Source organism: Chloroflexota bacterium (assembly GCA_018829775.1).
In the GTDB taxonomy this organism is placed as follows: domain Bacteria; phylum Chloroflexota; class Dehalococcoidia; order Dehalococcoidales; family RBG-16-60-22; genus E44-bin89.
The window spans coordinates 54549-101370 of record JAHJTL010000008.1 but is presented as its reverse complement, the minus strand read 5'-3'; the positions used below and the strand labels follow the sequence as shown (position 1 = coordinate 101370).

Here is a 46822-nt window from a genome sequence, read left to right as displayed (position 1 = left end):
CGGGCAATATCCAGTAGGCGGTCATACTGCTCGTATAGCGGGTTTTCCCGCTCATTGTACAGCATCCATCCTATCAGGAAGGCACCGCCACGCGAGACCACGTCGGCGACCCTGCCCTGGTTTTTGAGCCGGTCAATGGCGACCTGTGTGACGCCGCAGTGGACGGTGGCAAAATCGACACCGTCCCGGGCATGCTCTTCAATCACGGCGAATACATCATCCGCCGTCATCTTCACGATAGCGTCGTATTGTTCTATGGCCTTGATACCCGCCTGATAGATGGGCACAGTGCCAATTCCGGCAGCGCTGGCGGCAATGATTGTCCGCCGTATGGCTCCGATATCGCCACCGGTGCTCAAGTCCATCACCGTATCCGCCCCGGCATCGATAGCCACGCGTAACTTCTCCAGTTCCGTATTGATGTCACCAAAGTCAGAGGACGTGCCGATGTTGGCATTGACCTTGGTCTTGAGTCCCTGGCCTATGCCACAGGGTACCAGATTCTCATGATTGATATTGGCCGGTATAACAATTCTCCCCTTGGCGACGCCTTCACGGATAAACTCTACGTCAAGGCCCTCTGCCTCCGCCACCACATTCATCTCCGGCGTTACAATGCCTTTCCTGGCTGATTCCAGTTGCGTCATGGTTTCCTCCACAAAGTAAAAACCAAGGGCTCCGGCGGTTCCTTCTAGACCCTTGGTCCAAGTTACTGCCGCTTCCCTACGCTCGCATTACCGAGGTCAGGTCTACAGGGTTGTCCTTCCGAGGAAGGACTCTCAGCTTGTGAGCACCCCTAGCGGTTATTATTCTCTTCCAAACATACAAATATAGCACAATTTCGATTTAAATGCAACGTTGGGATAATGAGCCGTTTTATTTCTCCAGTTCTCTCTTCACTGCCGCCACCTTGCTCTGGATGGTGGCTGTCTGGTCCCGCCGTTCGTCAATCTTCATAGTGGTCACCACCCGCTGCGCGCCGGCATCAAAGGCGGAAAGGTGCATTCGCCTGGCCAGGTCGAGGAGTTGTTCCAGGTCCCCTTCAATGTTGGTGCCCATCGAGGTCATCTCATATTTCACGCCTTTCTCCGCCTGCAGTACTTTTACCGCGCCGGCGACATACTTGCTCAACGAGGGCGTCTCCGTGCCCAGCGGCATGACGCTGATCTCAAGAATGGCCATCTTTCCTCGCCTCCTTCCGATATAACTAAAACATTATTACCTGGTCTTGGCCATCAGGCGGCTGTAGTACGACGTATTGGCCAGGTAGAGCGCCGCCAGCGGGTTGTGGCCGAAGACCCGGTCTTTCACCGCCAGCACCGTCATCGGCACACGGCAGTACTTTATAAACAAGGTATCATGCCCGATGCAGAGGCCGAGCATGATGGCCAGGTCGACCTTGACCGTGTTCAATATCTCGGCCTGAACGATAGGGCTGCACATTGTCTCCAGCCAGCCCGGACCACGTATCTTTTCTTCTTCCGTGATGCCGATTCTTTCCTTGGGGGTCGCTCCCACCTTGCACCGTACCGAGACCACCTCAAATCCCTTGTTCTCCAGAATATCGGTCAGGATGCGGGCTTCATTGGCCAGTCCGGTACAGAAAGCAATGCCGAGCCTTTTATAGCCGCACTTATTGGCAAATTGAAAAAGCTCCTCTACCCGCGGGATTTTGGTCCGCCTGCCTTCGGGCAACTGTTCGTAGCACTCGAATTCCTGTACCGAGGCGAGCCGGGCAAACTCCCTGACCTCAGGCCGGTCATACTCGGTGGTTGCCTGGTTGATAACCTCCGGCATCTGCTTCATCGGGCAAAATGCCGGTGCCTTATCGATGGGAGGCTCTTCACCTGATTTCAACTGCGGAAAGCAAACCACCCTGGTACAGCGAGCGCACATCGGATAAAGTTTCTTCGTCATCTTCTGCCCCCTTATTTACCAGTATTCGGAAAACCAGGGGTTACCCTAGCCGCCTCGCCTTATTTTAGTCTCTCTTAAATACAAAAACAATAAATTAAAAGGTTCGGTATCAGCTAAATACCGCAGCAAAAGTTGTGAGATGACCGCATATCCTATAAAATATAAATAGGGAGGTTGATATGTGGTTGCAAGCAAGGATGTACCTGCTCATCGCCCTTCTTTTCGGCATCCTCTATGGTGTCATCACCGGCCTCGGTACCTGGATGGGTGCCGGGAGCGCCATTACCTACCTTGTTATCGGTTTTGGCTTCCTCCTTATACAGTACCTGGTCAGCCCGGCCCTCGTTGGCTGGTCGATGAAGATTAAGTGGGTAACGGAAAAAGAAGCGCCGGAACTGCACCAGATGGTAGCCGAGCTTGCGGAAAGGGCTGGGCTGCCCAAGCCAAGAGTCGGTATCTCCCAGCTCAATATCCCAAACGCCTTTGCCTTTGGTCGTACCCAGCGGGACGGTCGCGTCTGCGTGACCCAGGGTATTATGAAACTGCTCAACAAGGAGGAGCTCAGGGCCGTTATCGGCCACGAGCTGTCCCACATCAAGCACCGCGATATGGCCATTATGACCCTCATCTCGGTTATCCCTTTAATCATGTACTGGATTGCCTGGACGACCATGTGGCGGGGGGCTTTCGGCGGCGGTCGGCAGGGAGGCGGCAATTATGCCGTGCTCGTTGGACTGGGCGCCTTTCTGCTCTATTTCATCACCAATCTGCTGGTGCTCTACGGTTCCCGTATACGGGAGTACTACGCCGACCTTGGTAGTGTCCAGCTGGGCAGTATGCCGCACCACATGGCGACGGCGCTGTATAAGCTGGTCTACGGAAACGCCCGCATGCGCAACAGTGAGGAACTGCGACGGGTGGAGGGAGTTAAGGCCTTCTTCGTCAATGACCCCTCACGCTCCTACTACGAGATAAAAGAGCTTTCCCAGATTGACCTGGATATGAGCGGCACCATTGAATATGATGAACTCATGGAGCTGCGCCAGAAAGAGATAAAGCTGAGCAGGTCCCAAAAGCTGATGGAAGTTTTCACCACGCACCCCAACATGTTGAAAAGAATAAAACACCTTTCCACGCTGGCGGTTTGATACCTCTGTCTTATTGAAAATTAATCGCTGACCCTTGCCACTTAAAATAAATAGGTAGTATAATAAGCGGCGAAGTAAACGTCTTTAAATAACAAATATATCCTCCCCAGAGCAGCCAGGTATAAGGGATACTGCGTATCAAATTATGAAGATTGCGATTAGCGGTAAAGGCGGTGTGGGCAAGACGCTTTTAACATCCCTGCTGGCCCATACTTTTGCTGCGTCCGGCTATTCCGTCCTCGCTATCGATGCTGACCCCGATGCCAATCTCGCCGCCACCCTTGGCTTCACCCATCCGGAAGATATCGTTCCCATTTCGGAAATGAAAGACCTCATCGCCGAGCGTACGGAAACCCAGCCGGGGCGCTCGGGCGCTTACTTCAGAATGAATCCCAAGGTGGACGACCTTCCAGAGAAGCACTGGCAACGGCTTGACGGTATCAGGCTGATGGTCATGGGGCGAATCAAGAAGGGGGGGACCGGCTGCTACTGCCCGGAAAACGCGCTGCTCAAAGCATTGATGAGCCACCTGCTTCTGGCCAGAGATGAGGTCATCATTATGGATATGGAAGCAGGTATAGAGCACCTTGGGAGGGCAACTGCCGGTGCCGTCGATAAATTGATAGTGGTGGTGGAGCCGGGGCGGCGGAGCCTGGAAACCGCCCGCGCCATAAATGAACTGGCCAGTGATATCGGCCTGAAAAATATCGCCGTCGTGGGCAATAAAGTTCGTGCCCCGTCAGACCGCGATTTCCTCATTTCCAGCCTGCCTGACCTGGAATTTCTTGGCTTTATCCCCTACGACCAGGCAATCGTTGATGCCGACCTGGCCGATAAATCTTTATTTGACGCCAGTTCTGCGGTTACAGACGAAGTAATGAATATCTATCAGAAGCTGGTATCTGTAAAAGAAAACGCCCGATTTAAATAAGATTAGCTACGAAAAATACGATACAGGAGGTCCCCGTGGCATACGACGCAACCAAAATGAAGGACTGGCAGATTGCCGAAGCGGCCGAGGCGAATATGCCGATGCCAGAGGAGTGGCGTGAGCGGATTGGGCTTAAAAAAGACGAGATTCTTCCCTATGGCAGAATCTCCAAACTCGATTTTCTGAAGATTATCGACCGCCTTAAAGACAAGCCTGACGGCAAGTACATTGAGGTAACCGCCATCACCCCCACCCCCCTCGGCGAGGGGAAAAGCACCACCTCGCTGGGGCTCATAGAAGGGCTGGGCAAGAAGGGCATGAATGTCGGTGGCTGCCTCCGTCAGCCTTCCGGCGGACCCACCATGAATATCAAGGGCACCGCCGCCGGTGGCGGCAACGCGCTCCTCATCCCCATGGCCGAGTTCTCCATGGGCCTCACCGGTGACATCAATGACATCGTCAACGCCCATAACCTGGCCATGATTGCCCTGACTGCCCGGATGCAGCACGAGCGCAACTACGATGACGAACAGCTGGAACGACTGACCAAGATGCGCCGGATGGACATTGACCCCACCCGGGTGGAGATGGGCTGGGTGATGGACTTCTGTGCCCAGAGCCTGCGCCAGATAATCATCGGGCTCGGTGGCCGCATGGACGGCTATATGATGCAGTCGAAGTTCGGCATCGCCGTGGGCTCCGAGCTGATGGCAATGCTATCCATCGTCAGGGACCTGGCCGACCTGCGAGCGAGGATGGACCAGGTTACCCTGGCATATGATAAAAAGGGCAACCCGGTAACCACCGGCGATTTAGAGGTGGGCGGCGCCATGACCGCCTGGATGCGCAATACCATCAATCCCACCCTCTGTTCCACGGTGGAATACCAGCCGGTGATGGTTCACGCCGGACCCTTCGCCAATATCGCCGTGGGGCAGTCCTCCATCATCGGCGACCGCGTAGGCCTTAAATTATTTGACTATCACGTCACCGAGAGCGGCTTCGCCGCTGACATCGGTTTTGAGAAATTCTGGAATGTTAAGTGCCGTTACAGCGGCCTCAAGCCGCACGTATCCGTGCTCACCACCACCATCCGCGCGCTGAAGATGCACGGCGGCGGCCCCAAGGTGGTGGCCGGAATTCCGCTGCCTGAAGCCTACACCAAAGAGGACCTGGGTCTTCTGGAGAAAGGCCTGCCCAATATGCTGCACCATATCAAAACCATCCAGACATCTGGCATCAAGCCGGTGGTGTGCATCAACTGCTTCCCCACTGATACCAAAGAGGAAATCGCCACGGTGCGCAAAGCAGCCGAGGAGGCGGGAGCACGCTGCGCCGTTGCCTCTCACTGGGCAAACGGCGGTGAGGGCGCTCTGGAGCTTGCCGATGCCGTGATAGATGCCTGCAATGACCAGAACGACTTTCAGTTCCTCTACCCTATGGAGATGAAACTGCGCGAGCGGGTGGAGAATATCGCCAAGGTGGTCTACGGCGCCGACGGCGTCTCCTGGACGCCGGACGCTGAGGCCAAGGCCAAGCAATTTGAATCGGATAACAAATATGACGAGTACGCCACCATGATGGTGAAGACACACCTGAGCCTCACCCATGAGCCAGCGCGAAAGGGAGTGCCCAAAGGCTGGACACTGCCCATCCGCGATATCCTTATCTACTCGGGAGCCAAGTTCCTCTGCCCCTGCGCCGGTACCATCAGCCTTATGCCAGGCACCAGCTCCGACCCCGCCTTCCGCAGGGTTGATGTGGACGTCAACACGGGCAAGGTACAGGGACTCTTTTAAACAATCACCTGTAACAATAATAAATAGATGGTCAGGACGACGGGAAAGAAAAAACTGAAAGTCCACTTCAACCCGGACAACGCGGAAATTGTGGTGGACCAGGGGGAAAATCTGCTGCAGGCAGCCATTGCTGCCGGAGTGCGTATTTACGCTTCCTGCGGTGGGGCTGGCACCTGCGGCACCTGTAAAGTACAGATTGAAAAGGGAGAGGTAGAGACCACCCGGACCGATAAAGTCTCCGATGAGGAATTCAGTAAAGGTATCAGGCAGGCCTGCCAGAGTCGGGTTCTCTCAGATTTGTCCGTTTATGTTCCGGTAGAGTCAAGGCTGGAAAAAGCGGTCCTGGCCCGTGAACAGAAGCAGGTTTCCGAGGTCCTGGCCACCGGCTGGCGGTTTGTGCCCCCTTTAAGCAAGTACTTCGTGGAGCTGTCGCCGCCTACGCTGGATGATAACACCAGCGACCTTTCCCGTCTGCTCAGGGGCCTCAGGCAGCGTTACCATCTGAGCAATCTGTCCATTGACTTCCACGTGGTACAGAAGCTGGCAAAAACGCTGCGCGACGGCGACTGGAAAGCCACCATAACGACGCTGGTCACGGCGGTGAAACCAAGGGCTGGAGACAGGCGTCGGCCACGGGTGATTAATATCGAGGCCGGGGACACGAGAGATAAACATTACTCGCTGGCCTTTGACATTGGCACCACCACTGTCTGCGGGCAGCTGCTCGATTTAAACCGCGGCCAGGTCATTGCCGGGAGCATGGCCTACAACGGGCAGATAAGCTACGGGGAAGACGTCATCACCCGCATTGCCTACTGCCAGAAAGCGGGTGGCCTGAAGAAACTGCAGCAGGCGGTAGTCGCCACCATCAATGACGTTATCGGCGAACTGCAGGCCCAGAGCAAGGTTGAAGCAGAACGTATCAGCCATATTATGGCCGCCGGCAATACCACCATGACCCAGATACTGCTCGGTCTAAACCCTCAGCACATCAGGCTAACGCCATACACGCCCGTGGCCAACTTTTTCCCGCCGGTGCCGGCAAACTCGCTGGGGTTAAAAGTCGGCGACCACGCTTATCTGTACACTTTTCCGGCGGTGGCCAGCTACGTGGGCGGGGACATTGTCTCCGGGATAGTCGGCTCCGGGGTGCACCAGAGAAAGGCACTGACCTTCTTCATGGATATCGGCACCAACGGGGAAATCGTCATTGGCAACTCGGACTGGATGGTCACCGCCTCGTGCTCCGCAGGCCCCGCATTTGAAGGCGGCGGTATCAAACACGGCATCATCGCCGCCGAGGGTGCCATTGAGGATGTTAAAATCAACCCTACAAATTTTGAGCCGGAAGTAGGCACTATCGGCAATGTTAAACCGAAAGGCATCTGCGGTTCAGGCCTGATTAACACAGTCGCCGAGCTGCTGGAAACGGGCATTATCGGGCAGAATGGTAAATACAACCGTGACCTGCCCACCAAACGGGTCAGGCCAGGCGCTGATGGCTACGAGTACGTTCTGGTCCGGGCACGGGAAACGCAGACCGGCAGCGACATCGTGATTACCGAGGTGGATATCGATAATCTGATGCGGGCCAAGGCCGCCATGTACGCCGGCTGCCAGACGCTGAGCAAAAGCGTGGGCATCGACTGCTGCAACTTTGACCAGGCGATTATCGCCGGCGCCTTCGGCAGCAATATAGACGTGAAAAGGGCTATCACCATCGGGCTGCTACCCGAACTGCCGGAGGATAGATTCGTATTTATCGGCAATGGGTCGTTGCTGGGCGCCAGGCTGACATCCTTCTCCACCGACCTGCTCGATGACGCCCGCCGAGTGGCCCAGATGATGACCAATTTGGAGCTGAGCGAGAATGTGGACTTCATGAACAATTATGTGGCCGCGCTGTTCCTGCCGCATACCAACACCAAGGAATTTCCCATGGTGAGCAAAAGGCTGGCCGGCAGGTCGAATAATAACCCAGAGCAGAGGATAAAGATTTGAGCTATAATATCGCAGTTGCCGGGAAAGGCGGTAGCGGCAAGACCACGGTGGCAAGCCTGGTTGTCCGCTACCTGAAACAGAATGGGCTGGGGCCGATTCTGGCCGTGGACGCCGACCCCAATGCCAACCTCGGTGAGAGCCTCGGGCTCAGCATCAGGCAGACCGTTGGCTCCATCATTGCCACCTTCAATGAAGAGAAAATCAATATCCCACCGGGAATGACCAAGGAAGCGTACCTGGAAGTCAAACTCAACGACGCCATGGTGGAAAGCAAGGGCCTTGACCTGGTGACCATGGGCCGGGGAGAGGGTCCCGACTGCTACTGCTATCCCAACCTGCTCCTGCGCAAGTTCATGGACAGCATGGCCGGCAACTATCAGTACATTGTTATGGACAACGAAGCCGGCATGGAGCACCTGAGCCGCCGCACCACGCAGAACATCGACGAGCTGCTCCTCGTTTCCAATCACTCGGTGAAAGGCGTCCGCACCATCGCCCACATCAAAGAGCTCGTGGATGAACTCAAGCTGGTGGTGAAGCGGCAGTCCGTTATCATCAACCTGGTTCCCGACGGTATAGACCCACATATAAAAGAAGAAATGACCAAGCTGGGGATTGAACCGACCACCATCATTCCCATGGATGATACCGTGAGTGAATTCGATATGGCGATGAAACCGCTCCTCGACCTGCCCGAATGCAGGGCGACGAATGCGGTTGATGCTTTGCTGGCCGGACTGCTACAGAATAAAATTCAGGCGACAAAAACGCATTAGAGGAGTAGAAAATGACGGCAAAGATTATCAGCGGTAAGGAAATAGCCGGGAATATCCGGGAGGAATTAAAGCAGGAGATTGCCGAGCTCAAAGAAAAGCACAACCTGGTGCCGGGTCTGGCCACCGTGCTGGTCGGAGAGGACCCTGCGTCACAGTCTTACGTGGGAGGGAAGGAAAAAGTCTCAATCGAACTGGGCATCCACTCGGAACGATTTGACCTGCCCGAGAAGACCTCTCAGGATGAGCTTATGGCGCTCGTTGACAGACTGAACAAAGACCCGAAGATACACGGCATTCTGGTGCAATTACCTCTCCCCAAACACCTCAATGAAACGGAAGTGCTCTACGCCATCAACCCCAAAAAGGACGTGGATGGATTTCATCCGGTCAATGTGGGAAAATTAATGATAGGGGAGCCTGATTATTTACCCTGCACTCCGCACGGCATCCAGCAGCTTCTGGTCAGGTCTGGAGTGCAGATTGAAGGTGCCGAGGTTGTCGTCGTTGGCAGGAGCAACATCGTCGGCAAACCGATTGCCAATATTCTGCTACAGAAAAAACCGGGGGCCAATGCCACCGTCACCATCTGCCATACCGGCACCCGTGATATTTCCTTTCACACCAAGAGGGCTGATATACTGATAGTGGCCGCCGGCCGACCCAAAGCTGTTACCGCCGATATGGTCAAGGAGGGAGTGGTGGTGATTGATGTCGGCGTGAACCGGATCGGCAAGACGGCGGAGGGCAAGGCCATTCTGGTTGGCGACGTTGACTTTGAGGGCGTGAAGGAAAAGGCAAGCGCCATCACGCCGGTGCCGGGTGGCGTTGGGCCGATGACCATAACCATGCTGATGTTGAACACAGTGAGAGCGGCCAAGCTTGCCGCAGGTTTGGCTTAGAAGGAGGCGAATATGGAAGAATATCAGATTGAGGAAACGAAGGCACCCAATCGCGACAAAGTGGAGGTACTCGGGGCAACCTATGAGAAGGGAAAGCCCGAGGGCGAAGAGATGGGCAGGTGGCGGCAGAAACTGGGAAATCGGGCCGAAAAACTGAAATATCTGAATACTGCGGAACGATACTGGTACGGAACAGACTGGTTTGGCAGCGAAAAGCGCAAGACTCCAGCCTAGTAAAAGGAGATAAAAATGGCATTTGAGATACCGAAGACTACCTACACCGGTAAGATTAAGGAAATCAAGCTGGGCAAAGGTGATAAGGCAGTCGTCGTGGGTGGAGAAAGCTGCTATCCGTTCTACCTTTTTGAAGGCGAGATGCCGCGTCTGCCCAGAATCGCCATGGAGGTCTACGATACGCCTCCCCAGGAATGGCCTGAAGCTGCCCTGGAGCCCTTTGCTGACGTCGCTGACGACCCCGCCGCCTGGGCCAAGAAGTGCGTCGACGATTACGGCGCAGAGATGGTCTGTCTGCAGCTGGTCAGCACCGACCCCAACGGCCTCGACCGCGGCGCCGATGAGGCGACCGAAGTCGTCAAGAAAGTCGCTGATGCGGTTGATGTCCCGCTTATAGTCTAGGGCACTGCCAACCATGAAAAAGACGTTGATGTCTTCCGCAAGGTAACCGAAGTCTGCCACGGCAAAAATTTGATTATCGGCCCGGTTGAAGAGGGAGACCACAAGCAGCTCGGTGCCGCAGCCATTGGCTACCAGCATACCGTGATGTCCTCAACGCCCATCGATATCAACCTGGCCAAGCAGCTAAACATTTTGCTGGGCAACCTTGGTGTCCCCGACGAACTAATTGTCATGGACCCCACCGTCAGCGGTATCGGCTACGGCATTGAATATGCCTACTCGGTAATGGAAAGAATGCGGATGGCCGCGCTGACCCAGCAGGATGATAAGCTCCAGTTCCCCATTATCTGCAATATCGCCAGAGAATGCTGGAAGACCAGAGAGGTCAAAATTCCGGAAGAGGAAGACCCCAAAATGGGGGATGCCAAGAAGCGAGGCATTCTGCTTGAGGCCATGTCCGCCATGTGTTTGCTTCTGGCGGGTGGTGATGTACTGGTCATGAGGCATCCCGAGGCAATCAAACTGATTAAGGATATGCTGGCCGAACTGACGGCTGCCTGATACTAAATCAAGGACCGGGAGGAGAATATAATGGCAGAAGAGAAGGAAAAGGAAGTAGTAAAGAGCGTTGATGCAGCAACCAACGAAATGATTCAAAAAGCGGGCGAGGAGGGGGTCAGAACCGTCTTTGACCGCGCTGAGTCAACCAAACCCTGCCCGATAGGTGCGGAGGGCAGTTGCTGTAGTATCTGTTCCATGGGCCCCTGTCGTGTGCCGTTGCCCAAGGGCAGAGAGGAGACGCCGGAAGAAAAGAAGAAGCGGACCGGCGTCTGCGGTGCCACCGCCGAGACCATTGCCGCCCGTAATTTCCTGAGGAAGATAGCCGCCGGGGCTGCCGCTCATAGTGACCATGGCCGCCGCATGACGGAAGTATTCCTGTTGGCAGCGAAGGGAGAAACGCCTGAGTTCCAGATTAAAGACGAGCAGAAACTGCTCCAGCTGGCACTCGACCTCGGCATCGAAATCGGCGAGCGGAGCAACAATGAGATTGCCATTGACATCGGTGAGATGCTGCTCGCCGAATTCGGCAGGCAGGAGGGAGAGCTACTCACCCTGAAGAAAGCACCGTTAAAAAGACAGGAGCTCTGGCGCGAGGCTGGCGTCGCTCCGCGCGGCATTGACCGCGAGGTGGTTGAGGCAATGCACCGCACCCACATGGGGGTTGACCAGGATTACAAGAACCTGCTCCTCCAGGGGGGCAGGACTGCCCTCGCCGATGGCTGGGGAGGCAGCATGATTGCCACCGAACTTCAGGACGTGCTTTTCGGCACACCATCACCGGTGCTCAGCCAGATAAACCTCGGCGTGCTGAAAGAAGACGAGGTCAATTTGATTATTCACGGCCATGAACCGCAGCTGGCAGAAATGCTGGCGGTAACGACGCAGGACCCCGAACTGATTGAATATGCCAAGTCCAAGGGCGCCAAAGGGATAAATCTGGCCGGCATGTGCTGCACAGCCAATGAAATATTGATGCGCCACGGTGTACCCATCGTCGGCAATTTTCTGCAGCAGGAGACGGCAATCGTTACCGGGGCGGTGGAGGCAATCGTGGTGGACGTGCAGTGTATCATGCAGGGACTGGTGGACGTGGCCAGCTGCTTCCATACCAAAATAATCACCACGGATGCGCGCGCCAAGATTGAAGGTGCCACCCACATTGAATTTGATGAACGCAAGGCTACCGAAACGGCCAAAACGATTATCAAGGCCGCCATCGACAACTTCCCCAACCGCGGCAAGAATATCCGTATTCCCAAGCAGAAATCCGACCTTATTGCCGGCTTCAGCCACGAAACTATCAACTACCTGCTGGGTGGACTTTTCCGCGCCTCCTACCGGCCGCTCAACGATAACATCATCAACGGCCGTATCCGCGGTGTGGCCGGGGTGGTCGGCTGCAATAACGCCCGCGTCGTCCACGATGATATTCACGTCACCCTGGTCAAGGAACTTATCAAGAACGATGTGCTGGTGCTGCAGACGGGCTGTGCCGCCATGGCCTGCGCCAAGGCAGGACTCATGGTCCCTGAGGCGGCCAAAGAGTTCGCCGGCGAGGGCCTCGCCTCCGTCTGCGAAGCGGTGGGCATTCCACCGGTACTGCACCTCGGTTCCTGTGTTGATAACGCCCGCATCCTTATCGCCGCCACGGCGATGGTGAAAGACGGTGGCCTGGGCGATGACATCAGCGACCTGCCCGCCGCCGGTGCCGCCCCGGAGTGGATGAGCGAGAAAGCGATATCCATCGGCCAGTACTTCGTCAGCTCCGGCGTTTTCACCGTCTTCGGCGTTACCTGGCCCACCCTGGGCAGCAAGCAGGTAACGGAATTCCTCTTCAAGGACATGGAAGAACTGTACGGCGGTATGTGGGCTTTTGAAACTGACCCGATTAAGATGGCGAAACTTATGATAGACCACATCGACAAGAAGAGAAAGGCTCTGGGCATTGACAAGGCCAGAGAGCGCGTCCTCTATGACATGGAGATGAGGCGCGAGCTGGAATCGGTCTGAGCCACTAAAGCCATGAGAGAAGGGGGTTAAAAAGTATGTCAAAGATAATTGCTTCAGCCGCAATCAGAGGTGCGCATAAGATTGTCGAACAGGCGGAAGAGAAATGGAAACAGGCGATGGATAAATGGGGCGCCAACGAACCCGTCGGCTTCCCCAACACCGCCTACTACCTGCCCGTGATATACGGTATCCTGGGTGAAAAGGTGGAAAAAGTTGGCGATATGGAGCGTATCCTGAAGAGGTGCCGCGCCCTGCTGCCGCCGCCGGTCCGGGAAGTACATCCCCTGCCCTACCTCGCTCCCGCCCTCGATGCCGGCATGGTCACCTTTTTCGCCGAAGAGATAATTGAAGCTATCCGCTACCTCGAACAGCCTGACTACTATTTGAGAGGAGAGGACATAGCCGACAGTAACATCTGGCTCGGAGCGGCCGATGACGTCATCATGAGAAAGCGCGGCATCGAGTTCGTTGATGGCACCGCCCCCGGCTTCGCGGCCGTTCTCGGCGCGGCCCCGACCAGTGAGATTGCGGCCAAAATCGCGCAGGAACTGCAGCAGAAGAACATCTATGTCTTCATGGCTGCGGAGTACAACGGAAAACGTTTCTCCGAGCAACTCGTTGAGGCCGGTGTCCAGATTGGATGGCCAACCCGCCTGGTCTCTTTCGGCCCGGATATAACTTCGGCCGTTTTCGCCATGGGCTTTGCCACCAGAGCGGCACTTTCCTTCGGTGGCGTTGAACCGGGCGACTACCGCAAGCTGCTCATCTATAACAAGGACCGCATCTTTGCCTTTGCCATGCCCCTCGGCTACGTAACCGACGAGTGGTATGCCAATGCCGCCGGAGCCATTAACTTCGGCTTCCCCGTTATTGCCGACACGCCCATACCGCAGGTCCTGCCCACCGGCATCACCACCTACGAGCACGTTGTTTCCAATATTCCCCATGACGAGATAGTTGCCAAGGCAATCGAGACGAGGGGTCTGAGGGTTACCGTAACCGAGGTACCTATTCCCGTTGCCTTCGGCCCCGCCTTCGAAGGTGAAAGAGTCCGAGGCGAGGATATTTACCTTGAAGCCGGCGGCGGTCGCACCCCGATGGTGGAGTGGGTAACCAGCCAGCGAATGGAAGACGTGGAAGATGGCAAGATCGAGGTAATCGGACCAGAATTAACCGATATTGAGGCCGGCTCACAGTTGCCTCTGGCGATTATGGTTGAAGTCGCTGGCCGCAATATGCAGGACGACTATGAGCCCATCCTGGAGCGTCAAATCCACCACCTGATAAACTATGCTCAGGGAGCGATGCATATCGGGCAGAGGGACATCGCCTGGCTGCGCGTCAGCAAGCAGTCAGTGGAAAAAGGGTTTAAACTGTCCCACATCGGGACGCTTCTCCACGCCAAGCTCCATCAGGACTTCGGGCGTATTTTCGACAAGCTGCAGGTCAAGCTCTACACCGAAGAAGACAAGGTCAAGAAGGTGGTGGAGAAGGCCAAGGAGGTCTATGCCACTCGCGACGCCCGCATTGAAGGTATGACCGATGAAACCACCGATATCTATTACTCCTGCACGCTGTGCCAGTCCTTCGCCCCGAGCCACGTCTGCGTCATCAGCCCGGAGAGGACGGGACTGTGCGGCTCCTACAACTGGATGGACTGCAAGGCTGCCTTTGAAATCAACCCCACCGGTCCCAACCAGCCCGTGGAAAAAGGTGAGATGATTGACACCAAGCTCGGGCAGTGGAAAGGGGTCAATGAGTTCATCACCAAGGCCTCACGCGGTAAGATAGACCATTACAACTTCTACAGCCTGGTCAACGACCCGATGACAACCTGCGGCTGCTGCGAGTGTATCGCGGTCGTCCTGCCGCTCTGTAACGGGGCAATGACAGTAAACCGCGAATATTCTGCAGACACTCCCTGCGGAATGAAATTCACCACCCTGGCCGGCACCATCGGTGGCGGCATCAGCACGCCGGGCTTTGTCGGCCACGGTAAATACAACACCACCCAGAAAAAATTCATCATCGGAGACGGTGGTCTGCTGAGAATGGTCTGGATGCCCAAGTCGCTGAAAGAGGAAATTGGCGAGCGGGTTAAGGCACGAGGCGAGGAACTGGGAGTGCCTGACCTGCTGGACAAAATTGCCGATGAGACCATCGGTACCACCGAGGAAGAAATCCTCCCCTTCCTTGAGGAGAAAGGACATCCGGCCCTGACCATGGACCCGATACTGGGCTAAGAAAGGAGAGTTGCCATGCCACTTACCGGAATTGAGATTTTCAAACTGCTGCCGAAGACGAACTGCGGTGACTGCAGTGTTCCCACCTGTCTGGCTTTCGCCATGAACCTGGCTTCGGGCAAGGTGGAACTGAGCGCCTGCCCCCACGTTTCCGAGGAATCTAAGGAGAAACTGGCCGAGGCCTCAGCGCCGCCCATTTTACCGGTTACCATTGGGGTCGGCGAGCGGGCACTCAAAATTGGCGGCGAGACGGTCATGTTCCGCCACGAAAAAAGATTTGAGAACCCGCCCGGCATCGCCATCCTTATCAAGGACTCCATGGACGATGCCGAGGTCAATGCCAGACTTCAAAAATGCAAAACGCTCCAGTACGAGAGAGTCGGCCTCACGCTCCGCCCCGAGCTGGTGGCGGTGAAAAGCGAGTCCGGCGACCCACAGAAATTTGAGAGCGTGGTGGGCAAGGTGGCACAAGGCAGCGACTGCGGCATCATTCTGATGAGCGATAACCCTGACGTCCTGGCCGCCGGACTGAAAGCCTGTGCCGACCGCAAGCCGCTTATTTACGCCGCTACCAAGGATAACGTTGACAAAGTCGCGGCCATGGCCAAGGAGAGTTCCTGCCCTGTGGCGGTGAAAGGCTCAAGCCTGGAAGAAGTAGTCGAGCTAACCGACAAACTGACCCAGGCAGGTCTGAAGAATATCGTTATCGACTCCGGCTCCAGGACAACGCGCCAGGCGCTTGAGGACCAGATAATCATCCGCAGCGCCGCGCTGAACAAGAAGTTCCGCCCGCTCGGCTTCCCCACCATCATCTTCCCCTGCGAGATGACGGACGACCCGATGAAGGAAGCGGTGATTGCCTCCATGTTTGTCGCCAAATACGGCGGCATCATCGTTCTGTCCGACTTTTACGGAGAAAGCCTGTTCCCGTTGCTCGTGGAAAGGATGAATATCTTCACCGACCCGCAACGACCACTGGCGACGAAGGAGGGTATCTACGATATCGGCGGCCCCGGCGATAGTTCCCCGGTGCTGGTTACGACCAATTTCTCGCTCACCTACTTCCTGATCTCGGGGTACCTGGAAACCAGCCGTGTTCCCAGCTGGCTGCTGGTGAAGGACACGGAGGGACTCTCGGTGATGACCGCCTGGGCGGCTGGCAAGTTCAGTTCTGATATCATCGGCCCCTTCGTGAAAAAGTGCGGTATTATGGACAAAGTGAAACACCAAAAACTGATTATCCCGGGATATGCGGCGGTGGAGAGCGGCGGTCTGGAAGAAGAACTGCCCGGCTGGGAGATACTGGTTGGGCCAAGAGAAGGTGCCCACATTCCAGCCTACGTAAAGGCATGGACTCCATAGGAGGTAAGGATGATACTCATCGGTGAAAACATCAACATGATGTCTCAGACCATTGGCCCGGCACTCAAGGAGAGAAACCCCAAGCCAATCCAGGACCTCGCCAGGGCCGAAACCGATGCCGGTGTGGACTATCTTGACCTCAACATCGGACCCGCCAGAAAGACCGGCAACGAGCTGATGCCCTGGGTGGTCAACACGGTGCAGGAGGTAACGGATAAGTCCCTGTCACTGGACACAACCAACCTCGCGGCCATGGAAGCCGGCCTCCAGACAACCAAGAACCCTCCCCTTATCAACTCCGTCTCCCTGCAGCCGGACAGGATAGGGCCCGGCCTCGAGCTCGCCAAAAAATTCGATGCCGATGTCATTGCCCTGCTCTGGGGTGCCGAAGGCATGCCGCGAGATGCCAACGAACGTGCCATGAACGTTGTCGACTTCGTTTACCAGGCCAATGAAATGGGTATCCCCACTGAAAAACTCTGGATTGACCCGATTGCCAGCCCGGTATCGGTGGAAATAAACCAGGTGAAGGCCTGCGTTGAATTTATGTCCATGCTGGGGGAAATAGCCCCGGGCTGTAAATCGACCGTGGGCCTGTCCAATATCTCCAACGGCACACCAACCCACCTCAGGCCGTGGCTGAATCGCACCTATATGATAATGCTGATGAGGTATGGATTACACTCGGCAATTGTGGACGCATTTGATGCCGACCTCATAAAGATCGCCAGAGGCGACAGGCCGGAACTGGTGAGCCTGGTGCACCGGCTAATGGACGGTGAGAAGCCGGATTATGCCGCGCTCTCCGAGGAAGAAGCCAAGTATGCCAAAACGGTCAGGGTACTGACCGGTGAATCGCTCTATTCCCACTCCTGGCTGGAAATTTAATCACCCGGGGTTACCGTAACAGCCATCAGTCAAGATTGCGCTTTCGCATAGAAAAAGAACCAGATGAATAAAGGCAAGGTTTTGACGCCGCCTACGCAGAGCTATGGTCACGGCTATCAGCTAGCCTATCGGCTGGCTGTGGAAAAGCTGGCTGAAATCAAAGATATTGAGCAACAGTGCCGCCGATGCGGCGCCCGATTTCTGAAACCAGAGAAAGCGATATCCCTTGACTACCTCAGCCGGACATACTTCATTACGTACCCGGAGGCCAGCGTATCTCGCCAGGACAGCGAAGAAGACGTATCAGTTACCGATAAGATACTGCTGCTTCACTACTTTACGCAGGCAAAGGGAACTCCACTCTCCAATCAGCTCATCTCGTTCAAGGAACTTTCTGACGCTGCCGGCTATTTCCCCACTTTTTACCAGCGGGCCATCAAACCGCTGGTCACCTGCTTCGGGAATGAACCGGAGCAATTGCTGGAGATGGCGGAATCCATCGGCGGGCGTCAGGCGGATTACGGGGATGTCTCGGTGACCGTTAGCCCGTTGAGCATGGTGCCGTTGACCCTGGTGCTCTGGAAAGGCGATGCCGAATTCGCCCCCGAGGGCACCATCATGTTCGACCGCACCATCACCGATTATTTACCCAACGAAGACATTATTTATCTCTGCCAGAGCACCAGCTGGCGACTGGTGAAACTGCTGAAATCCGGAGGTGATAGCCCCAAAACCAGACCCGGGGCTTAATGTTAGAAAGTATGGGAATGATTAAATTAACCATTGACGGCCAAACCATTGAGTCCAGCGAAGAGACGACCATCCTGGAGGCGGCCAGAGCAGCGGGTGTTTATATCCCGGCCATCTGCGCTCATCCCATGCTCACCCCCGATGGCTCCTGTCGGCTATGCCTGGTGGAAATCGAGGGCACTGAGGAACCCGTCACTGCCTGCAACACCAGGGTCGCCGGGGGCATGGTGGCCCGTACGGATACACCTCTGCTCAGGGAGGACCGGAAAGAAGCGCTGAAAAAACTGCTTGCCCATCATCCCTGCGAATGCCTTATCTGCGAGCGGCGCGACCGCTGCGGACCGTATGATATCTGCCTGCGCAACGTGGCGGTAACCCAGCGCTGTGTCCTCTGCCCCTACAACGACCAGTGCGAGCTGCAGCAGGTCGTCGACTACATAGGCCTGGAAGGAGAAGAGCTGACCTGGCAGTATCGCGGATTACCCGTTGACCGCGACAATCCCCTCTTTGAAAGAGACTATAACCTGTGCATTAGCTGCGCCCGTTGCGTTAATGCCTGCAAGGAGATACGGGGTATCGAGGCCATCAGGATGGTCGACCATGACGGCGACCTCTGGCCGGAATCACCAGATGGGAAATCACTGATTGCATCCGGATGCAAGTACTGCTGCGCCTGCGTTGAGGTCTGCCCCACCGCGGCGTTGCTTGATAAAGACGCTAAATGGAGACCGGATATCAACCACGAGGAACTGACCAATCCGTGCAGCTATGCCTGCCCCGCCCACATCGACGTCCCCCGCTACGTCCGACTTTGCGGTGAGGGGCGGTTCGCCGAGGCGCTGGCCGTCATCAGGGAAAAAGTCCCCTTCCCCGGTGCTCTGGGAAGGGTCTGCATCCACCCCTGCGAACAGGCCTGCCGCCGCGAAGCTCTGAACGAGCCGATATCAATAAAATTCCTCAAATGGGCCGCGGCGGAGCGCGACGACGGACAGTGGCAGAAGCTGGCCAAAAAAACGCCAGCGACCGGTAAGAAGGTGGCCATCATCGGGTCGGGGCCGGCGGGGCTGACTGCCGGCTACTACCTGGCCAAGCAGGGGCACGCCGTCACCGTTTTCGAGGCTCTTCCCGAACCCGGTGGGATGATGCGTGTCGGCATCCCCGACTACCGCCTGCCGCCGGAAAAGCTCAACGCCGAAATCGACGTTATCAGGGAGACAGGCGTTGATATCAAGCTGAATACCAGGGTAGAGTCCATTGATGACCTGTTCAGCCAGGGCTATGATGCCGTCTTCGCCGCACCCGGCGCACATCAAGGCATGAAGATGGGCGTGGACGGTGAGGAGGTTCAGGGCGTTTTTGACGGCGCCACTTTCCTGCGAGAGATTAACCTGGGCCGGAAAATCTATACCGGTGCTCGGGTGGCGGTCATCGGCGGCGGGAACGTCGCCATCGATGCAGCACGGGTCTCCCTGCGCATTGGCGCCAAGAAAGTCACCATCGTTTACCGCCGCACACGGGCGGAGATGCCCGCCAGCCCGGAGGAAATCGAGGCCGCACTAGAGGAAGGGATAGAAATCATGTTCCTGGCCGCACCGGTGCGCATTGACCGGACCGGCAAAACACTGAAGTTGACGTGCAATCGCATGGAACTCGGTGAGCCTGACGCCAGCGGGCGCCGGCGACCGGTCCCGATTAAGGGCAGCGAATTCACCACCGAGTTCGACTCCATTATCGCCGCCATCGGTCAGTTTCCGGATATCCCCGAAGGTTTCAACCTCAAGCTGGGCAGGGGCAGCACCATTCAGGCCAGCGCCGAGACTTCGGCCACCAGCAGCAAAGGCGTCTGGGCAGGCGGTGATGCCGTCAGCGGTCCGGCCTCGGTCATTGAGGCCATTGCCGCCGGTCGAAAGGCCGCCGCGTCCATTGATAAATATCTAGGCGGAACGGGAGACATCAATGAAGTCCTGGCACCGTCGAGTGAGTTCAGCACCTGCGTGGGCAAAGATGAGGGTTTCTTCGAATGGGCTCGGGCGGTTATGCCGGCGCTGCCGACGGAGAAGAGAATCGATAACTTTGAGGAAGTCGAGCTTGGCCTCAGCGACGAGGCAGCGGCGAAAGAAGGCAGGCGCTGCCTGCAGTGTGCCGTACGCTGCGTTATCACGCCACCACCACTACCTCCCAAGCGGGGCAAGAGCAAATACAAGCCACGGGAACGGGTCGCTGCCAGGTGATGGATGAAATCAGGATAACCATCGACGGGAGAGAAGTCAGAACCAGCAAGGGTACCCTTCTACTCGACGCCATCCTGGCGGCGGGGATATATGTCCCGAACCTGTGTCATGACCCGGACCTTGAACCGACGGGGGATTGTCGCCTTTGCGTGGTGGAAATCGAGGGCGCGCCAGATTTAGCTATCGCCTGCACCACGCCGGTCATGGAAGGAATGGTGGTACGAACCAATACCCCGGTGTTAAATGAAGCCCGTCGCGCTGCCCTGGAACCAGTCCTCGCCGACCATCCCAGCGAGTGCCTCATCTGCGACCGCAAGGAGCGCTGCCAGCCTTACGATATCTGTCTGCGCAATGTAGCCGTAACCGACCGCTGCGTGCTCTGTCCCAAGAACGGAATCTGTGAATTGCAGAAGGTAGTTGACTATCTGGGCGTAACCGAGATACCCGTTCGCCCCAAAACCAGGTCACGCCCCGTAGACCACAGCAATCCCTTTTTCAAAATCGACCGTAATTACTGCATCCTCTGCCGCAAATGTGTTCGCGCCTGCAACGAGGTTACCGTGGTGGGCGCCATCGAGATAAGTCATCAGGGAGACCGCGAGCAGGTCAGCCCTGTTGACAGCAGCTCTCTGTTTGAGTCGATCTGCCGGTCTTGCGGCGAGTGCATGGTGCGCTGCCCGGTGGGCGCCATGATGCCCAAAGTGGCCGTCCGGCCAGACTACGAGGTGAAGACCACCTGCCCTTACTGCGGCGTCGGCTGCCAGATGTACCTCGGGGTGAAAGATGGTCAGGTTATGTGTGTCCGCGGGGACAGGGAGAATGATGTCAATCGCGGCCAACTCTGCGTCAAGGGCCGCTTTGGTGCTACCGAGTTTGTCCACCACCCTGACCGCCTGAACAACCCGCTGGTCAGGCGAACCGGCAAATTCAGTGGAGCTACCTGGGAGGAAGCGCTCGACGAGGTGGCGGCAGGGCTGGGAAAGTACAGGCCGGAAGAGGTCGCCATTATCTCCTCGGCCAAGTGTACCAACGAGGAAAACTACCTCCTCCAGAAACTGGGTCGAGCGGTCATCGGCACGCACAATATCGACCACTGTGCCCGCCTCTGACATTCCCCCACGGTGGCCGGTCTGGTCACCACATTCGGGAGCGGGGCGATGACCAACTCCATCGGCGATATCAAGGATAGCGCCTGCATTTTCGTCATCGGCGCCAACACCACCGAAGCCCATCCTGTAATCGGCTTTGAAATGAAGCGCGCCGTCCGCCGCGGCACAAAGCTAATCGTGGCCAACCCAAGGGAGATCGAGCTTGTTCGCCACGCCGATATTTACCTGCAGCACCGTCCCGGCAGTGACGTTGCCCTGCTCATGGGTATGTGCCGGGTTATCGTCGATGAAGACCTGCTGGACAAAGATTTTATCGGTGAACGCTGCGAGAACCTCGATGCTTTCAAGGAGTCATTATCGAATTTCGACCTTGATATTGTGGAAAAAATCACCGGCGTGCCAAAGGACAGGATAATCCAGGCGGCCAGGATTTTCGCCACCAGCAGCCCCGCAGCCATATTTTACGCGATGGGCATCACCCAGCACTCCCACGGCACGGATAACGTAATCGCCGTCGCCAACCTGGCCATGCTCACCGGAAACATAGGCAAGCCGGGGAGCGGGGTTAATCCGCTGCGCGGTCAAAACAACGTTCAGGGTGCCTGCGATATGGGTGCGCTGCCCGATGTCTATCCCGGATACCAGGCCGTGACTAACGAATCGGTGAAGGAGAAATTCGAGGCGGGGTGGGGCTGCTCACTGCCTCCGGCCAGGCCGGGGCTCACCGTTACCGAAATGTTTGAGACCGCCCATAACGGCCAGATAAAGGCGATGTATATCATGGGCGAGAACCCGGTGCTGAGCGAGCCGGAAGCCAAGCATGCCATCGAAGCCCTGCAGCGACTGGAATTACTCATAGTGCAGGACTGCTTCTTAACCGAGACAGCCCAACTGGCGCATATTATCCTGCCCAGCACCACCTATGCCGAGAAGGATGGCACGTTCACCAACACGGAGCGAAGGGTGCAGCGAGTAAGGAAGGCGATTGAACCGGTAGGCAATGCCAAGCCGGACTGGTGGATTATCGGGCAGGTCGGGCAGCGAATGGGAAGCGATGGTTTCAAGTTCAGCAATCCGTCCCAGATTATGGACGAGATTGCCGGGCTGACACCGAGCTATGGAGGCATATCTTATCGTCGCCTGGAAAGGGGGGGCTTGCAGTGGCCCTGCCCCACCAGGGAGCACCCGGGAACGTCCATCCTCCACACCGAAATCTTCACCCGGGGCAAGGGGCAATTTATACCGCTGGAGTATAAGCCGTCAGCGGAACCTCCAGATGAAGATTACCCACTGGTGCTCACCACAGGGCGCAGCCTGTTTCATTTTCATACCGGCACCATGAGCCGGAAGGTCAAAGGGCTCAACGTTTTTCACAGCGAAGAGCTTGTGGAGATAAACCCGCAGGATGGCTCGGCACTCGGCATTGCTGAAGGTGAGACCGTGAGGGTGATTTCGCGACGCGGCGCAGTCACCGCCAGGGCCAAAATCACCGAGGCTTCCCCGGTCGGCGTGGTCTTCATGACCTTCCATTTCGCCGAGAGTCCCACCAACCAGCTGACCATACGGGCACTGGACCCCGTAGCCAAGATACCGGAGTTCAAAGTCTGCGCGGTCAGGATTGAAAAAGCCGCCGTTCCCGTCGGTTAAACCGACCACCCGATAGGACAGGCACCTCGGCGAGAATTATTTTTTCCTTTCGTGGTATGATACACCTCAGTAACAACCGGTCAGAACACGGCCTTTTACCGCAGAAAGGAAATCGTCATCAATAAAAGAAACAGGTTGCGTGCTCTCTTCAGTGGACTGCTGCCTCTATTTGTGCTGGCACATCTATCGCACCACCTGGTAACCGCCCTCCCGGGCCCGCTCCTGCCTTATATCCGCGATGAATTCGCCCTTGATTACACCCGTGCCGGATTCATCATGTCGGCTTTCGGCGTGGTCTACGGTCTCTGCCAACTACCGGGAGGATGGCTTGCTGACCGCTTTGGGCCGCGTATCCTGCTCACCGTAGGTATTGTGGGTGTATCAATTACCGGTCTATTGGTTGGCATGTCGCCAAACTATCTTGTCCTGATAGCCGGCCTGGTGCTGATGGGCATACTTGGTGGCGGCTATCACCCCGCCGCCACGACCATGATATCAGCCGCGGTGGCGCCAGAAAGTCGCGGCCAGGCACTCGGCTATCACATGGTCGGTGGCAGTACGAGCTATTTTTTAGCACCGCTTATCGCCGCCGGCGTTGCCGGTGCCTGGGGCTGGCGCAGTCCATTTATCGTGCTGGCCATCTTCGGCATCGGCTTCGGCATTTTTCTCCATGTCGTACTTAAAAAACGCCTGCCGCTTCAGAAGGCAGCGACTCCTGGCACCAGCGTCTCCACCGAAACCCCACCCGCCCCCGGCAATTTACGACGTGTGATAACCGTAATCGCCATGAGCTCGTTTACGCAGGCAATGGTTATCTCAATCATTTCCTTCATCCCGCTCTTCCTGGTAGATACTTACAATACAAGCAAGGAGACGGCGGCAGCTTCAATATCGCTCATTTACTTCATGGGTCTCTGGGCAGCACCATTCGGCGGCTATCTCTCGGACCGGTTCGGCCGCATAACGATAATCATAGCCATGGGTGTTATGGCCAGCGCTATGGTTTACCTGCTTAATGTGGTACCTTACGGATTCGGTATCGGTGCCGTGCTGGTTTTTACCGGCATAGCCCTGTATTTCAACACCACCGTGGCGCAGGCATACATTGTCGACGAGACCCCAATCAAGCGTCGCTCCACGGTGCTCGGTTTCTACTTCTTCGCCAATATGGAAGGCGCCGGAATACTGACTCCGGTGCTGGGTTACCTGATAGACCATTTCAGTTTCCACACGAGCTTCGCATTCAGCAGCGTTGCCATTGTGGCCACACTTATCGTCTGCTCCACCCTCCTGTGGCTGGGCCGGAGGTAACCGGCCTGAGGTTACTTGAGCGTGCGGTTGAGTAGGTTAAAGAGGAGGCAAAAACAGCCCTTACTACTTCACAGTTCTTTCCACTGTGCTATAATAAACCCACTAAACAAGTTGAGGCAATGTATCATGAGTGGTAAATCACACAAATGGATTGACAATATCCTAACAGATGGAGAAACCATAGAGGCAATCTACAATCTCAATTATGAGGTATATGCAACAAATAAGCGTCTACTGGAACGGTCTGGCAGAACGATAAGGGACTATGATTATAGCCATATATCAAGTATTTCTTATTCATCAAAGCGGTACTATTGGCTACTCGTTCTCGGTGTGATTATATTCATCGCTGGTCTTTGGATTAGTAATGAAATGAACACAAAAGAAATAGCATACGGAGCGTTTGGTGTTTCATTAATATTCATTTTAATCGGTATTTTTCATAAACCAGAATGGGTAGAACTTAATGTTATTGGTCTGAATCGCCTTGTGAAATACACTGGGAACAGAGAATCCTTAGATTCTTTGTTGCACTTTGTTAGGCAAAAGCATTTAACAGAACCGGAAACTAGCCAAGTTAGAGGAAAAGACACAGGTTATATTGAGATAATAAAAGAGTTGGCGGCATTAAGAGATAAAGGCATATTAACACAGGAAGAATTTGAAGAGAAGAAAAAGAAAATACTAAATGAATCAGAGTGAATGCACGAAGTTAATACTCACTATATAGTCCTCTATATGTAATTGTCAATACCCCGCTTTTCTTTTCTTCTTCATCAACAACCTTTGCAAGCATGGCCTACCCTAAAGTACTTGTTCCAAAGGTAGTACTAATTTACTATAGCTATTCCGTTGTTTTTTGTGATTGTAATATGTATTATGTAAACAGAGTATTATAATTATGGCTTACATCAATCAGCGTGGGAGGTCGGGTAGTAATTAACCGTGCAAACCAGTCTCATTCTGGCAATACCCGTATAAATCAGCGATGCCGAAAAGAATTTTCACTGTCATCATACTCCTGGTTGCGATAGTGGTCTTTGGCCACCCCCTGTACTTTCCGGTTAACTATGCGGATAGGGTAGCGCAAGCGCAATCTGGTCCTGACCTGACCGTTGAGGCGATAACCCCTTCTCCGGAAACACCTGCCATCGGGGATAGTGTAACCTTCACCGTTACCATCAGTAACCAGGGCACAGTCACTTCAGGTCAGTGCTACGTTGCTTACTATATCGATGATAATTATCTCACCAATGATTACGTGCAACCAATCGACCCTGGCGCCAGTACCGAACACACTTTCACCTGGACTGCTGAAACCGGCATACATGTCATCACTGCAATGGCCGATTACAGGGAGCAGGTCAATGAAAGCAATGAGAGCAACAATCAAAAAACCTACACGCTGTCCACACTGGGCGCGGACCTCATAATCGATTCTATAACCTGGTCGCCTTCAGAACCTACTGTTGGCAGTACTGTTATTTTCACCGTAACCATCAGGAACCAGGGCGCGGTTGCCGCCAACTCAAACCGCGTAGATTTTTACATCGACGGCATTTCACGGGGCTACAAGGATGTCGAGAGAATAAATCCGGAGGAAACACTGACCAAAACCTTTTCCTGGTTCGCCAAGGCAGGTGAACACGCTATTAAGGCCATCGTTGATAAAAACGATGCCGTGCCGGAATCTGATGAGGGCAATAATGAAATGACGGTGCTTTTCTCCGCTCTCCTTCCCGACCTGATTATAGATGATATATCGTGGTCCCCCACGGAACCATCGCTAAGCGATAATGTTAGCTTCACCGTAACTGTTACAAATCAGGGCAGCGGCGTATCAGGCAACGCCACCATCAATTTTTACGTTAATGATACCTACCGGGATACAGAACGAACCGGTAAACTGGAAGCCGGTGCTTCTGAAAACGTTACCTTTTCCTGGATTGCTGTACGGGGCATGCACGATATAAAAGCCGTTATTGTCACAGGAGGCGTTATTGTCGAGAGCGATGAGACCAACAATGAGAAAACCGTCATCATCTCACCACTTCTTTCTGACCTCATTGTCCACAGTATCACCTGGTCACCGACTAATCCAGCCATAGGTGATAGCGTTACCTTTACCGTGACCGTGAAGAACCAGGGGAGCGGGGACTCTATTGAATCCAGAGTCGACCTCTTTATCGATAATGAAAAAGTAGGCTACCGGGGGCTGGTGCCGATAAATGCCAACGACACTAAAACGGCGTCCTTTAGCTGGATAGCCAAAGGTGGAGTGCATAAGATACGGGCGATTGTCGACCCACAGGACAAAGTGTCCGAGAGCGAAGAGTCGAACAATGAAAAAATGATTATCTTCGTACCTATGCCACCTGATCTCATCGTCGAGCAGATAACCTGGTCACCGTCAGCGCCGGTTATAGGTGACACAGTGACATTTACCGTTACCGTTAAAAATCAGGGAGAGGCCAACGCCGATTACTCCTTTATTTCCTACCATATTGATAATATCCAGATGACTTCTGACCGAGTAAATCCAATATCGATTAACGCAACCGATAATCAGACCTTTACCTGGACAGCCACCGCCGGCGAACATACTATCAAAGCTTTTGTTGATTTCACCAAGAGAGTTGCCGAAAGCGATGAGACCAATAATGAAAAGGTGACCACCCTGACCCCCCTTGGCCCCGACCTCATAATCGAAAGTATTGACTGGTCACACAATGACCCTCCGGTAGGAGAAATGGTTACCTTTACTCTAACCATTAAAAATAACGGAGGCAGCAGGGCCGGCACTTCACTGGTCCATCTCTACATTGATAACAACCCTGGGGGCTTTCAGGACATTCCAGAGCTGGATCCAGGCGCAACAGTCACCAGAACCTTCAGCTGGAAAGTGGCCGCGGGACCGCATATCATCCGCACCGTTGTCGATGATTCGAACCAGGTGGCCGAGAGCAACGAGGCAAACAACGAGACGCTGATTGGCTACCCCATGCCTGACCTTGCCTTTGAAGCGGTGACATGGAGCCCGATTGAGCCATCAATGGGCGATAAAGTTACCCTGACCGCATACGTCAAGAATAAGGGCAGCCGCAGGGCAGAAGGTTTCCAGGTATACTTCTACGTCGATGATAAAGTCGTAAATCAGCAGGAGATTCCGCAGCTCGACGCTGGCACACGCGTGATTAAGACATTTGAATGGGATGTCGCCGCTGGCCCGCATGTCCTTGCCGTATTCGCTGACGGTGCCAATACCATTACCGAGGGAGCGGAAGACAACAATACAGAAACGGTCATCTTCTCCATTCTCGCCCCTGACCTGATAATTGAGTCCATTACCTGGCCCTCTGGAGAACCTTCTACCAGTGACAACGTGACCTTTGCAGTGACCATCAGGAATCAGGGTGATGCCAGGGCCGGATATGCATCCGTGAATTACTATGTCGATGGCGAGTACCTGGCCTCAGGACAGGTCAATTCAATAGAGCCCGATGAGAATACAGAAGAGACCTTCAGCACCTGGATTTCTCAGGTTGGGCCGCACACTATCAAGGTGATTATCGATGAGGTTAATCAGGTCCTGGAAAGCAACGAAGCAAACAATGAAAAAACGGTGAACTTCTCTACGGAAAACGTCACGCCACCATCGGAGCAGGTACCCGCCTCCAGCACACAACCCCAGCAACAGCCAGCAAGTCCGGCCCCGATCCCACTGACACCAACAGAAGAAACAGACTACAAGATACCAATTTTATTTGGCATCGTCGTGGTGATATTCGGCGGTACCTTAATTATTTCGCTACTCCGGGAGTTGCGAAAGAGGGGGTAACCATCCCCCTGGTAAAGAGCTGATACAAGCGATTTTTCTATTTAGCGACCTTGTTCAGCGCGGATGCCGCGGCGCTTCTTATAAAACCCTCGTCACTGCTCAAGCCGACAAACTGAAAACCCTGGGCAATACGTTCATTGGCCGCTTCGGCACTGCCAACGTGAATGCCTCCGGCAACACCATGCTTTTTCCCCGCCGCCAGCACCTTGCTTATGGCGTCCCCGTGCCGTGGGTCAGTCTGGTCAAGCCCCGGCTTCAGCCCCATGGAGATGGCGAGGTCAGACGGCCCGATGAAGAAGGCATCAACGCCCTCCACTGAGAGTATTTCATCAACACGGTTTACTGCATCAATATGCTCTATCTGTACGATGACGGCAATCTCTTCGTTGGCGTGCTCAAAGTAATCGACCCCACCGTAGAGACGCGCCCGCGGGCCACCGTAGCTCCGTGCGCCAAGTGGCGGATAGCGTGCAGCCTGTACTGCCTGCACCGCCTCTTCACGGCTGTTCACCATGGGGATGACCAGTCCGTATGCGCCGGCGTCCAGAGCACGCTTGATAGGCATCGGGTGGTTCCAGGGTACCCTGACCATCGGCACGGTGCTTGTATATGAGACAGCCTGTATGATGGACTGCGTTGTGCCGATATCAATGGAACCGTGCTCGGTGTCAACGACTACCCAGTCATATCCCATGTTGGCGATGATTTCGGCGGTGATGGGACTCCCCAGCACCATCCAGACACCGACGGCTGCCTTCCCTTCACGCCAGAGTTCCTTCACACGGTTTTTCTTCAATATTATTCTCCTTCCTTTTTTCAGCTTTTTACTTGTTCCAGGAACCGCTTAAGTTTGGACTGAAATTTCGGCTGGTCCCAGACCTCCCGATTCACCACGCCGTCGGGCATTTCCCCGTTCATAAGCTGCGTTATCTGCTTGGCGATGATTTCCCATACCGCGTTGAGAAATTCATCGGTGAAAGCCATAGCATGGGCGGTAACGATGACGTTGTCCAGTTTTAACAGCGGGTTGTCCGGCGGCGTTGGCTCCTGGTCAAAGACATCCAGCGCTGCTCCCCGTATCCATCTTTCCTGCAGGGCCTTGTGGAGCACAACCTCATCAATAATAGGCCCGCGAGCGGTATTTATCAGGAAGGCGGTCGGCTTCATTTTTTTCAGCTCCTTCTCCCCGATGATGTGACGGGTCTTTTCATTCAGCGGACAACTGATGTTGAGGTAGTCAGATTCGGAGAGCACGGTATCCATATCCACCAGTTGAACATCAACATCCCTGACGTCCTCCGGTTTTAGATAGGGGTCATAGGCGATATGCCTCATGCCGAAGGGCTTGGCCAGTTTAAACATCTCGTGGCCTATGTTACCCACCCCGAACGACCCCAATGTCTTGCCGATCAGGCCATAGCCGTTGTGCTTGGGCACATCGCTCCATCGTCCCTCGCTGGTGAGCTGGTGCTTGATGAAAAGACGGGTACTGAGGGCAAGGATGAACGTAATGATGGCCACCGCGACCGGGCGGCGTACTGCCGCCGGCGTGATACACAAAATTACTCCGGCCTTGGTAAGCGACGGAACGTCAATCCGGTCATAGCCAACGCCGTTGCGGTGCAGGGAAAGAAGTCGGTCATTGCCGACAAAACTGCCCTCCACCCATCTGGAGAAGGTGCGGGTAACCACGATATCGTAATCTTCTATCTGATGCGGAGCCACCTCGGGCAGCATTTCGGCGAAGACCTCGCGTTCAATATCCGGCATCTTCTCCAGCGACTTGAATCCCGGGCAGTCCAGAATGAAATTGCCGTCCTTGTCATAGTAATCCCGCGTGAAGCCGACTCTGGCTTTACGACCCATGCCTGTTTCCTCCTTAACTTTTATTATGGTATGGTGAATATCCACCCATTGCGGATTTTTCCGAAAGTAAGGCGCATTAACCACATTTTTATCTCTCACCGGATTTTTGTCAAATATACACCGATTATGAATTCCCCTGTTTTTGTCATTCGCTACGGAAATATTGTAATATTAACTTAATATCAGCTGAAACGCTGGCTGCTGATAGTTTTACAACATAATTATCAATGGTCACTGGGGTGAATCCGTCCTCACAATTCACCATATAATGCCAAGACAATATATTGATAAGGAGGTATCTACGTGTTTAAATCGGTCAATCTTCTCCGGCTGAATCGCGGCCAGGAAATATTAAGCGAACTTGCCAGATATTGCGAAAAGAAAGGCATAACCTCGGGCATAATCCTCGGCATCATTGGCTCCCTGGAAAAGGTCAAGTTCGGAACCGCGCCCAAGGACGGTAAGTGGGGATGGGACTTTGACGAATTTGAGGGCCATCTTTCTATCCTCTCCGGTCAGGGGTCGCTTTCCGTATATGAAGGTGAAAAAATATTCCACATCCACATGTGCGCCATCGACCCATTGAAGCCGGGCCAGCTAATCGGCGGTCATCTTGAGGAAGGTATCGTCTGGGCAACGGTCGAGATTTACATAGGCGAGCTCAGTTATCAGCTCGAGCGCGACGTAGACCCCGAGAGCGGCCTGACGGCACTGCGGACCACCTGACCATGAGTTAACTCCGATTTCTGAAAATCTTGACAAATTGAGCAGACTTCGATATTATGGCATATCAGATGTGCATCTATATCCTCAAAGCAATAGCCATACTATATGTTCCGATATTACAGGGTATATTGACCAATTGGTATGAAAGGGGGTGACAGTTTTCACAAAGCACCATTGTTCTACAGTTTGACTGTCAATATTTGACTAAGGAGGATAAATTGAGCAAAAGATTAGTATTCACGTTGGTATTAGCGGTGATACTGCTAAGCAGTCTGGCTGCCGCCTGCGCTCAGCCAGCGCCGGCACCAGCACCCGCTCCAGCACCGGCACCCGCTCCAGCACCGGCACAGCCCGTGGAAATTGTCAAGTGGATTATTCAGGATGATAACCCGACCACCACCTCCACCTACATGTCCCTGGACAGGGTCAGCAAGGCGATTAAGGCAGCCAGTGGCGGGCGCTTCGTTATTCAGGCCAACGAGGGCGGTGCCATCGTCCCCGCCGACACCGAGATTGAAGCCGTTCAGAGGGGGATTCTTGATGGCGCTTCCAATGGCCCCATCCTGTGGGTTGGTGACCTCCCACAATCACCCCCATTCTCCATGATGGTCGGTGGTCCCACCGCAATGCAGTACCAGATGTGGTACCTGTGGGGTGAGGGCCTCGTCCTGATGAAGGAGATGTTCGATGCCGGCGGATTTGAGAATGTCAAACCAATAGCCACCATCTGCCGCGAGCCGGAGACCTTCCTTTACACCAGCTTCCCGGTCAATGGTCCGGAGGACCTGGCCGGCAAGAAGATGAGGCTCCTCGGTGACGAGGCGGTGATTTTCGGCCAGCTGGACGTTGCCGCCGTTTCCACTCCCAGCCCCGAAATTTACGAGTCCATGCAGCGCGGTGTCATTGACGGCTTCCAGCACTCGAGCCTCGCTGTTGACTGGCCCATGGGCTTCCACGAAATCGTTGATTACGCCTACGTATCCCCACTCCGCCAGCCCACCGACATGTATGTCTACATCGTCAACGAGCAGTCATGGGCTGACCTGCCCAACGACCTGAAGTGGATATTCACCGAACTGGTGTGGGCCGAGGGCACGCGGCACTACGCCGAGTGGACCTACAAGAACACTACCGCCACCGCCGACTGGATTGCTGCAGGTGTACAGGTTGTACCGGCACCCAAGTCACTGGAAGCCGCAATAGTTAATGCTTCCAATGACTTCTACGCGAAGCGAATGGCTGAAGACCCGTTCTACGACAAACTGATGAAATCCCTCCAGAACTGGCGAGACGCTTACGGAATGACCTATCCGAGCCTGTAATTTCTAGAGCCAATTCCCCGCCCCGGAGAGTCTTTCGGGGCGGGGAAGTTCAATAACTAGAAAAGAACAATTATGAGAAAATTTATACATACCGTTGACACCATCAGTGAGTGGACGGCAAAAACAGGGCGGTGGTTTATCGTAGCACTGGTGGTGTTGGTGACCCTTGAGGTCATGCTCCGCTATGTTTTCACCAAGCCGACCCTGTGGGGATACGAGCTCCACGTCATGCTCGCCGCCAGTTCCTACATCCTCGCCTTTGCCTACACACACCGGCACAGGGCTCATGTCAGGGTCGATATGATATATTCGCACCTTCCCCTTAGAGCTCAGGCTCTCATTGATTTCCTTGGCACGTTGCTCCTCTTCTTCCCGTTTATATTTATGATCTCCTTTGCCGCCTGGAGCTGGATGTTTGATGCCTGGGCAACCGGTGAGAAGATGCCCATTACCGGCTGGTACCCGCCGGCGGGACCATTGAGAACAGTTATATTCTATGGACTCTGCCTGTTTGCACTTCAGGCCATAGCCCATTTCTTCCGGGACACATATCTACTGATAAGAGGCAAGCCATATGATTGATTTAAGTCCCGAAATGGTTACCGCCATCATGCTGGGCGGTGTTTTTATTGGAGTCTTAACCGGTTACCCTCTTGGATTTATCGTCGGAGCTTTAGCTTTATTTGTCGGCCTTTTTGTTTTTGGTGGCATAGTACAAGTAGCTGACGTCATTTATACCAATATCTATGGCATCATGACCAACTACGTCATCATCGCAGTACCCCTGTTCGTTTTCATGGGGGTAATGCTGGAACGCTCCGGTATAGCGGAACGCTTATATGATGCTCTGTACCTGTGGCTCGGCGGCCTGAGAGGCGGTCTGGCCATCGTCACCGTGCTCATGGGCACCATCATCGCCGCCACCGTGGGCATCATCGCCGCCTCCATCACCATGCTGGCGCTGGCGGTTCTTCCATCGATGCTCAAGCGCGGCTACAGCAAGCCCCTGGCCACCGGTGCCGTAACCGCCGGCGGCTGCCTGGGAATACTTATTCCCCCAAGCATCATGCTCGTGCTTTATGGGCCGATGGCTGGAATCTCCGTGGGCCAGCTCTTCTTCGGTGCCTTTTTACCCGGATTTACCCTGTCTGCCCTGTATATTACCTATATCGCTATACGGTGTTATCTCCAGCCGCAAATTGCACCATCTGTTCCCTCTGAAGACAGGAAAGTGCCTTTCCTTAAAAAAACTACCATGCTGCTTACCTCTATTTTACCTGTCGCTATTCTCATCCTGTCGGTACTGGGCGTAATCTTTTTTGGCGTCGCACCCCCCACCGAGGCAGCTGGTGTCGGCGCTTTCATGGCTACCATACTTGCCATTGCCTACCGGCGTTTCAGCTTGACAACACTGAAAGAGGCTTCGCTCATCACCATGCGAGCCTGCGGCTTTATTTTCGTCATCGTTACCATGGCCGTGGCCTTTAGCGCCGTCTTTCTCGGTGGTGGTGGCCGCGAGGTTATGTCCAATATCATTTTGAGTGCACCCGGTGGCAAGTGGGGTATTTTCGCCATCATCATGTTCATCATCTTCATCATGGGCATGTTCATCGAATGGATCGCCATCGTCTATATTATGGTACCGATTATCACCCCCATCGCTGAGGCAGCCGGTTTCCCCCTCCTCTGGTTCTCCATTATGGTCTGTGTGAACCTGCAGATGGCCTTTATGACCCCACCGTTTGCCTCTGGAATCTTCATCTGCCGCGGCGCAGCCGACCCTAAACTGGGCATAACTATGGGGGATATCGTCAAAGGCGTACTACCACATGTGGCGCTGATTATTATCGGACTTATCATTTTCACACTTGTTCCTGAGATAATTACCTGGTTACCTGGTCAGATGATACGTTAGTAACCAGTATCAGATACTTAGTTCAGAGACGGGGAGGTAGGATTTATGACGCATGAAGTGCATAAAGTGGTAAGGGAGTCTGGCGGACTGCGTATTGTCATTGCCGATTCTGCAACCTCCGTCACCGAGGATAATAAAAACGATATCGTTGTTAACGGTTCACACTGCGGTGCCAATATCGCTCCCGACTACATACTCCCAAGTGGTGCCCTCGGGGCGATTGGCAATGATGCCGGCATTGGCCTGGAAAATGCGGGGATAGCATCCCTGAAGACCCTGGAAGAGCATGGCATCCCGGCCGCAGCCGTAGCGGCCATGTCTGCCGAAATCGGCGTTGGCCAGTCCACCTACAATGAAGGTGTCATATCGACAGTCAACGAAGTGGCCAAAAAGATGGGTGTTACGGTGGGCATGACTGCCAAAGAAGCAGCTGATAAAATGCTGGAAGGAATTTTGAACGCGACATAGAAAGGGGAGGGGGTAAACATTGGCTGGTCAGATAATAATAAAGCAATCAGGAAACCGCAAAATCGTCGTTGCTGATTCTGCGGCAGCGATGGATGAAAGTACCAAGGGCGATGTCTTTGTCGATGGTTCCCACTGCGGGGTAAACGTCGGGGAGATGACGATTCACAGCGGCGTTGGCGCCATGATAGGCAACGATGCCGGGATGGGAAAGAACGACGCCGGTATCGCCGCCCTCAAAATGTGCGATGAACAGGGCATCCCGGCCGCCGCTGTCGCAGCCATGTCGGCCAAAGTCGGCTCCGGAATGAGCACCTATGAGCAGGGGCAGATTTCTGCGGTTAATGAGGCGGCCAAGAAACTCGGCGTTTCAGTCGGCATGTCCGCCAAGGAAGCGGCCGACAAATTGCTGGAAGCACTGGCCCAGAGCTAGAAGCAGTATTGTGGTGGAACTTAGCGGCTGGTCGTGTGTCCTGGAATGCGGTATAATAGACAATGATGCTCGCTGGTATAGCTGAACCTGAATTGACTGACCGATTATCAGAAACCATCATCATTCAGCATATCAGAATACATGGAAAAGTTACCGGAATCCCCTGTAACGAACTCAAAAGAGGAATTTACAGGGGTTTTCTTATGTGTTCCCTTTGACAGCGAATTCTGATATGGAAAGGAAGCAGATGAAATGAAAGCGTTGGTGAAAGCAACCGAAGCTGTAGGGTACGAATATAAGGATGTTGATATGCCCAAGGTCGGGCCCAAGGATGTCCTGGTCAAAATTATGGGGACCGCGATCTGCGGCAGTGATATCCACATCTATCATTCATCACCCAATATCATGAAGATGATGCAGTTGCCCATTGTTACCGGTCACGAAACGTGCGGAGAGGTGATAGAGGTGGGTGAATGCGTGACCAACATCAAGAAGGGCGACCTTGTTTCCCCGGAGCCGCATATATTCTGCGGGGAATGTTACTACTGCCAGAACGACGCCGCGCTCAACTGTCTGAACATGGGCCTCCTCGGCCACACGCTTAATGGTGCCTTTGCTGAATATATGACCGTGCCGGCACAGGTATGCTGGAAACACCCGCCGGGCACTTCTTACGAACTCGGCGCCATCCACGAACCGCTCGGTGTAGGGATGCATGGTGTCATGGCCGGGGAAATCAACGGTAAAAGCGTGGCGGTCTTTGGCTGTGGACCCATTGGCATGTTCGCTCTCGGTGCTTCCAGAGTATTCGGGGCTACCAAAATTTTCGGTATTGAAGTAGCACCGAAACGTATCGCTATGGCGCGCCAGCTCTTTCCCGATGTCACCATTATTAACTCCAAAGAGCAGGACCCGGTCAAGACCATCATGGATGCCACCGGTAGTCTCGGTGTGGACGTATCAATTGAGCTCAGCGGCAACGCTGAAGCCACCAAACTTTGCTTCCAGGTATTGAAGCGTGAGGGCAGGGTAAGCCTGGTGGGTGTGCCGCCGGGACCAATAGAATTTGACTTCCACCCCAATATCATACTCAAGGAAGCAAGAGTATTTGGCGTGTTTGGCCGGGTGGTCTGGCAGACATGGTGGCAGGTTCGGGCTATGCTGGACACAGGCAGGTTCGACCCCCTGCCGATAATAACCCACCGCTTCCCGCTGGCTGACTATGAGAAAGCTTTTGAACTGGCCCAGAGCGGTGAGGCGGGCAAAATATTGTTGCTCCCCTGAGGGAAAAGTCGGAGGAGGCATAGGGGTAAGTCGCTTTTTTCGCAGGCGTTAAAAGTTGGTGAGCTATGGGAGAGCGTCTGAAAGACAAGGTAGCCATCATCACCGGGGCTGGTGCCATCGGTCCCGGCATGGGAAATGGCAAGGCAACGGCCATTCTCTTCGCCCGTGAGGGCGCCAGGGTCATGGCGGCTGACATCAACCCTGAAGCCGCCGAGGAAACCAAACGCATGATTGATGAAGAGGGCGGCCAGTGCATCACCTTCAAGGCGGATGTGTCCCTCGCCAGCGACTGCCAGAAGATGGTCGAGACCTGCATCGAGAAGTTCGGCCGCCTGGATATCCTGGACAACAATGTAGCATTGGGAGCACACGGCGGTCCGGTGGAAATCAGCGAGGAGACCTGGGACCGTGTAATGAGCGTGAATCTGAAAAGCATGTTCCTCACCTGCAAATATGCCCTGCCCCATATGGAGAAGCAAGGAAGTGGCGTCATCATCAACATCGCTTCGATTGTCGCGTTACGTGCCGAGCCATCGTCTTTGCTGGCCTATTCCGTCTCCAAAGCGGGCGTGATTGCCCTGACGCGCGAGGTGGCCATTCAGTATGCTGCCAAGGGTATCCGCTGCAACACTATCCTTCCGGGGCTGATGAAGACACCGCGGGTGGCACGCTACTATACAGATTTCTGGGGCGGCGATATCGAAGAGATGTGGCGGCGGCGGGATGCTATGTCCCCCACCGGCAAGCAGGGTGAACCCTGGGATATCGCCTACGCCGCGCTGTTTCTTGCCTCCGATGATTCGAAATACATTACCGGAACCACACTGCTCGTGGACGGCGGCCTGTCCGGGACAATGAGAACCTGGTCACCGGAAGCGAAATAGACATTGATATGCCGATATAAAAGGAGAAAAAGATGGGAGAACGCCTCAAAGATAGGGTAGCCATTGTCACCGGCGCCGGTTCAATCCTGGCCGGGACGGGCAATGGCAAGGCAACATCCATTGTCTTCGCCCAAGAGGGTGCCAAAATAATGGCGGTTGACTATAATCTGGAAGCCGCTGAGGAAACCAAACGCACCATTGAAGGGGAAGGCGGCACCTGCATCGCGTTCTACGCCGATGTTTCCAAGACAAGCGACTGCCAGAAGATGGTCGAGACCTGCATCGAGAAGTTCGGTCGGGTCGACATCCTGCACAATAACGTGGGGATGGGCGGATACGGCGGGCCGGTGGAGACGCCGGAGGAAATCTGGGACAAGACTATGGCCATCAACCTGAAAAGCATGTTCCTCACCTGTAAATATGCCCTGCCCCACATGGAAACCCAGAAGAGCGGCATAATCATCAATATTTCCTCACTCAGCGCCATCCGGTGTCAGCCGGCGCCAGCGCTTGCTTATTCCGTCTCCAAAGCCGGGGTAATTGCCCTCACCCGGGAGGTGGCCATTCAGTATGCGGACAAGGGCATCCGCTGCAACGCCATCCTGCCCGGAATGATGAAGACGCCGATGGTCGAGTACTATAACCCGGACGCCTACGGCGACGGCAGCGTTGAACTGATGTGGCAGCGCCGTGACGCCATGTCCCCCACCGGCAAGCAGGGCGAACCGTGGGATGTGGCCTACGCTGCCCTGTTTCTCGCCTCCGATGATTCGAAGTATATCACCGGGACTACCCTGCTGGTTGATGCCGGTCTTTCCGCAACCCAGAGGTCGTGGCCGTCCGAAAAGAAATAGAGAGAGGGAGGATTTAACAATGGGAGAGAGATTGAAAGATAAAGTAGCCATTGTTACCGGCGCCGGTTCCGTGCTTCCCGGCATGGGCAACGGCAAAGCGACAACCATCGTCTTTGCCCGGGAGGGCGCCAAAGTCATGGCGGTTGACTATAACCTCGAAGCTGCCGAGGAAACCAAGAAAATGATTGACGAAGAAGGCGGCGAATGCATCACCTTCCAGGCCGATGTTTCCAAAGCGAGCGACTGTCAGAAGATGGTCGAGACCTGTATTCAGAAGTTCGGCCGGATTGACATACTGCACAATAACGTGGGCATCGGGCAGTGGGGCGGTGTCATTGAGACTGCAGAAGAGACCTGGGACAAGGTGATGGCGGTAAACGTGAAGAGCATGTTCCTCACCGGAAAATACGTCATCCCCCACATGTTGAAGCAGGGGGGAGGTTCCATCACCAATATCGCCTCGGTGGGCGCCATACGGTTCACCCTGCCCAACTGCGCCTACGCCTCTTCAAAGTCAGCAATAATTGCCCTGACCAGAGATATCGCCCTCGAGTACGCCGATAAAGGCATCCGCTGCAACGTCATCCTCCCCGGGCTGATGAAGACGCCGCAGGCTGAGTACTACAACAAAGATGCCTGGGCTGGAGGTGATATAGAGGAAATGTGGCGCCGCCGTGATGCCATGTCCCCCATGGGCCGGCAGGGTGAGGGCTGGGACACCGCCAATGCTGCCCTTTTCCTTAACTCCAACGAGGCAAAGTACATCACGGGGACTACCCTGGTGGTTGATGGCGGTATCTCGCAGACCATCCGGTCGTGGTGACCAGGTTTCACATTTCTGAAGAGGGTATTGTATAATATTGGGGATTGATTGAAACCTGCTGGTGTAAAGCCGGTCACTTTTTCTCAGACCTCACTGATTGACCCCAGTTATGGAGAAGGGAGTTGCTATGGCTATTGAAAAGGAAAAACTGCTCTGGATGTTTCGAACCATGGTCCGCATCAGGCGGTTCGAGGAACGTGTTGCCCGGGAGTTCGCCGACGGAAATATCCCCGGCAGCGTCCATCTCTACATCGGTGAGGAGGCGGTGGCCACCGGGGCAATTGCTCACCTGAAAAAAGAGGACTACATCATGAGCACCCACCGCGGACACGGGCACCTCATCGCCAAGGGCGGTGAAACCAATAAGATGATGGCGGAACTGTTCGCCAAGAAGACCGGCTACTGTCTGGGCAAGGGAGGTTCCATGCACATCGCCGACCTGGATATCGGTATGCTGGGTGCGGCCGGTATCGTTGGCTCGGGAATCCCCATTGCCACCGGCGCCGGGCTTTCCGCCGTACTGAGAGGTACCGACCAGGTGACCATCTGCTTTTTCGGCGACGGCGCCTCCAACACCGGACGCTTCCACGAAGGAATCAACCTCGCCTCCGTCTGGCACCTGCCGGTCGTCTTCATCTGCGAAAACAACCTCTGGGCGGTTTCCGTGCCCACCAGCATCTCCCTGAATGTACCCAACGTTGCCGATAGAGCCGTCGGCTACGGAATCCCGGGAGTTGTGGTTGACGGCATGGACGTTACAGCGGTCTATGAAACCGCGGGCGAGGCGGTGGCCAGGGCCAGAAATGGACAGGGACCGACCCTTATCGAGGCCAAGACGTACCGTTATCGCGGACACTTTGAGGGAGACTCCGGCACCTACCGCCCCAAAGAGGAGATTGACGAGTGGTTAAAAAGAGACCCGATTAACTCTTACCAGAAGAAGCTGCTTGAGATGAAGTTGCTGACGGAAAAACAGGCTGAAGCCATTGATAAAGAAGCGCTTGCCGAAATGGATGAGGCGGTGAAATTCGCTCTGGAAAGCCCCTTCCCGGAACTGGAAGAGACTCTGGATAACGTTTTTACATAGGAGACAGGAATGAGAGAGATAAATATTCGACAGGCGATTGGTGAAGCCCTCGACGAGGAAATGGCCAGGGACCCTGCGGTATTCATCATCGGGGAAGACGTGGGCCCGATGGGCGGCCTGATGGGTGAAATCGGCGGCCTGTATAAGAAATACGGAATAGACCGGGTCCGGGATACCCCTCTCTCCGAGGCAGCCATTCTCGGTGCCTCAATCGGTGCTGCCATCACCGGGATGAGGCCCATTGCGCGGATGCGATTCGCTGATTTCCTTGGAGTGGCCTGGGATGAAATCATGAACCAGATGACCAAGATGAAGTACATGTTCGGGGGCAAGATAAAAATGCCCCTTACCATGGACGCTCTCACGGGCGCCGGCCGACGTTCCGCCGCCCAGCATTCGCAGAGCATCGAGGGCATGATGATGAGCATCCCGGGGCTGAAGATTGTCCTGCCCTCAAACGCCTACGATGCCAAAGGACTGCTCAAGACCGCCATCAGGGATGACAACCCGGTGATGTTCTTCGAGCACAAGTTCTTGATGTGGGCCGGGCCCAAGAGCGAGGCACCGGAAGAGGAATATCTTATCCCCTTCGGACAGGCGGATATCAAACGGGAAGGAAGCGACATTACGGTAGTCGCCACGGCGGCCATGGTAACACGGGCGCTGAATGCCGCGGAAAAATTGCAGAAGGAAAAGGGCATCAGCCTGGAAGTCATCGACCCGCGCACCATCGTGCCCTTCGACAAGGAGACGGTGCTGAAGTCGGTAGAGAAAACCGGCCGTCTGGTCGTTTTCACCGAGGAATGTAAAACGGGGAGTTTCGCCGAGCATGTGGCGGCCATAGTGGCCGATGAAGGGTTCGACTACCTTGATGCCCCGATAAAGCGGGTTAACGCGCCGGATACACCGGTACCGTACGGGGTGGTTCTGGAGGATTACTGGATACCCAAAGAGGAAAACCTGATAGAGGCCATCAACCAGATACTGTAATTGCTGTCCTGATTGCAGCGCCGATTGTATCTATAGTATCATACTGTGGTTGAATTAAGCGCTATGAAAGGGGAAGGAATCCGCGAATGATTTTGGAGACCTTCCCTTTTCTTTTTGGGTGAATTAACCGCGGCAAATAATATGGTTTGCGCTGATGGTGCCGTCCGTATAATATATATCTAGCAGGCTACAGGAGGTATAGAAGCTATGGCCCACGATGAAAAGCTAATTCAGAAGCTGGCAGAAAAAGCCAGGATTATCCGTAGAGACGCCGTGGAAATGATTAAAGCCGGCGATTCCGGCTGGATAGGCGGCTCGTTTTCGCAGGCGGATATTATCGCCGCGCTGATGTTCCACCAAATGAAGCACGACTCGAAAAACCCCGACTGGGAGGACAGGGACCGGCTCATCGTTTCCAAGGCCCACTGCTGTGAGACGGTCTATGCCGCTTTCGGCGAGGCGGGTTACTTCTCGAAAGAACTATACAAGTCCTACGGCCATATGGGAGCTACCCTGCAGGCGCACACGGAGCGGATTGTGCCCGGGATTGAGTATTCCGGCGGCTCGCTGGGCCAGGGACTGTCCTTTGCCCTTGGCGAAGCACTGGCGGCCCGCATCGATGCTCCCAAGGATTCGTCCGGTCGCCCCGTCCCCCGCTATCGTGTTTACTGCATCATCGGGGATGGAGAGAGCAATGAAGGACAGATATGGGAAGCGGTCATGGCCGCGCTCCACTACAAAGTGGATAACCTGGTTGCCATCCTCGACCACAATAAATTCCAGTCCAGCGGCACGATTGAGGAAAGGATGAACATGATGCCGTGGGTGGACAAGTGGAAAGCTTTCGCCTGGGATACGGCCGAGATTAACGGCCACGACTTCGAAGCCATCCTTACCGCCCTGGAAAACGCGGACAGGGTCAAGGGAAAGCCGCACATTATCATCGCCCACACCACCAAATGCAAGGGAGTGCCTTCTTTCGAGCACAAGAACCTGCACTTCTGCAAACTGTCCGATGAAATGTACGCCGAGGCGCTTGAGGCGCTGAAATAGGCAGTCTCGCACCAACCGTAAAAAGATTTTAGGGAGCGAAAGATGAAACAGAATTATGTGCTGGAACCATTGGGGGAAATGAAAGCAATGTACCAGGCCTACAATGAGGAAATGATAGAACTATCGAAGAAAAACGGTAAGATAGTGCTGCTGTACGGCGACTTCCCCCGCGGCGCCGCCGGTGAGCTGTTCCAGAAAGAACATCCCGACCGCATTTATGACGTCGGCATTGCCGAGGCAAATCTTATTACCACCGCCGCCGGCCTGGCGGGTGGCGGCTACCTGCCGTTCACCCACTGCCACAGCATCTTTGCCGTTGGCCGGGCGTATAACCAGATACGACAAAACGTGGCCTTTGACAAGTTGAATGTCAAAATCGTCCTCTGCAACTCCGGCATGCTGTGGTCTTTTATGGGCGGTTCGCACCAGATTATCGAGGAAATCGCCGCCATGCGCGTCATCCCCAACCTGGTGCTCGTTTCACCGTCCGACCCCATATCGACAAAGAAAATGACCAGGGCAATTGCTGAATACACCGGGCCGGTGGCCCTGCGTATTTCCGCTCCGCCCGTGCCAACCGTATACCGTGATGACTTCCCGTTTGAACTGGGGAAGGCGGTAACCCTGACCGATGGCAGTGATGCCACCATTATTTCCACCGGCATGGTGCTTTCCGACGTGCTGGAAGCCGCCGATACCCTGGCAAAAGAAGGTATCAAGGTACGCCTGCTGGATATGCACACCCTTAAGCCGATTGACGAAGCGGCCATTATCAAGGCCGCCAAAGAGACCGGTGCCATCGTCACCGTGGAAGACAGTAGTATCCTCGGTGGCCTCGGTGGGGCGGTAGCCGAGGTCACGGCAGAGAACGCGCCGGTCCCCGTGAAACGTGTCGGCATTAAAGACCGGTTCGGCCAATCAGGCACCGTGCCAGAACTGAAAGAGGAATACGAATTAACCGCCCGGCATATCGTCCAGGCGGTCAGAGAATCGGTGAAAAAGAAGTAGGCTGAAGTCCCGTCCATTCCAATTGGTAAAGGAGGCGCGATGAAAAAGCTCGGTTTTATCGGTTTGGGCAATATGGGCAAAGGGATGGCTTTGAACCTGGCCAGGGCAGGTTATCCGCTGACTGTCCATGACATCAGGCCCGAGCCAGTTCAGGAACTGGTGCAGGCCGGGGCCAAAGCGGCCGGTTCCCCGCGCGAGGTGGCCGAGAATTCAGAGATAGTTATCACCATGGTGACCTCATCACCACACGTGGAACAGATAATGTTTGGCCCTGACGGCGTCCTCGCCGGGCTGAAAAAGGGCAACATCATTATAGATATGAGCACCATCGACCCGATTGTTACCCGCAAGGTAGTGGCCGCGGCTGCGGAAAAGGGAATCGATATGATGGATGCACCGGTGAGCGGTGCTCCCCCCAAAGCCGCCGACGGCACCCTTTCCATAATGGTGGGTGGGAAAAAAGAAATCTTTGACCAGTGTAAACCAGTACTGGAGGTCATGGGGGAGAAAATCATTCACGTTGGCGAGGTTGGCATGGGTGAGGTGGTCAAGCTGGCCAACAACCTGGCAGCGGCCATCGCCGGCATCGGTGTCTTTGAGGGTTTTCTGTTTGGCGTCAAGCTTGGCGCCGACCCCAGGGTCCTCTATGAGGTGATGAGCGCCAGTTCCGGAAACAGCTGGGTACTGCAGACGAGGGTGCCCTACCCCAATGTTATCCCCCAGAGCCCGGCCAACAACGACTTTGCCCCCGGCTTCACCGCCGACCTGATGGCCAAAGACCTCGGCCTTATCCTATCCGCCGCCGAGGCAACTAAAATTCCGCTGCTGGCCGGCAGCCTTACCCGTCAGCTGGTTGAGGCAGCCCGAGCCGCGGGCTTTGGTAACAAGGACTGGTCCGTGGTAGCCAAAATCATTCAGCAACTGGCTGGAGAAAAAACCTAGCACCACGTGTTTCAATCTCACCGCCGCAGTCAGAGGAGGAAAACGGATGTCCGTACTCATTACCGGCGGCACCGGCGGAATCGGCGTCGGTCTGGCTCATGAACTGATTGCCAGAGGCAAGGACGTTGTTCTTTTTGACATCGCCCCGCAGGTGCAGCGCCTAGCCGATATCAAAGACAGGGTGAAGGTAGTCCAGGGCGACATCAAGGTATGGCCGGAAGTTTTAAACGCCGTAAAAGATAACAACGTTGAGGACATTTTTCACCACGGCTCGATGCTGAGCATACCGTCCGACCTAAATCCATGGAGTGCGTTCCAGGTAAACATCATGGGCTCGATGCACGTGCTGGAAGCAGCCAGACTGTTCGGCGTCAGGCGATTTGTTTTCGCCAGCACGGACGCGACCTATGGACTCGGCACCGGTGCCGTGATTGATGATGAGACGCTGCAGCGACCGATTACCATGTACGGCGCCGGAAAATTATACATCGAGCTCCTGGGCAGGTTTTATCGTCGCAAATTCGGACTGGACTTCCGCGCTGTCCGTTACTGCATGGTGATGCGTCCCGGCGTTAAGATACGCGCCCTACCGGTGTTCATGCTCTGGATGGTCGAGAATGCTGCGCTGGATGAACCGTTCGAATGCTTCGCCGCCGAGGATGTCGCCGTACCTGTTCTCTATTACAAAGATGCTGTCCGGGCAACGATGATGCTCTACGATGCACCGGAAGAACAGATAAAAACGGTCTGTTATAACCTGGCCGGTATCTCACCGACACCTACGGCTGGTGAGCTGGAGAAAACAATCAAGAAATTCATTCCAGATGCCGGTATCACCTATAATCCTGACCCGCTGGTCATGGAGTATTACCGCACCCGGGGAGTGAATACCATCGATGACGCCCGGGCCCGTGAAGAGTTGGGGTGGAAACCGGAGTTCACCGACATTGATAAAGTGGTCGCCGATTTCATTGAAGAGGTGAAAACCAGACCGGATTTCTGGGGTGTCGGCGTGGACAACCGGCATTAATGACGCAAGGCAAAGAGTCCCCCCCCCTTGCTTATGCAAGCGCGGGCCTTTTCTCCGCCCACGGTGCCGCCTGTTCATACGCTGCCGCTGCCCTGAGGAGGGCGGCTTCGCCGTGGTATCGGCCAACGATTTGCACCCCGATGGGCAGCCCCTTTTCCGTCCAGCCGCAGGGCACGGATATCGCCGGATGGCCGGTCATGGTGATGGAATAGGTCAGCATCGCCCAGTCCAGGTAGTGCTCCATCGGCTTGCCGGCAATTTCGGTGGGGAACTTCATCTCGGCATTGAAAGGCGGGATGGGCGCCGTCGGCGTCAGCAGTAAATCATACCTGTCAAAGAACTCTTTCGCCTTCACCCATATCTCGGAACGCTGCCGGTGTGCCCAGGCTATCTCCTGAACCGATAATTTCAGCCCCTGCTCGATATTGCCCGTTACCAGCGGGTTTACCCAGCGCCTGAATTCCGGGTCGTTCCGGTACTTCTCTCCGTACAGGGCGACGAAGCGCACGCCACGCAGGGTCAACGCTGTTTCCTTGGCCCCGCTTAAATCAGGGCAGTCCTCCACCACCTCACAGCCCAGATTGCGGAATACGTCAATCGCCTTACGGGCTTCTTTCAACACCACCGGGTCGACCGGCATCAGGTTCAGGTTATCGCTCCAGGCGATTTTGAGGTTCCTGGCTTCGGGTTTTTGCGCCGCCTGAAGAAACGGGATTGTTTCTTTGGGCAGGGACACCGGGCTTCTACCGTCCGGCCCGGACATCGCGTCCAGAAACAAAGCGGTATCCGGTATGGTGCGGGCAATCGGCCCCTGCACCGATTGGTTATCCCAGTTGAGTTCATTGGGATACTTGGGCACCCGCCCTGGCGAAGGTCGCAACCCGACCACGCCACAGAAACTGGCCGGTTGTCGCAGCGAGCCGCCGAGGTCACTGCCCTGGGCCAGCGGGCCGATTCCTGCAGCAACCGCTGCAGCCGCGCCCCCACTGGAACCCCCGACCGTGAAATCGGTATTCCAGGGATTGCGCGTTATGCCAAACACCTGATTGAAGGTGGAGCCGCCGGCGGCGAATTCAGGCGTATTTGTTTTGCCCACAATGATACCCCCGGCCTCCTTGAGTCGCTCCACAACCAGCGCATCCTCCGAAGGCACCAGGTTCTCATATAGCTTTGAGCCATATGTGGTCCGGATGCCGGCGGTCGGGACAACGTCTTTTATCGACACCGGAAGCCCGGTCAGTAACCCGACCTCACCGCCCTGCATGATGGCCGATTCCGCCTTTCTGGCCGCCTCCAGCGCCATTTCCGGCACGAGCGTGCAGTAGGCGTTAATAACCGGGTTAACTTTATCGATTCGCGCCAGAAATGCCTGCATCAATTCCACCGGAGAAATGGCCTTTTTCCGGAGCATCTCCCTCAGCTCCACCGCCGGCGTAAAGCACAGGTCCTCAGTGCTCAGGTTGCCTTTTGCTGTCATATTTCAGTTCTCCCTTCTGCTTACATTGAAGTCCGTTTGCCTTCCCACTTCCTCTCCTTGAGCCATTGTTTCCGGTCCGAGTAGAAGTTTTCCCACTCCACATAGCCAACGGGCAGACTGATGCCGCCATCAACCAGCAAGGTGGTGCCGGTGACCATCCGGGCCCGCTCTGATGCCAGAAAGACCACCGCATCCGCCTGGTCCTCAGGATAGGTGAAGTCCTGCATGGGCGTTGACTGGAGCGTCCTCTGTTTTACTTCCGGTGATATCCGGTTCAAGACCACCTCGGTCATGGTGGGGCCGGGACAGACGACGTTGACGTTTATCTTGGAGGGGCCAAGCTCAAAAGCGCAGTGGCGGGTGAAGCCGATGACGCCGGCTTTGGCGGCGCTGTAGGCGATGCTTCCGTAAAGGGTCATCCGCAGGCCGGCGAGAGAGGAGATGTTGACGATTTTCCCCCCGCCTCTCTTTTTCATGACCTCGGCCACGATTTTGGTGCAGTGGAAAAGCCCCTTCATATTGATATCCATCATCCAGTCCCACTCCGATACCGGCATATCCTCCAGTAAAAAGGCGTGGTCGCCGCCAACGTTGTTCACCAGAATG

General features: G+C 54.9%; 40 protein-coding genes, 1 pseudogene and 1 riboswitch (1 of these 42 running past the window's edge). Of the genes and pseudogenes, 34 read left to right on the top strand and 7 right to left on the bottom strand.

The annotated features are described in order from the left end of the window. The 3 genes from KKD83_01325 to KKD83_01315 all read right to left on the bottom strand — a co-directional run. A partial coding sequence (locus KKD83_01325) for a phosphomethylpyrimidine synthase ThiC (GenBank protein MBU2534794.1) occupies nucleotides 1-647 on the bottom strand: 647 nt, incomplete at its 3' end. A gap of 56 nt (nucleotides 648-703) precedes the next feature. Next, nucleotides 704-808, bottom strand: a riboswitch (TPP riboswitch). A gap of 68 nt (nucleotides 809-876) precedes the next feature. After that, nucleotides 877-1182, bottom strand: coding sequence for an MTH1187 family thiamine-binding protein (locus KKD83_01320; GenBank protein MBU2534793.1), 306 nt, complete (start codon nucleotides 1180-1182; stop codon nucleotides 877-879). Between the two features lie 36 nt (nucleotides 1183-1218). After that, nucleotides 1219-1917: a DUF1847 domain-containing protein gene (locus KKD83_01315; GenBank protein MBU2534792.1), complete on the bottom strand. Its 699-nt coding sequence runs from the start codon at nucleotides 1915-1917 to the stop codon at nucleotides 1219-1221. A gap of 179 nt (nucleotides 1918-2096) precedes the next feature. Here KKD83_01315 and KKD83_01310 point away from each other — a divergent pair, with 179 nt between their 5' ends. The 18 genes and pseudogenes from KKD83_01310 to KKD83_01225 all read left to right on the top strand — a co-directional run bounded on the left by KKD83_01310 (nucleotide 2097) and on the right by KKD83_01225 (nucleotide 28057). Beyond that, nucleotides 2097-3065, top strand: coding sequence for a M48 family metalloprotease (locus KKD83_01310; protein MBU2534791.1), 969 nt, complete (start codon nucleotides 2097-2099; stop codon nucleotides 3063-3065). A gap of 145 nt (nucleotides 3066-3210) precedes the next feature. Continuing rightward, on the top strand, nucleotides 3211-3996 hold the full coding sequence (locus tag KKD83_01305; protein MBU2534790.1) for an AAA family ATPase: 786 nt from the start codon (nucleotides 3211-3213) through the stop codon (nucleotides 3994-3996). A 35-nt stretch (nucleotides 3997-4031) separates the two neighbouring features. Beyond that, nucleotides 4032-5795, top strand: a complete 1764-nt coding sequence (locus tag KKD83_01300; GenBank protein MBU2534789.1) for a formate--tetrahydrofolate ligase — start codon at nucleotides 4032-4034, stop codon at nucleotides 5793-5795. Nucleotides 5796-5822: 27 nt separating this feature from the next. After that, nucleotides 5823-7796, top strand: coding sequence for a DUF4445 domain-containing protein (locus KKD83_01295; GenBank protein MBU2534788.1), 1974 nt, complete (start codon nucleotides 5823-5825; stop codon nucleotides 7794-7796). Further along, nucleotides 7793-8572, top strand: coding sequence for an AAA family ATPase (locus KKD83_01290; GenBank protein MBU2534787.1), 780 nt, complete (start codon nucleotides 7793-7795; stop codon nucleotides 8570-8572). Before KKD83_01295 ends, KKD83_01290 begins: the two co-directional genes overlap by 4 nt. A gap of 11 nt (nucleotides 8573-8583) precedes the next feature. Then, nucleotides 8584-9471 (top strand): bifunctional methylenetetrahydrofolate dehydrogenase/methenyltetrahydrofolate cyclohydrolase FolD, encoded by an 888-nt coding sequence (gene folD, locus KKD83_01285; GenBank protein MBU2534786.1) that lies wholly within the window; start codon nucleotides 8584-8586, stop codon nucleotides 9469-9471. Nucleotides 9472-9483: 12 nt separating this feature from the next. After that, nucleotides 9484-9705 carry a hypothetical protein gene (locus KKD83_01280; protein MBU2534785.1) on the top strand — a complete coding sequence of 74 codons (222 nt, stop codon included), beginning with the start codon at nucleotides 9484-9486 and terminating at the stop codon, nucleotides 9703-9705. 15 nt (nucleotides 9706-9720) lie between these two features. After that, a pseudogene (locus tag KKD83_01275) lies at nucleotides 9721-10668 on the top strand (acetyl-CoA decarbonylase/synthase complex subunit delta). Between the two features lie 30 nt (nucleotides 10669-10698). Next, nucleotides 10699-12678 carry an anaerobic carbon-monoxide dehydrogenase catalytic subunit gene (cooS, locus tag KKD83_01270; GenBank protein MBU2534784.1) on the top strand — a complete coding sequence of 660 codons (1980 nt, stop codon included), beginning with the start codon at nucleotides 10699-10701 and terminating at the stop codon, nucleotides 12676-12678. Between the two features lie 35 nt (nucleotides 12679-12713). Next, nucleotides 12714-14921 carry a CO dehydrogenase/CO-methylating acetyl-CoA synthase complex subunit beta gene (cdhC, locus tag KKD83_01265; protein MBU2534783.1) on the top strand — a complete coding sequence of 736 codons (2208 nt, stop codon included), beginning with the start codon at nucleotides 12714-12716 and terminating at the stop codon, nucleotides 14919-14921. Nucleotides 14922-14936: 15 nt separating this feature from the next. Then, nucleotides 14937-16283: an acetyl-CoA decarbonylase/synthase complex subunit gamma gene (locus KKD83_01260; GenBank protein ID MBU2534782.1), complete on the top strand. Its 1347-nt coding sequence runs from the start codon at nucleotides 14937-14939 to the stop codon at nucleotides 16281-16283. 9 nt (nucleotides 16284-16292) lie between these two features. Further along, nucleotides 16293-17171 (top strand): dihydropteroate synthase, encoded by an 879-nt coding sequence (locus KKD83_01255; GenBank protein MBU2534781.1) that lies wholly within the window; start codon nucleotides 16293-16295, stop codon nucleotides 17169-17171. Between the two features lie 63 nt (nucleotides 17172-17234). Then, entirely contained in the window at nucleotides 17235-17921 is a 687-nt protein-coding gene (locus tag KKD83_01250) for a DUF3786 domain-containing protein (GenBank protein ID MBU2534780.1), read from the top strand. A gap of 17 nt (nucleotides 17922-17938) precedes the next feature. Further along, nucleotides 17939-20152 (top strand): FAD-dependent oxidoreductase, encoded by a 2214-nt coding sequence (locus tag KKD83_01245; GenBank protein ID MBU2534779.1) that lies wholly within the window; start codon nucleotides 17939-17941, stop codon nucleotides 20150-20152. Further along, on the top strand, nucleotides 20152-22908 hold the full coding sequence (fdhF, locus tag KKD83_01240) for a formate dehydrogenase subunit alpha (GenBank protein ID MBU2534778.1): 2757 nt from the start codon (nucleotides 20152-20154) through the stop codon (nucleotides 22906-22908). Before KKD83_01245 ends, fdhF begins: the two co-directional genes overlap by 1 nt. 135 nt (nucleotides 22909-23043) lie before the next feature. After that, the gene (locus KKD83_01235) at nucleotides 23044-24219 is read left to right on the top strand and encodes an MFS transporter (GenBank protein ID MBU2534777.1); all 1176 of its coding nucleotides are present in this window, start codon (nucleotides 23044-23046) and stop codon (nucleotides 24217-24219) included. A gap of 126 nt (nucleotides 24220-24345) precedes the next feature. After that, entirely contained in the window at nucleotides 24346-24921 is a 576-nt protein-coding gene (locus tag KKD83_01230; GenBank protein MBU2534776.1) for an SHOCT domain-containing protein, read from the top strand. Nucleotides 24922-25207: 286 nt separating this feature from the next. After that, the gene (locus KKD83_01225; GenBank protein MBU2534775.1) at nucleotides 25208-28057 is read left to right on the top strand and encodes a hypothetical protein; all 2850 of its coding nucleotides are present in this window, start codon (nucleotides 25208-25210) and stop codon (nucleotides 28055-28057) included. Nucleotides 28058-28094: 37 nt separating this feature from the next. On the opposite strand, the gene KKD83_01220 is transcribed toward KKD83_01225, so the two are convergent. Further along, nucleotides 28095-28853: a hypothetical protein gene (locus tag KKD83_01220; GenBank protein ID MBU2534774.1), complete on the bottom strand. Its 759-nt coding sequence runs from the start codon at nucleotides 28851-28853 to the stop codon at nucleotides 28095-28097. A gap of 20 nt (nucleotides 28854-28873) precedes the next feature. Continuing rightward, complete coding sequence (locus KKD83_01215; GenBank protein MBU2534773.1) at nucleotides 28874-29923, bottom strand: dehydrogenase; 1050 nt, start codon at nucleotides 29921-29923, stop codon at nucleotides 28874-28876. A 303-nt stretch (nucleotides 29924-30226) separates the two neighbouring features. Here KKD83_01215 and KKD83_01210 point away from each other — a divergent pair, with 303 nt between their 5' ends. The 16 genes from KKD83_01210 (at nucleotide 30227) to KKD83_01135 (ending at nucleotide 44739) form a co-directional block, all read left to right on the top strand. Further along, nucleotides 30227-30649 carry a DNA-binding protein gene (locus KKD83_01210; GenBank protein ID MBU2534772.1) on the top strand — a complete coding sequence of 141 codons (423 nt, stop codon included), beginning with the start codon at nucleotides 30227-30229 and terminating at the stop codon, nucleotides 30647-30649. A 218-nt stretch (nucleotides 30650-30867) separates the two neighbouring features. Further along, a complete protein-coding gene (gene dctP, locus KKD83_01205) occupies nucleotides 30868-31971 on the top strand; it encodes a TRAP transporter substrate-binding protein DctP (GenBank protein ID MBU2534771.1) in 1104 nt (367 codons plus the stop codon). Nucleotides 31972-32043: 72 nt separating this feature from the next. Next, entirely contained in the window at nucleotides 32044-32553 is a 510-nt protein-coding gene (locus KKD83_01200; protein MBU2534770.1) for a TRAP transporter small permease subunit, read from the top strand. After that, entirely contained in the window at nucleotides 32546-33886 is a 1341-nt protein-coding gene (locus tag KKD83_01195; protein ID MBU2534769.1) for a TRAP transporter large permease subunit, read from the top strand. The genes KKD83_01200 and KKD83_01195 overlap by 8 nt, the downstream gene beginning before the upstream one ends. 45 nt (nucleotides 33887-33931) lie before the next feature. Continuing rightward, entirely contained in the window at nucleotides 33932-34354 is a 423-nt protein-coding gene (locus tag KKD83_01190) for a hypothetical protein (protein MBU2534768.1), read from the top strand. Between the two features lie 19 nt (nucleotides 34355-34373). Beyond that, nucleotides 34374-34784: a YunC family protein gene (locus KKD83_01185; GenBank protein ID MBU2534767.1), complete on the top strand. Its 411-nt coding sequence runs from the start codon at nucleotides 34374-34376 to the stop codon at nucleotides 34782-34784. Between the two features lie 252 nt (nucleotides 34785-35036). Continuing rightward, nucleotides 35037-36068, top strand: coding sequence for an alcohol dehydrogenase catalytic domain-containing protein (locus KKD83_01180; GenBank protein MBU2534766.1), 1032 nt, complete (start codon nucleotides 35037-35039; stop codon nucleotides 36066-36068). Nucleotides 36069-36133: 65 nt separating this feature from the next. Further along, nucleotides 36134-36952 carry a glucose 1-dehydrogenase gene (locus KKD83_01175; protein MBU2534765.1) on the top strand — a complete coding sequence of 273 codons (819 nt, stop codon included), beginning with the start codon at nucleotides 36134-36136 and terminating at the stop codon, nucleotides 36950-36952. Between the two features lie 32 nt (nucleotides 36953-36984). After that, nucleotides 36985-37806, top strand: a complete 822-nt coding sequence (locus tag KKD83_01170) for an SDR family oxidoreductase (protein ID MBU2534764.1) — start codon at nucleotides 36985-36987, stop codon at nucleotides 37804-37806. Nucleotides 37807-37825: 19 nt separating this feature from the next. Continuing rightward, a complete protein-coding gene (locus KKD83_01165; protein ID MBU2534763.1) occupies nucleotides 37826-38629 on the top strand; it encodes a glucose 1-dehydrogenase in 804 nt (267 codons plus the stop codon). A 127-nt stretch (nucleotides 38630-38756) separates the two neighbouring features. After that, nucleotides 38757-39716, top strand: coding sequence for a thiamine pyrophosphate-dependent dehydrogenase E1 component subunit alpha (locus KKD83_01160; protein MBU2534762.1), 960 nt, complete (start codon nucleotides 38757-38759; stop codon nucleotides 39714-39716). 9 nt (nucleotides 39717-39725) lie between these two features. After that, nucleotides 39726-40706: an alpha-ketoacid dehydrogenase subunit beta gene (locus KKD83_01155; GenBank protein ID MBU2534761.1), complete on the top strand. Its 981-nt coding sequence runs from the start codon at nucleotides 39726-39728 to the stop codon at nucleotides 40704-40706. Nucleotides 40707-40913: 207 nt separating this feature from the next. Beyond that, a complete protein-coding gene (locus KKD83_01150) occupies nucleotides 40914-41759 on the top strand; it encodes a transketolase (protein ID MBU2534760.1) in 846 nt (281 codons plus the stop codon). Between the two features lie 78 nt (nucleotides 41760-41837). Beyond that, the gene (locus KKD83_01145) at nucleotides 41838-42767 is read left to right on the top strand and encodes a transketolase family protein (GenBank protein ID MBU2534759.1); all 930 of its coding nucleotides are present in this window, start codon (nucleotides 41838-41840) and stop codon (nucleotides 42765-42767) included. A gap of 39 nt (nucleotides 42768-42806) precedes the next feature. Then, nucleotides 42807-43709: a 3-hydroxyisobutyrate dehydrogenase gene (gene mmsB / locus KKD83_01140; protein MBU2534758.1), complete on the top strand. Its 903-nt coding sequence runs from the start codon at nucleotides 42807-42809 to the stop codon at nucleotides 43707-43709. Nucleotides 43710-43755: 46 nt separating this feature from the next. Then, the gene (locus KKD83_01135) at nucleotides 43756-44739 is read left to right on the top strand and encodes an SDR family NAD(P)-dependent oxidoreductase (GenBank protein MBU2534757.1); all 984 of its coding nucleotides are present in this window, start codon (nucleotides 43756-43758) and stop codon (nucleotides 44737-44739) included. A 31-nt stretch (nucleotides 44740-44770) separates the two neighbouring features. On the opposite strand, the gene KKD83_01130 is transcribed toward KKD83_01135, so the two are convergent. Beyond that, entirely contained in the window at nucleotides 44771-46216 is a 1446-nt protein-coding gene (locus KKD83_01130) for an amidase (GenBank protein ID MBU2534756.1), read from the bottom strand. A 20-nt stretch (nucleotides 46217-46236) separates the two neighbouring features. Beyond that, a protein-coding gene (locus KKD83_01125) for an SDR family oxidoreductase (GenBank protein ID MBU2534755.1) crosses the window boundary here: on the bottom strand, nucleotides 46237-46822 show its 3' portion. Its footprint extends 263 nt past the window's final position; 586 of the gene's 849 nt are visible here — the last part of the coding sequence; its start codon lies off the right edge, out of view; its stop codon occupies nucleotides 46237-46239.

Excerpts from the sequence above, each read along its gene's own strand:
- KKD83_01295 (MBU2534788.1), top strand. The coding sequence starts at position 5,823 with ATGGTCAGGACGACGGGAAAGAAAAAACTGAAAGTCCACTTCAACCCG.
- KKD83_01245 (MBU2534779.1), top strand. The coding sequence starts at position 17,939 with ATGATTAAATTAACCATTGACGGCCAAACCATTGAGTCCAGCGAAGAG.
- KKD83_01225 (MBU2534775.1), top strand. The coding sequence starts at position 25,208 with ATGCCGAAAAGAATTTTCACTGTCATCATACTCCTGGTTGCGATAGTG.
- KKD83_01200 (MBU2534770.1), top strand. The coding sequence starts at position 32,044 with ATGAGAAAATTTATACATACCGTTGACACCATCAGTGAGTGGACGGCA.
- KKD83_01170 (MBU2534764.1), top strand. The coding sequence starts at position 36,985 with ATGGGAGAACGCCTCAAAGATAGGGTAGCCATTGTCACCGGCGCCGGT.
- cdhC (MBU2534783.1), top strand. The coding sequence starts at position 12,714 with ATGTCAAAGATAATTGCTTCAGCCGCAATCAGAGGTGCGCATAAGATT.
- KKD83_01160 (MBU2534762.1), top strand. The coding sequence starts at position 38,757 with ATGGCTATTGAAAAGGAAAAACTGCTCTGGATGTTTCGAACCATGGTC.
- KKD83_01280 (MBU2534785.1), top strand. The coding sequence starts at position 9,484 with ATGGAAGAATATCAGATTGAGGAAACGAAGGCACCCAATCGCGACAAA.
- KKD83_01165 (MBU2534763.1), top strand. The coding sequence starts at position 37,826 with ATGGGAGAGAGATTGAAAGATAAAGTAGCCATTGTTACCGGCGCCGGT.
- KKD83_01315 (MBU2534792.1), bottom strand. The coding sequence starts at position 1,917 with ATGACGAAGAAACTTTATCCGATGTGCGCTCGCTGTACCAGGGTGGTT.
- KKD83_01190 (MBU2534768.1), top strand. The coding sequence starts at position 33,932 with ATGACGCATGAAGTGCATAAAGTGGTAAGGGAGTCTGGCGGACTGCGT.
- cooS (MBU2534784.1), top strand. The coding sequence starts at position 10,699 with ATGGCAGAAGAGAAGGAAAAGGAAGTAGTAAAGAGCGTTGATGCAGCA.
- folD (MBU2534786.1), top strand. The coding sequence starts at position 8,584 with ATGACGGCAAAGATTATCAGCGGTAAGGAAATAGCCGGGAATATCCGG.
- KKD83_01195 (MBU2534769.1), top strand. The coding sequence starts at position 32,546 with ATGATTGATTTAAGTCCCGAAATGGTTACCGCCATCATGCTGGGCGGT.
- KKD83_01135 (MBU2534757.1), top strand. The coding sequence starts at position 43,756 with ATGTCCGTACTCATTACCGGCGGCACCGGCGGAATCGGCGTCGGTCTG.
- KKD83_01145 (MBU2534759.1), top strand. The coding sequence starts at position 41,838 with ATGAAAGCAATGTACCAGGCCTACAATGAGGAAATGATAGAACTATCG.
- KKD83_01180 (MBU2534766.1), top strand. The coding sequence starts at position 35,037 with ATGAAAGCGTTGGTGAAAGCAACCGAAGCTGTAGGGTACGAATATAAG.
- KKD83_01215 (MBU2534773.1), bottom strand. The coding sequence starts at position 29,923 with ATGGGTCGTAAAGCCAGAGTCGGCTTCACGCGGGATTACTATGACAAG.
- KKD83_01250 (MBU2534780.1), top strand. The coding sequence starts at position 17,235 with ATGAATAAAGGCAAGGTTTTGACGCCGCCTACGCAGAGCTATGGTCAC.
- KKD83_01260 (MBU2534782.1), top strand. The coding sequence starts at position 14,937 with ATGCCACTTACCGGAATTGAGATTTTCAAACTGCTGCCGAAGACGAAC.
- KKD83_01305 (MBU2534790.1), top strand. The coding sequence starts at position 3,211 with ATGAAGATTGCGATTAGCGGTAAAGGCGGTGTGGGCAAGACGCTTTTA.
- KKD83_01230 (MBU2534776.1), top strand. The coding sequence starts at position 24,346 with ATGAGTGGTAAATCACACAAATGGATTGACAATATCCTAACAGATGGA.
- KKD83_01320 (MBU2534793.1), bottom strand. The coding sequence starts at position 1,182 with ATGGCCATTCTTGAGATCAGCGTCATGCCGCTGGGCACGGAGACGCCC.
- KKD83_01255 (MBU2534781.1), top strand. The coding sequence starts at position 16,293 with ATGATACTCATCGGTGAAAACATCAACATGATGTCTCAGACCATTGGC.
- KKD83_01310 (MBU2534791.1), top strand. The coding sequence starts at position 2,097 with ATGTGGTTGCAAGCAAGGATGTACCTGCTCATCGCCCTTCTTTTCGGC.
- KKD83_01150 (MBU2534760.1), top strand. The coding sequence starts at position 40,914 with ATGGCCCACGATGAAAAGCTAATTCAGAAGCTGGCAGAAAAAGCCAGG.
- KKD83_01130 (MBU2534756.1), bottom strand. The coding sequence starts at position 46,216 with ATGACAGCAAAAGGCAACCTGAGCACTGAGGACCTGTGCTTTACGCCG.
- KKD83_01155 (MBU2534761.1), top strand. The coding sequence starts at position 39,726 with ATGAGAGAGATAAATATTCGACAGGCGATTGGTGAAGCCCTCGACGAG.
- KKD83_01175 (MBU2534765.1), top strand. The coding sequence starts at position 36,134 with ATGGGAGAGCGTCTGAAAGACAAGGTAGCCATCATCACCGGGGCTGGT.
- mmsB (MBU2534758.1), top strand. The coding sequence starts at position 42,807 with ATGAAAAAGCTCGGTTTTATCGGTTTGGGCAATATGGGCAAAGGGATG.